59 protein-coding genes, 1 tRNA gene and 1 pseudogene (1 of these 61 running past the window's edge) are annotated in these 54,502 nt (G+C 67.2%); 39 read left to right on the top strand and 22 right to left on the bottom strand.

The window, feature by feature from the left end:
• The 6 genes from fliF to DD559_RS13815 form a co-directional block, all read left to right on the top strand.
• On the top strand, window positions 1-716 hold the 3' portion of the coding sequence (gene fliF, locus DD559_RS13840; protein ID WP_240610259.1) for a flagellar basal-body MS-ring/collar protein FliF. The gene continues 841 nt to the left of window position 1, outside the view; only the last 716 of its 1,557 coding nucleotides appear in the window; the start codon falls outside the window, past its left edge; it ends in the stop codon at window positions 714-716.
• 10 nt (window positions 717-726) lie between these two features.
• A complete protein-coding gene (gene fliN, locus DD559_RS13835) occupies window positions 727-1,080 on the top strand; it encodes a flagellar motor switch protein FliN (protein WP_116469694.1) in 354 nt (117 codons plus the stop codon).
• Window positions 1,080-2,411: a sigma-54-dependent transcriptional regulator gene (locus DD559_RS13830; RefSeq protein WP_116469693.1), complete on the top strand. Its 1,332-nt coding sequence runs from the start codon at window positions 1,080-1,082 to the stop codon at window positions 2,409-2,411. The genes fliN and DD559_RS13830 overlap by 1 nt, the downstream gene beginning before the upstream one ends.
• 21 nt (window positions 2,412-2,432) lie before the next feature.
• Window positions 2,433-4,514, top strand: coding sequence for a flagellar biosynthesis protein FlhA (flhA, locus tag DD559_RS13825; protein ID WP_116469692.1), 2,082 nt, complete (start codon window positions 2,433-2,435; stop codon window positions 4,512-4,514).
• A gap of 77 nt (window positions 4,515-4,591) precedes the next feature.
• Window positions 4,592-6,331, top strand: a complete 1,740-nt coding sequence (locus tag DD559_RS13820) for a flagellar hook-length control protein FliK (protein WP_116469691.1) — start codon at window positions 4,592-4,594, stop codon at window positions 6,329-6,331.
• Window positions 6,332-6,341: 10 nt separating this feature from the next.
• A complete protein-coding gene (locus DD559_RS13815; protein ID WP_116469690.1) occupies window positions 6,342-7,007 on the top strand; it encodes a flagellar hook assembly protein FlgD in 666 nt (221 codons plus the stop codon).
• A gap of 619 nt (window positions 7,008-7,626) precedes the next feature.
• On the opposite strand, the gene DD559_RS13810 is transcribed toward DD559_RS13815, so the two are convergent.
• From DD559_RS13810 to DD559_RS13785, 6 genes are all read right to left on the bottom strand, one after another.
• The gene (locus DD559_RS13810; protein WP_116469689.1) at window positions 7,627-8,028 is read right to left on the bottom strand and encodes a hypothetical protein; all 402 of its coding nucleotides are present in this window, start codon (window positions 8,026-8,028) and stop codon (window positions 7,627-7,629) included.
• A 138-nt stretch (window positions 8,029-8,166) separates the two neighbouring features.
• Window positions 8,167-9,021, bottom strand: coding sequence for a flagellin (locus DD559_RS13805; RefSeq protein WP_116469688.1), 855 nt, complete (start codon window positions 9,019-9,021; stop codon window positions 8,167-8,169).
• Window positions 9,022-9,270: 249 nt separating this feature from the next.
• Entirely contained in the window at window positions 9,271-10,023 is a 753-nt protein-coding gene (gene flgH, locus DD559_RS13800) for a flagellar basal body L-ring protein FlgH (protein ID WP_116469687.1), read from the bottom strand.
• 12 nt (window positions 10,024-10,035) lie between these two features.
• Window positions 10,036-10,464, bottom strand: coding sequence for a flagellar basal body P-ring formation chaperone FlgA (gene flgA, locus DD559_RS13795; RefSeq protein ID WP_116469686.1), 429 nt, complete (start codon window positions 10,462-10,464; stop codon window positions 10,036-10,038).
• A complete protein-coding gene (flgG, locus tag DD559_RS13790) occupies window positions 10,464-11,246 on the bottom strand; it encodes a flagellar basal-body rod protein FlgG (RefSeq protein WP_116469685.1) in 783 nt (260 codons plus the stop codon). Before flgG ends, flgA begins: the two co-directional genes overlap by 1 nt.
• Window positions 11,247-11,268: 22 nt before the next feature.
• On the bottom strand, window positions 11,269-12,009 hold the full coding sequence (locus DD559_RS13785; protein WP_116469684.1) for a flagellar hook-basal body complex protein: 741 nt from the start codon (window positions 12,007-12,009) through the stop codon (window positions 11,269-11,271).
• Between the two features lie 115 nt (window positions 12,010-12,124).
• Between DD559_RS13785 and DD559_RS13780 the strand changes: the two genes are divergently transcribed.
• From DD559_RS13780 to DD559_RS13765, 4 genes are read left to right on the top strand one after another with little or no spacing between them, the layout of a single operon-like run.
• The gene (locus DD559_RS13780) at window positions 12,125-12,673 is read left to right on the top strand and encodes a flagellar basal body-associated FliL family protein (RefSeq protein WP_116469683.1); all 549 of its coding nucleotides are present in this window, start codon (window positions 12,125-12,127) and stop codon (window positions 12,671-12,673) included.
• Entirely contained in the window at window positions 12,670-13,689 is a 1,020-nt protein-coding gene (gene fliM, locus DD559_RS13775) for a flagellar motor switch protein FliM (RefSeq protein WP_116469682.1), read from the top strand. Before DD559_RS13780 ends, fliM begins: the two co-directional genes overlap by 4 nt.
• Window positions 13,686-14,114 (top strand): DUF6468 domain-containing protein, encoded by a 429-nt coding sequence (locus tag DD559_RS13770; protein ID WP_116469681.1) that lies wholly within the window; start codon window positions 13,686-13,688, stop codon window positions 14,112-14,114. The genes fliM and DD559_RS13770 overlap by 4 nt, the downstream gene beginning before the upstream one ends.
• Complete coding sequence (locus tag DD559_RS13765; protein WP_116469680.1) at window positions 14,114-14,671, top strand: MotE family protein; 558 nt, start codon at window positions 14,114-14,116, stop codon at window positions 14,669-14,671. Before DD559_RS13770 ends, DD559_RS13765 begins: the two co-directional genes overlap by 1 nt.
• Before the next feature lie 111 nt (window positions 14,672-14,782).
• On the opposite strand, the gene DD559_RS13760 is transcribed toward DD559_RS13765, so the two are convergent.
• Window positions 14,783-15,205: a hypothetical protein gene (locus DD559_RS13760; protein WP_240610258.1), complete on the bottom strand. Its 423-nt coding sequence runs from the start codon at window positions 15,203-15,205 to the stop codon at window positions 14,783-14,785.
• Window positions 15,206-15,293: 88 nt separating this feature from the next.
• On the opposite strand from DD559_RS13760, the gene DD559_RS13755 reads away from it, so the two are divergent.
• Together DD559_RS13755 and DD559_RS13750 are read left to right on the top strand one after the other, a co-directional pair.
• On the top strand, window positions 15,294-15,533 hold the full coding sequence (locus DD559_RS13755) for a hypothetical protein (RefSeq protein ID WP_240610257.1): 240 nt from the start codon (window positions 15,294-15,296) through the stop codon (window positions 15,531-15,533).
• The gene (locus DD559_RS13750; protein ID WP_116469677.1) at window positions 15,533-17,344 is read left to right on the top strand and encodes a hypothetical protein; all 1,812 of its coding nucleotides are present in this window, start codon (window positions 15,533-15,535) and stop codon (window positions 17,342-17,344) included. Before DD559_RS13755 ends, DD559_RS13750 begins: the two co-directional genes overlap by 1 nt.
• On the opposite strand, the gene DD559_RS13745 is transcribed toward DD559_RS13750, so the two are convergent.
• The gene (locus DD559_RS13745; RefSeq protein ID WP_116469676.1) at window positions 17,334-19,508 is read right to left on the bottom strand and encodes a TonB-dependent receptor; all 2,175 of its coding nucleotides are present in this window, start codon (window positions 19,506-19,508) and stop codon (window positions 17,334-17,336) included. The two genes, DD559_RS13750 and DD559_RS13745, sit on opposite strands and share 11 nt — an antisense overlap.
• A 390-nt stretch (window positions 19,509-19,898) precedes the next feature.
• Between DD559_RS13745 and DD559_RS13740 the strand changes: the two genes are divergently transcribed.
• Complete coding sequence (locus DD559_RS13740; protein WP_240610256.1) at window positions 19,899-20,879, top strand: right-handed parallel beta-helix repeat-containing protein; 981 nt, start codon at window positions 19,899-19,901, stop codon at window positions 20,877-20,879.
• Window positions 20,880-20,975: 96 nt separating this feature from the next.
• Here DD559_RS13740 and DD559_RS13735 read toward each other — a convergent pair.
• A tRNA-Lys gene (locus DD559_RS13735) sits at window positions 20,976-21,051 on the bottom strand.
• A 12-nt stretch (window positions 21,052-21,063) separates the two neighbouring features.
• Window positions 21,064-21,540, bottom strand: coding sequence for a 2-amino-4-hydroxy-6-hydroxymethyldihydropteridine diphosphokinase (folK, locus tag DD559_RS13730; RefSeq protein ID WP_165830936.1), 477 nt, complete (start codon window positions 21,538-21,540; stop codon window positions 21,064-21,066).
• A gap of 23 nt (window positions 21,541-21,563) precedes the next feature.
• Here folK and DD559_RS13725 point away from each other — a divergent pair, with 23 nt between their 5' ends.
• On the top strand, window positions 21,564-22,241 hold the full coding sequence (locus DD559_RS13725) for a uracil-DNA glycosylase (protein ID WP_240610255.1): 678 nt from the start codon (window positions 21,564-21,566) through the stop codon (window positions 22,239-22,241).
• On the opposite strand, the gene DD559_RS13720 is transcribed toward DD559_RS13725, so the two are convergent.
• From DD559_RS13720 to DD559_RS13710, 3 genes are read right to left on the bottom strand one after another with little or no spacing between them, the layout of a single operon-like run.
• On the bottom strand, window positions 22,228-23,133 hold the full coding sequence (locus tag DD559_RS13720) for a flagellin family protein (RefSeq protein ID WP_165831095.1): 906 nt from the start codon (window positions 23,131-23,133) through the stop codon (window positions 22,228-22,230). The two genes, DD559_RS13725 and DD559_RS13720, sit on opposite strands and share 14 nt — an antisense overlap.
• 12 nt (window positions 23,134-23,145) lie before the next feature.
• On the bottom strand, window positions 23,146-25,254 hold the full coding sequence (locus DD559_RS13715; RefSeq protein WP_116469673.1) for a FlgK family flagellar hook-associated protein: 2,109 nt from the start codon (window positions 25,252-25,254) through the stop codon (window positions 23,146-23,148).
• A gap of 25 nt (window positions 25,255-25,279) precedes the next feature.
• Window positions 25,280-26,629 carry a flagellar hook protein FlgE gene (locus DD559_RS13710; protein ID WP_276308187.1) on the bottom strand — a complete coding sequence of 450 codons (1,350 nt, stop codon included), beginning with the start codon at window positions 26,627-26,629 and terminating at the stop codon, window positions 25,280-25,282.
• A 197-nt stretch (window positions 26,630-26,826) separates the two neighbouring features.
• Between DD559_RS13710 and DD559_RS13705 the strand changes: the two genes are divergently transcribed.
• From DD559_RS13705 to DD559_RS13655, 11 genes are all read left to right on the top strand, one after another.
• Window positions 26,827-27,225, top strand: coding sequence for a flagellar biosynthesis repressor FlbT (locus tag DD559_RS13705; RefSeq protein WP_116469672.1), 399 nt, complete (start codon window positions 26,827-26,829; stop codon window positions 27,223-27,225).
• A gap of 13 nt (window positions 27,226-27,238) precedes the next feature.
• Window positions 27,239-28,627, top strand: a complete 1,389-nt coding sequence (gene fliI / locus DD559_RS13700; RefSeq protein WP_116469671.1) for a flagellar protein export ATPase FliI — start codon at window positions 27,239-27,241, stop codon at window positions 28,625-28,627.
• A complete protein-coding gene (locus tag DD559_RS13695; RefSeq protein ID WP_116469670.1) occupies window positions 28,624-29,055 on the top strand; it encodes a hypothetical protein in 432 nt (143 codons plus the stop codon). Before fliI ends, DD559_RS13695 begins: the two co-directional genes overlap by 4 nt.
• Entirely contained in the window at window positions 29,052-30,080 is a 1,029-nt protein-coding gene (locus tag DD559_RS13690) for a peptidoglycan-binding protein (RefSeq protein ID WP_116469669.1), read from the top strand. The genes DD559_RS13695 and DD559_RS13690 overlap by 4 nt, the downstream gene beginning before the upstream one ends.
• Before the next feature lie 238 nt (window positions 30,081-30,318).
• Window positions 30,319-31,374, top strand: a complete 1,056-nt coding sequence (locus DD559_RS13685) for a sigma factor-like helix-turn-helix DNA-binding protein (protein WP_116469668.1) — start codon at window positions 30,319-30,321, stop codon at window positions 31,372-31,374.
• 60 nt (window positions 31,375-31,434) lie between these two features.
• Window positions 31,435-31,947 (top strand): hypothetical protein, encoded by a 513-nt coding sequence (locus tag DD559_RS13680; RefSeq protein ID WP_116469667.1) that lies wholly within the window; start codon window positions 31,435-31,437, stop codon window positions 31,945-31,947.
• A 52-nt stretch (window positions 31,948-31,999) separates the two neighbouring features.
• Entirely contained in the window at window positions 32,000-32,656 is a 657-nt protein-coding gene (locus DD559_RS13675; protein WP_116469666.1) for a dTMP kinase, read from the top strand.
• A gap of 116 nt (window positions 32,657-32,772) precedes the next feature.
• Window positions 32,773-33,885: a fumarylacetoacetate hydrolase family protein gene (locus DD559_RS13670; RefSeq protein ID WP_116469665.1), complete on the top strand. Its 1,113-nt coding sequence runs from the start codon at window positions 32,773-32,775 to the stop codon at window positions 33,883-33,885.
• A 7-nt stretch (window positions 33,886-33,892) separates the two neighbouring features.
• Entirely contained in the window at window positions 33,893-34,690 is a 798-nt protein-coding gene (gene xylB / locus DD559_RS13665; RefSeq protein ID WP_116469664.1) for a D-xylose 1-dehydrogenase, read from the top strand.
• A 1-nt stretch (window position 34,691) separates the two neighbouring features.
• Window positions 34,692-35,585 (top strand): SMP-30/gluconolactonase/LRE family protein, encoded by an 894-nt coding sequence (locus tag DD559_RS13660; RefSeq protein ID WP_116469663.1) that lies wholly within the window; start codon window positions 34,692-34,694, stop codon window positions 35,583-35,585.
• 391 nt (window positions 35,586-35,976) lie between these two features.
• On the top strand, window positions 35,977-37,098 hold the full coding sequence (locus tag DD559_RS13655) for a hypothetical protein (protein ID WP_133243827.1): 1,122 nt from the start codon (window positions 35,977-35,979) through the stop codon (window positions 37,096-37,098).
• A 266-nt stretch (window positions 37,099-37,364) separates the two neighbouring features.
• Here DD559_RS13655 and DD559_RS13650 read toward each other — a convergent pair whose 3' ends face one another.
• The 4 genes from DD559_RS13650 to DD559_RS13635 all read right to left on the bottom strand — a co-directional run bounded on the left by DD559_RS13650 (window position 37,365) and on the right by DD559_RS13635 (window position 40,327).
• Complete coding sequence (locus DD559_RS13650; protein ID WP_116469661.1) at window positions 37,365-37,988, bottom strand: TetR/AcrR family transcriptional regulator; 624 nt, start codon at window positions 37,986-37,988, stop codon at window positions 37,365-37,367.
• A gap of 94 nt (window positions 37,989-38,082) precedes the next feature.
• The gene (locus tag DD559_RS13645; RefSeq protein ID WP_116469660.1) at window positions 38,083-38,733 is read right to left on the bottom strand and encodes a CoA transferase subunit B; all 651 of its coding nucleotides are present in this window, start codon (window positions 38,731-38,733) and stop codon (window positions 38,083-38,085) included.
• Complete coding sequence (locus tag DD559_RS13640) at window positions 38,733-39,623, bottom strand: HAD family acid phosphatase (protein ID WP_116469659.1); 891 nt, start codon at window positions 39,621-39,623, stop codon at window positions 38,733-38,735. Before DD559_RS13640 ends, DD559_RS13645 begins: the two co-directional genes overlap by 1 nt.
• Window positions 39,620-40,327 (bottom strand): CoA transferase subunit A, encoded by a 708-nt coding sequence (locus tag DD559_RS13635; RefSeq protein WP_116469658.1) that lies wholly within the window; start codon window positions 40,325-40,327, stop codon window positions 39,620-39,622. Before DD559_RS13635 ends, DD559_RS13640 begins: the two co-directional genes overlap by 4 nt.
• Window positions 40,328-40,554: 227 nt before the next feature.
• Between DD559_RS13635 and DD559_RS13630 the strand changes: the two genes are divergently transcribed.
• The 5 genes from DD559_RS13630 (at window position 40,555) to DD559_RS13610 (ending at window position 44,611) form a co-directional block, all read left to right on the top strand.
• Window positions 40,555-41,085 (top strand): outer membrane protein, encoded by a 531-nt coding sequence (locus DD559_RS13630; protein ID WP_116469657.1) that lies wholly within the window; start codon window positions 40,555-40,557, stop codon window positions 41,083-41,085.
• A 261-nt stretch (window positions 41,086-41,346) separates the two neighbouring features.
• The gene (locus DD559_RS13625; protein WP_133243826.1) at window positions 41,347-41,742 is read left to right on the top strand and encodes a hypothetical protein; all 396 of its coding nucleotides are present in this window, start codon (window positions 41,347-41,349) and stop codon (window positions 41,740-41,742) included.
• A complete protein-coding gene (locus DD559_RS13620) occupies window positions 41,742-42,617 on the top strand; it encodes a glycoside hydrolase family 25 protein (RefSeq protein WP_116469655.1) in 876 nt (291 codons plus the stop codon). The genes DD559_RS13625 and DD559_RS13620 overlap by 1 nt, the downstream gene beginning before the upstream one ends.
• A 40-nt stretch (window positions 42,618-42,657) precedes the next feature.
• Window positions 42,658-44,313, top strand: a complete 1,656-nt coding sequence (locus DD559_RS13615; protein ID WP_116469654.1) for a thiamine pyrophosphate-binding protein — start codon at window positions 42,658-42,660, stop codon at window positions 44,311-44,313.
• A 43-nt stretch (window positions 44,314-44,356) separates the two neighbouring features.
• A complete protein-coding gene (locus DD559_RS13610) occupies window positions 44,357-44,611 on the top strand; it encodes a hypothetical protein (RefSeq protein ID WP_116469653.1) in 255 nt (84 codons plus the stop codon).
• Between the two features lie 80 nt (window positions 44,612-44,691).
• On the opposite strand, the gene DD559_RS13605 is transcribed toward DD559_RS13610, so the two are convergent.
• The 3 genes from DD559_RS13605 to thiS all read right to left on the bottom strand — a co-directional run bounded on the left by DD559_RS13605 (window position 44,692) and on the right by thiS (window position 46,727).
• Window positions 44,692-44,862, bottom strand: a complete 171-nt coding sequence (locus DD559_RS13605) for a CsbD family protein (protein ID WP_116469652.1) — start codon at window positions 44,860-44,862, stop codon at window positions 44,692-44,694.
• 90 nt (window positions 44,863-44,952) lie between these two features.
• Window positions 44,953-45,723, bottom strand: a complete 771-nt coding sequence (locus tag DD559_RS13600; protein ID WP_116469651.1) for an alpha/beta hydrolase — start codon at window positions 45,721-45,723, stop codon at window positions 44,953-44,955.
• Window positions 45,723-46,727, bottom strand: a complete 1,005-nt coding sequence (gene thiS, locus DD559_RS13595; protein ID WP_116469650.1) for a sulfur carrier protein ThiS — start codon at window positions 46,725-46,727, stop codon at window positions 45,723-45,725. The genes DD559_RS13600 and thiS overlap by 1 nt, the downstream gene beginning before the upstream one ends.
• 79 nt (window positions 46,728-46,806) lie before the next feature.
• On the opposite strand from thiS, the gene aroQ reads away from it, so the two are divergent.
• From aroQ to arsC, 4 genes are read left to right on the top strand one after another with little or no spacing between them, the layout of a single operon-like run.
• Window positions 46,807-47,241, top strand: a complete 435-nt coding sequence (aroQ, locus tag DD559_RS13590; RefSeq protein WP_116469649.1) for a type II 3-dehydroquinate dehydratase — start codon at window positions 46,807-46,809, stop codon at window positions 47,239-47,241.
• Window positions 47,242-47,285: 44 nt separating this feature from the next.
• The gene (accB, locus tag DD559_RS13585) at window positions 47,286-47,774 is read left to right on the top strand and encodes an acetyl-CoA carboxylase biotin carboxyl carrier protein (RefSeq protein WP_116469648.1); all 489 of its coding nucleotides are present in this window, start codon (window positions 47,286-47,288) and stop codon (window positions 47,772-47,774) included.
• Between the two features lie 10 nt (window positions 47,775-47,784).
• Window positions 47,785-49,149, top strand: a complete 1,365-nt coding sequence (gene accC / locus DD559_RS13580) for an acetyl-CoA carboxylase biotin carboxylase subunit (RefSeq protein WP_116469647.1) — start codon at window positions 47,785-47,787, stop codon at window positions 49,147-49,149.
• The gene (gene arsC / locus DD559_RS13575; protein ID WP_116469646.1) at window positions 49,146-49,481 is read left to right on the top strand and encodes an arsenate reductase (glutaredoxin); all 336 of its coding nucleotides are present in this window, start codon (window positions 49,146-49,148) and stop codon (window positions 49,479-49,481) included. The genes accC and arsC overlap by 4 nt, the downstream gene beginning before the upstream one ends.
• Before the next feature lie 140 nt (window positions 49,482-49,621).
• On the opposite strand, the gene DD559_RS13570 is transcribed toward arsC, so the two are convergent.
• Window positions 49,622-50,470 carry an SDR family oxidoreductase gene (locus tag DD559_RS13570; RefSeq protein ID WP_116469645.1) on the bottom strand — a complete coding sequence of 283 codons (849 nt, stop codon included), beginning with the start codon at window positions 50,468-50,470 and terminating at the stop codon, window positions 49,622-49,624.
• An 89-nt stretch (window positions 50,471-50,559) separates the two neighbouring features.
• On the opposite strand from DD559_RS13570, the gene DD559_RS13565 reads away from it, so the two are divergent.
• The 4 genes from DD559_RS13565 to DD559_RS13550 all read left to right on the top strand — a co-directional run bounded on the left by DD559_RS13565 (window position 50,560) and on the right by DD559_RS13550 (window position 52,790).
• Complete coding sequence (locus tag DD559_RS13565; RefSeq protein ID WP_116469644.1) at window positions 50,560-50,955, top strand: winged helix-turn-helix transcriptional regulator; 396 nt, start codon at window positions 50,560-50,562, stop codon at window positions 50,953-50,955.
• 230 nt (window positions 50,956-51,185) lie between these two features.
• Entirely contained in the window at window positions 51,186-51,536 is a 351-nt protein-coding gene (locus DD559_RS13560; RefSeq protein WP_116470911.1) for a CidA/LrgA family protein, read from the top strand.
• Window positions 51,533-52,234 carry an LrgB family protein gene (locus DD559_RS13555; protein WP_116469643.1) on the top strand — a complete coding sequence of 234 codons (702 nt, stop codon included), beginning with the start codon at window positions 51,533-51,535 and terminating at the stop codon, window positions 52,232-52,234. Before DD559_RS13560 ends, DD559_RS13555 begins: the two co-directional genes overlap by 4 nt.
• Window positions 52,235-52,307: 73 nt before the next feature.
• The gene (locus DD559_RS13550) at window positions 52,308-52,790 is read left to right on the top strand and encodes a vgr related protein (RefSeq protein WP_116469642.1); all 483 of its coding nucleotides are present in this window, start codon (window positions 52,308-52,310) and stop codon (window positions 52,788-52,790) included.
• Between the two features lie 8 nt (window positions 52,791-52,798).
• Here DD559_RS13550 and DD559_RS13545 read toward each other — a convergent pair whose 3' ends face one another.
• Window positions 52,799-54,100, bottom strand: a complete 1,302-nt coding sequence (locus tag DD559_RS13545; protein ID WP_116469641.1) for a hypothetical protein — start codon at window positions 54,098-54,100, stop codon at window positions 52,799-52,801.
• 175 nt (window positions 54,101-54,275) lie between these two features.
• Here DD559_RS13545 and DD559_RS19970 point away from each other — a divergent pair.
• A pseudogene (locus DD559_RS19970) lies at window positions 54,276-54,502 on the top strand (hypothetical protein); the annotation flags it as partial.

The following is a 54,502-nucleotide window of genomic DNA, read 5'->3' as shown; positions in this document are numbered from 1 at the left end:
AGACCGCATCGGTCGCCAACCAGTTGCCCGATGCCAAGGCCGCGCCGGGCGCGCCGGGCAGCTCGCGCCAATCGGCCAGCAACCAGACGTCGGAAGACACCACCTATTCGAACAGCTCGACCCGCACGGTCACCGTCCGTGCGCCGGGCAAGGTCACCCGCCTCACGGTGGCGGTGATGGTCGATGGCGGGCCGAAGGGGCTGCCGACCGAGCAGATCCAGCGCCTGCAGCGGCTGGTGGAAAACGCCGCCGGCATCGACACCCAGCGCGGCGACAGCGTCGTCGTCGAAAGCATGCCCTTCTCCGCCGTCCCGGTGGAGGAAGACAAGGCCGGCTTCTTCTCGAAGCTGCCGGTCGACCGGATCTGGACCTTCCTGCAGCTTGCCCTGATCGCCGGCGTCGGCCTGCTCGTCCTGCGCATGCTGAAGCCGAAGCCGGAGCCCCTGCCGATCGAGCCGGAGGTGACTCAGCTCGAAGCGCAGCAACATGCCGAGGAAGTCCGCCTGCTTACCGAGCGCGCGGCGGATGGCGATCCGGAAGCGATGCAGCAGCTCGAAGCGATCGGCGCCACCGAACCGGCGCTGCTCGATCAGGAAATCGCCCTCGCCCAGGTGGACGGGCGGATCAAGCTCTCGGCGCTCAAGCGGATCGGATCGACGATCGCCTCGAGCCCGCCCGAAGCAGCTTCGGTGATCCGCCAATGGATGAACGCATAGGAACTATCAGATGACGATCGATCCCCACGACATCATCCCTTCGGACGGCAACGAGCCCCAGCAGGTGCCCGACTTCGAGGATTTCGAGCTGCCGGGCGGAAACCCGGAAGCACCCGCCGGCATGACGGGTCTGGAAGCCGTACACGACGTCCCCGTCAAGGTGCAGGCCGTTCTCGGCCGCGCCCGCATGCCGATCGGCGATCTGCTCAACCTCACCTCCGGCACCGTGCTGGAACTGGACAGGCGGGTGGGCGAACCGGTGGACATCTTCGTGAACGATCGCCTTATCGCCCGCGGCGAAGTAGTCCTAATCGATAACGCGCTGGGCGTGACGCTCACCGAAATCGTACGGGCGGATCGCTGATGGCATCCGCGATCCGAATGCTGCTGATCGGTGCACCCGGTAGCGAGTTCCGCCTTGCCGCCGAACTGGCGCGCAGCGCCGGTGCCGAAGTGGCGATGGCCGATACCCCGCAGGACGGCCTGATCGAACTCCGCCAGGGCGGCGCGGACCTCGTCATGATCGATGTGGAGGCGGACATCACCGGGTTCATGCAGAGCATCCGTGCCGAGCGCTTCACCATTGCGGTGCTCGCCTGCGGCATCGATGCCCCGGCCGAACGCGCCGTCGCGGCAATCCGCGCCGGTGCACGCGACTACGTGCCCCTGCCCCCCCAGCGCGAGTTGATCGCCGCGGCGATCGCCTCGGTCGTCGAGCGCAAGGCGCCGGCCTGGATCGGCGGCCACCCCGCACTGGCTCGCGCCCTGTCGCTCGCCGCCGCGGTAGCGCCCAGCGGTGCGCCGGTGCTGATCACCGGCGAGAAGGGCAGCGGCAAGGAAGTCACCGCCCGCGCAGTCCATGATGCCTCGGGCCGGGTACAGCCGATGCTGGTCGCCGAATGCGCCGGCGTTGCTCCCGACGTGCTCGAATCCGAACTGTTCGGGCATGAAGCCGGCGCCTTTCCCGGCGCGGTCGCCCGCCGTATCGGCCGGCTGGAAAAGGCCGGACACGGCACGATCCTGCTCCGCGAAGTCGGCGCACTCTCGCCCGCGCTGCAGGCCAAGCTGCACGAGGTACTGCAGAAGCAGCAGTTTCGTCGGCTGGCCGGGGACGAGGTCGTTCCCTTCCACGCGCGGCTGATCGCGACCACGAGCATCGATCTCGATGCGCTGGTGCATGCCGGTGCGTTTCGCGCGGATCTGCTGGTGCGCCTGGGGCTGGTGCGCATCGAGGTGCCGCCGCTGCGCGAGCGCGGCGACGATATCATCGCGCTCGCCCGCTATTTCGCCAAGCGCCATGCCGAAGCCGATGGCGTACCCCCGCGCGCCTTTACCGACGAGGCGATGGCCCTGATCCAGCGCCACTCCTGGCCCGGCAACATCCGCGAGCTGGACGAAACCGTGCACCGCGCGATCCTGCTCGGCCGTGCCGCCGCGATCCAGCCGGGCGATCTCGTCAGCGCGGATGGCACGCCGCTGGTCGAGCTGACGACCGACAACAGCGCGCTCGACATCAACAGCCTGGTCGGGCGCACCGTTGAAGAGGTGGAGCGCGAACTGATCCTGCAGACGCTGGAGCGCTGCCACGGCAATCGCACCTCGGCCTCGAACATTCTGGGCATTTCGGTGCGTACGATGCGCAACAAGCTGCGCAGCTTCATCGAAGCCGGCATCGCCGTTTCGCCCGCGCCCTGAACCCTTAGCCGGTAGCACGCCATGCCTCCCGCCCTTCTGAAGCTGCTCGATCGCATCGGCGCCAATCGCGACATGGCGCTGGCCGGCGGCGTGATCGCGATCATCGCGATGCTGATCCTGCCGATGCCGGGCTGGCTGCTCGACATGGGGCTGGCCTTGTCCATCACCCTGTCGGTGATGATCCTGATGACCGCGCTGTTCATCGAGAAGCCGCTGGAACTCAGCGCCTTCCCGACGATCCTGCTGATCGCGACGATGCTGCGGCTGGGCCTGAACCTCGCTTCGACGCGCCTGATCCTCGGCCACGGCCATGAAGGGCCCGATGCCGCCGGCGGCGTGATCGGCGCCTTTGGCGAATTCCTGATGGGCGGCGAAACCATCATCGGCCTCACCATCTTCCTGATCCTGGTCGTCATCAACTTCGTCGTCATCACCAAGGGCGCCGGCCGTATTGCCGAAGTCGCCGCGCGGTTCAGCCTCGATTCGATGCCCGGCAAGCAGATGGCGATCGACGCCGATCTCTCCGCCGGCATGATCAACGAGGAACAGGCCAAGGCCCGCCGCGCCGAGGTGGAGGCCGAAAGCGGCTTCTACGGCGCGATGGACGGTGCGTCGAAGTTCGTGAAGGGCGATGCCGTCGCCGGCCTCTTGATCACCGCGATCAACATCGTCGTCGGCCTGGGCATCGGCGTGGTCGAACACGGCGTGCCGTTCGCCGAGGCGTTCCGCACCTATACCGTGCTCACCGCCGGCGACGGCCTGGTCAGCCAGATCCCGGCGCTGATCGTCTCGACCGCGGCGGGCCTGCTCGTCTCGAAGGGCGGCGTGGCCGGCAAGACCGGCGCGGCGCTGGGCGATCAGCTCGGCCGCTACCCCAAGGCGTTCGGCATGGTGTCGTTCCTGATGGGGGCGCTGGCGCTGATGCCGGGCCTGCCTTTCGTCCCCTTCGCCGCCTTCTCGGCGCTGTCGGGCTATGTCGCCTGGGAGATGTCACGCCGCGCCACCGCCAAACAGGCCCGCGAGCGGATGGCCGCCGCCCAGGAAGTCGCCCAGGCCCAGGCAGTGGAACAGCCGATCTCCGAAACGCTGGCGATCGACGCCGTCCGGATCGAGATCGGCTATGCCCTGCTGCCGATGATCAACGACGATACCCGCGAACCGCGGCTCGACGATCAGGTCCGCGCGCTGCGCCGGCAGATGGCCACCGAATATGGCTTCGTGCTGCCGTCGGTCCGCATCATCGACAATATGGGCCTGAAGCCCAACGAATATGTCATCTCGATCAAGGAGACCGAGGCGGCCCGCGGCGAAATCCGGCTGGAAAAGCTGCTGCTCATCAATCCGGGCGGCACGCCCGTCGGCCTGCCGGGCGAGAACACCAAGGAGCCGGTGTTCGGCCTGCCCGCGCTGTGGATCGATCGCGAACTGCGCGAGGAAGCCGGCTTCCGCGGTCTCACTGTCGTCGATTGCGGCACGATCATCGCCACCCACCTCACCGAACTGGTGAAGGACAATATCGCCGATCTGCTTTCCTACACCGAGACGCAGAAGCTGCTGACCGAAGTGCACAAGGAATCGGAAAAGCTGGTGGCGGACATCATTCCGTCGAAGGTGTCGATCTCCAGCGTCCAGCGCATCCTGCAGAACCTGCTTGCCGAGGGCATTTCGATCCGCGACGTGCCAACGATCCTGGAAGGCATCGCCGAAGCCGCGCCGCTGACCAACAACCTCACCCAGATCACCGAGCATGTGCGCAGCCGGCTCGCCCGCCAGATCAGCGCGCAGCAGGTGCGCGGCGAGGCGATCCCGGTCGTCACGCTCTCGCCCGATTGGGACCAGGCCTTCGCCGACAGCATCCTCGGCACCGGCGACGATCGGCAGCTCGCCATGGCGCCCTCGGCGCTCCAGCAGTTCATCGCCGCGGTGCGCGAAACCTATGACCGGCTGGCGCAGGACGGCGAGATCCCCTGCCTGCTCACCAGCCCGTCGATCCGCCCGTTCGTCCGCTCGATCATCGAACGGGTGCGGCCGGCGACGGTGGTGCTCTCGCAGAACGAAATCCATGCCCGCGCGCGCATCCGTGCGCTCGGCGTAATTGGCTGATTGCATCGGTCGCCTCGGCGATCGCTCTATAATGGTTTGGAACGGCCCGTTTTCGAACCCGCGCACGAGGCGACTGAATGAACGTCACGACGATCGGCTTCCCTTCCTCGACGCCTGCATTGCCGGGGGCTGGCGCGGACGCGGGCATCTTGGTCGGCGGGTTTGCCGGCATGCTGGGCGGGCCGGTCCCGGTGCAGGGCATCCCCGGTGCCCCAGCGGTGGCGACGCCGTCGCTATCCGCGCCTGTGCCAGTCGCCCAGACCGACGCATCGCTTCTGCCGATCATGGACGCCGCTGCCGCCACGCAACGCCTGCCGGGCGACAAGCCACAGATGGCGATGGCGCAGTTGCTCGCCACCGCAGTGCCGTCTGCCGTCCTCACACCGCCGGCGCCCGCGGCCGACAAGCCACAGGTGGCGATGGCGCAGTTGCTCGCCACCGCAGCGCCGTCTGTCGTCCTCACACCGCCGGCGCCCGCGGGCGGCAATCCGCTGGCCGATGCCATTGCCCAGGTGCTGGCCAAGCCGGCCACGCCAACGATCGCCCAGCCGGTGGTCGACACCGCCTCCTTGCCTGCCGCTGCTTCGGCCGCGGTCGCGGACGCAGCGCCCCAGCCCGCAACTTCGCCCACCGCGACGGCGGACGCGGCACCGCTCCCCGCCTCCGACGCGCTGCCAAATGCGTCGACTCCGGCAAAGGCCCCCGCCCACCAACCCCTGCTGTCGGCCAAACGCGCCGTCGTGCCTGCGCCGGGTGCGGTGCAGCTCATACCCGTGCCAATGCCCAACGCAGATGGTACGGTGCCCGTCATCCCGACACCGGCGGAACCCCAATTGGTGGCGCTGAAGCCGAACGACGGCGCCTCGCCGGATGCCGACAAGACCAAGGCGGCCGGCAACGCCACGCAGAAGGACGCGTCCGTCGATGCCGCGCCGGATCCCGCAGGCGCATTGCTGCTGGCAGCCGATGCCGCAGTCGCCGCGCAGATACCGCCGCAGGCGCAGCTCGCCCAGCAAGCCCTTGCGCCCGTGGTGCAGGGCTCCACAGACAGCAAGCCGGCTCCGGCTGCCGGCGCCACCGTCACGGCCAAGCCTGCCCGGGGTGGAACGCCCGACCTTGCCCTGCCGCGGACGGATGCGTCGCCGGCAGACGCACCGGGCACCGAAATTGCCAGCGCCATCGCTGCGCGCGCCCAAAGCGAGAGCAAGGATGGCGGCGACAAGGGCGACGGCGCCGCCTCGTTCGGCCAGCAACTGGCGACGGATGCGCCGCGTGCCGCGCCAACGGCGCCCACGCACGCCAGTTTCGCCGGCATGGTGGCCAATGCAAGCCCGACGGCCCCCACGTCCCGGCCCGCGCCGGCCGCAGCCACCGCTGCCGAACCCGTGATCCAGGGCCGCCCCGGCGAACTGGGCCGCAGCCTGGGTGTGGAAATCGCCCGTAAGGTCGAAGCCGGCGAGGATACGCTGCGCGTCCGCCTCAACCCGGCCGAACTGGGCCGCGTGGAAGTGACCCTCGCCTTCGATCGCGACGGCCGCATGCAGGCGACGATGCGCGCCGAAAGCCAGCACACGCTCGATCTGCTCCGCCAGGACGCGCCCGATCTGGGCCGCGCGCTCCAGCAGGCCGGTATCCGCAACGATACCCAAAGCTTCCGCTTCGAAGGCCGCGACAGCGGCACCGGCAGCGGCAACGGCCAGTCTGCCTTCCAGCAACAGTCGCGCGGCGGCAACCAGCAGTTCCGCGACGAACCCGAACCCCAGGCCGCCGCCTATCGCCCGATCCGGGGCGATGGCCAGGTCGATCTGATCGCCTAGGAGCAACCCAATGACCCTCGTCACCAGCGCGACGAACAACACTACCCCCGGTGCAACCACCTCCAATGCCGCGACCAGCAAGCTGACGGCGGATTTCAACCTGTTCCTGAAGCTGCTCACCACCCAGATGCAGAATCAGGATCCGATGAATCCTACGGACAGCTCGCAATATACGCAGCAGCTGGTGCAGTATTCCCAGGTAGAACAGTCGATTCAGCAGAATAAGACGCTAACGACAATGCTCTCGACGATGAATATGCAATCGTTGACACAGAACTCGTCGATGATCGGCCAGACCGTTGAAATCGATTCGGACATGGCGGCGGTCAGTGCAAGCAGGCCGGCACAGTGGAACTGGATCGCGACCAATTCGGTAACCGGGATGACCGCGACGATCCTCGACTCCAAGGGCAACAAGGTCGACACGCGCACCTTCGAAGCGACCGGCACCAGTGGCACCTTCAGCTGGGATGGCACCACCAAGGATGGCAAGAAGCTCGATCCGGGCATCTATCGCGTCGCGCTTTCGGGCGTGAACGCAGCCGGCGCGGCCATCAAGGCGCGGCCGAGCGCGACAGGAATTGTCGATAATGTTCAGATGATTAACGGCGCACCGGTGGTTTCGCTCAACGACGCACAATACCCGACCAGCCTGATCACCCGTATTCAGAAGTAAATAATAATATCTATTAAACCACTCCTAACCCGACATCCGTATAAATCCTGTACCGAATTGAACGATTATCTTCTATCGAGGATCAGGATTTACCTATATAAGTACTTGCAGAGGATGAGAGGACGTTCCGATCCCCTCGCGATCCTCTCCTCTCTCTCATTGCCGGGCCCCCTCGCCCGGTATCGCGGCAGGCCAGTTCCCCCCAACTGGCCTGCCGCTCGCGTTTCGGCGCGATCGGCTGCCGCCGGCGGCGCCTGGCACCGACGCCGGCACCACCGAAGCCAGCCAATCCACAGGCCGCCGCCCGGTGCCCGTACCACGCTCCGTCTGTCGCGCGACGCCGCACGGCCTCCAGGCCACCCCAGCGCCTCCACCTACCGCCAGCCCGAACAGGCCGCCCCAGCACGGGTCCTCGGCCCTCGGGGGGAAGGGGGAACGGGTAGCGGCGCAAGTGCGCTGGCGCTGCGGCTGGGCCGGGCCGGGCCGGGCAGCAATGGGTCCGTATCGGCGGAGGTGGCCAACAAGCCCGGACTGGCGAATGCCTATCTAAGGGGCCCCGGCGGGCAGCATGGAGAGGGTCGGGGGCGTGGATGCCGCCATCTTCCCCGACAAGGCGGGATCAGTGGACGCGCGCCTCCGCGCGGCGAGTCAATTCGCGCGCATGGGCGGCGACGATGCACAACTCGGCATATAGGCGATCCCAGAAGGGTGCAGCGATCTCGATCCCGCTCCCGCCCTCCTGCGTAAGCAGAAGCACCGCAGACGGATCGACTTCCAGCCGCAGCCGCGTACCGAACATGCCATCGACATGCTCGTCGGGAAGCGCTTGGGGCACGGAAAGGCGCGCGGACATGATGTAGCCGGCCAGGACGTCGACGCCATAGCCATCGAGCAGCACGCGCGGCCGGCCGGCCAGGTCGGGTCGTTCGAGGACGATAAGGGCGCCGCTGGGATGCTCCTCAACGCTGACGCGCAAGCGGCCGCCAAAGGCGTCGGTGATTTCACGAATGCGCGGAAACACTACGAATTCTCCCGTTCGGTATCCTTATAGAACCGGAAACCATTCGACGCCGCGGGAAACCGACAAAAAAAGGGCCGGGATGGCGTACCATCCCGGCCCCGTTCCAGCCTTTGGCCCCCAGGGTTGGGCCGCTGGCTATTAGCGGAACAGCGAGGTGATCGTCTGCGGCGCCTGGTTGGCGATACCGAGCGCCTGAACACCGAGCTGCTGCTTCACCTGCAGAGCCTGCAGGCGGGCCGATTCCTTGGCCAGGTCGGCGTCGACGAGGTTGCCGATGCCCGAGTCGATCACGTCCGACAGCTTGCTGGTGAAGGTCTGCTGAGCGTCGATCTTGCGCGAAGCTGCGCCGAGCGTGCTGAGCGAGGTCTTCAGGTTCGCCTGCGTCGTGGTGATCGTGTCGATCATCGCGGTCGCCGCTGCGGACGTGCTGATGTTGCCGCTCGATGCAATCGTGACAACCGAACCGCCGAGGTCGAGGCCCTGGTTCGCCACGCTGAGCGAATCCGGGTTCCACGCGGTGGTTGCGGTGTTGCCGTCCTGCAGCGACTGCAGCGCCGACACGGTGCCGCCGCCGGTCTTCAGAAGGTTCGTGCCGTTGAAGTCCGAAGACTTCACGATCGTGGTGATCTGGTCACGAAGCTGGGTGAAGTCGTTGTTCAGCGCGGTGCGGGTCGCGGTATCGATACCGGTATCGGCCGACTGATACGCCTTCGCCTTCATCTGGTTCACGATGTCGGAGATCTGCTCGGCACCGGCAACGGCGACGTCAGTCACGCTCTTGGCGCGGCTGAGCGACGACGAAACCGACTTCAGGCCGCCCAGGTCGCCACGGAGGCCCTGTGCGATCGTGTACGAAGCCGAGTCATCCTTGGTCGAGGACACTGCCAGGCCGGTGTTGATGCGGCTCTGGGTGGTGGCCAGGTCCTTCTGAGTCGAAGTCAGGCTCTGCAGAGCCGCCATCGCGCCGACGTTGGTGTTAACCGAAAAAGCCATGGTATATTCCTTCTTGGATTAGGATCGCTTCTGCGATCCGGGTCGGAAGCGCCGACCCGCGACCTGGCGCTTTCCGCGCCCTGCACCCTCATTGTGGAAAGGAAATCGTCGTACCCAAAATTTCCCTGCAAATTTTGATGGTTAGCAAGTGGTTAAGTTAAAAACGGAAAAGGCCGGGGGCAGCCGTTGCGGAACGGCGGCCCCCGGCCTTTTCGTTTCACACCCCTGGAGGGGGCGCTGTCCGGGCAATCAGAACGGGAAGAGCGCGTCGTAGATCTGCTGGCCCCAGCGCGCCTGCTGCGCGTCGGTCAGCTGCCCCTTGCCGCCATAGATCACCCGCGCCTCGGCGATCTGGCTGTGCGCGATCGAATTGTCGCGGGCGATATCCTCCGGCCGGATAATGCCGGTGACGATCAGTTCGCGCATCTCGAAATTGACGCGCACTTCCTGGCGCCCGCGGATCATCAGATTGCCGTTCGGCAGCACCTGGGTGACGATGGCTGCCATCGTCATGTTGATCGTCTCGGATCGGTTCGTGGTACCGCCGCCGGTATATTTGGAACCGGAGTTGGTATCGACCAGCTTGGAAGGGTCGCTGCCGGTCAGCTTGCGGATCGGCGTCTGCAAACCCAGCAGGCCGGCGATTCCGCTCGTTTCGGTGCCGCCGCGCGTGCGCGAGGTGTTGTTGCCGATATCCGCCTTGTCGGCGATGGCGATGCGGATCGTCAGGATATCGCCGGTCTTGCCGGCGCGCTGATCGCGGAAGAACGCGCCGGCGCCGGTCCGGAAGAGCGACGCGCTCGGCGCCGCCGTCGCGGCGGAGGCGCTGCGGACCCTGCCCGAACGATCGGAGGGCTCGGCGAGCGAGGGCTCGATCTCCGGCGCATCGATCGGCTCCATAGTGGAAAGCTTGGGCGCCTTCCCGACCGCCTTCAGCCGGCCGACCGCGCCACAACCCGACAGCGTGCTGACCAGCGCCAGCGCGAGGATGACTTTACGCATAAACCTTTTCCTTCAGGGGGCAGTAACGCGGACCGAACCCGATCCATCGACGAACCCGTCGAGCGTACGGTTGGTGGCGGTAACGACGATGCGGACCGGATCGCCCTGCGCGCCGCCGCCCAGCGCCCGGCCGGCAGCGGTGATCACCAGCGCGCCGGTGACGATCCGTGCCGTCACCGGTTCGCCGCGCCGGACGAGCTGCGGCTTCATCACGTCGCCGCGCCGAAGCAGTGTGCCCGCGTTGAGGTTGCGGGTGGCCTCCATGCCAACGACGTCGTCCATCCGCAGCGCGGCCCGCGCCGTGGCTTCCGGCCGCGGCTCGACGACGATGTCGCTCGCTTCGATCCGTTCGCCACGCGCGACCGACTGCTGGAGCACCGCCACCGGCACGTCCTCGCCCGGCGCAGCGGCGAGCAGCAGCAACCCCAGCAGCGCGGACATCAGCGCAGCTGGCTGGTCGTCGCCAGCATTTCGTCTGCCGTCTTCACCACGCGGCTGTTCATTTCATAGGCGCGCTGCGCGGTGATCAGCGCCGTGATTTCCGATACCGGGTTGACGTTCGACGCTTCGATGAAGCCCTGGGTCAGCGTGCCGATACCGGGATCGCCAGGCGAACCGACGGTCGGCTGGCCCGATCCGGCGGTTTCGACGAAGAGGTTGCCGCCCCGCGCTTCCAGCCCGGATTCGTTCATGAAGGTCGCAAGCTGGAGCTGGCCCAGCTGCTGCGGCTGGGTATTGCCGGCCACGGTGACTTCCACCAGGCCGGTCTTGGAGACGCTGAAGCTCAGCGCACCCTGCGGCAGCGTGATGCCCGGTTGCACCGGATAGCCATCCTGCGTGACCAGTTCGCCCTGGTCGGAAATCTGGAAGGTCCCGTCGCGCGTATAGGAGGTGGTGCCATCGGGCATCGTCACCTGGAAATAGCCGCGGCCCTGGATCGCCATGTCATAGGGATTGCTGGTCTGCGTGAGCGCACCCTGTTCGTTGATGCGATAGACGCCGCCGGTCTTCACGCCCGCGCCGATCTGGATGCCGGAGGGCACCTTGGTATCGCCGCCGGTGGACGAACCCGGCCGCGAAACCTGCTGGTAGAGCAGGTCCTGGAATTCGGCGCGCTGCTTCTTGAACGCGGTCGTGTTCATGTTCGCGATGTTGTTCGAGATGACATCGACGTTGGTCTGCTGCGCGAGCATCCCGGTGCCCGCAATGGAAAGTGAACGCATACGGAAATTCCCTTCGTGAAAATCAGCCGACCCGGCCGAGCTTGTCGATCGCGTTCTTGCGCATGTCGGACATCGAGTTCGAAAGGCTCTGGCTCGTCTGATAGGCGCGCAGGATCTGGATCATGTCGGTGGTCTCGACGATCGCGTTGACGTTCGATCCCTCGACGCCGCCGCTCACCAGCTTGGTTTCGTTTGCCGCGAGTTCGCGACCGCCGCTGGCGGTGAACATGCCGTCTCCGCGCGGGTCGACCACGCCTTCATTGTCGAACACGGTAACCGCGATGCGACCGAGCGGCCCGTTCGAGCCCATCACCGATCCGTCGGCGGTCACGCTCAGCTTGCCGGTTTCCTCGGGTGGTACCTTGATCGGCTTGCCCCCCGCGCCCAGGATCATCTGGCCACCGGCGGTGGCGAGTTCGCCGCTCTCCAGCACCTTGACGAAGCCCGCGCGCGTATAGGCGGTGCTGCCGTCGCCCGCCTGCACCGCCAGATAGCCCGGACCATCGATCATCACGTCCAGCGGATTGCCGGTGGGCTGGAACGCGCCGTTGGAGACATCATGCACCGCGCCGTAGTCGAGCACGAACGAAGTCTGCTTGGCCGGCTTCACCGCGGAATCCGTCTGCTCCACATATTCGCGGAACACGGGCTGTTCGCGTTTGAAACCCACCGTGTTCATATTGGCGATGTTGTTCGACACGATGTCGAGCCGGCGCCTGAGCGCCTGTTCCTGGCTGAGAAGCACATAGGAAGAGATGTCCACCGGACCGTCCTTCGAAAAAGTGTCACTAGGCAGAAATTGCCGGGTGATGGTCCTATAATAGAGGGAAATCGGGCGTGCGGACGCTGCGGCCGATAAATCGGGAAGGTCCAGGGATATGTCGGCGGAAATCGTCGAAGATAAGAGTGCGCCTGCGAGCCCGGCGCCCAACAAGAAAAAGAAGCTGATCATCATCGGCGCGGCGACGGTTGCCGCGCTGACGCTGGGCGGCGGCGGCGCGGCCATGTTCATGGGCGGCGGCAAGACCGAAGCCAAGGCCGAGGAAGGCCATGGCGAGGAAGCCGCGGCAGCGTCGGGCGAAGCCGAAGGCCATGGCGGCGCGGAAGGCGGCGAGGGCAAGGGCGAAAAGTTCGTCGATATCCCGCCGCTTTCGGTGAACCTCCGTTCGCCCGACGGAACCGCCCATTTCCTGAAGCTGCACCTGATGCTCGTGCCCGGCCCCAAGACAACCGATGCCGCGCTGAAGGAGAAGCTTCCCCTCCTGCTCGATGCCTATCAACCCTTCCTGCGCGAGCTGCGCCCGGAGGATCTGAACGGTTCGGCCGCCGTGTTCCGCCTGAAGGAGGAACTGATGGTGCGCGCCACGCGGACCCTGGGGCCCGGCATGGTGAAGGAAGTCCTCATTCAGGATCTGATTCAGCAATGATCGATCTCGACGATTTCGACCTGCCCGATCCGCCCGCCGCCCCGTTCGGCGACGATATCGGCAATTTCGCGCAGGCAGACATCGACGCGCTGTTCGGCGGCGGCGAGCCGGTCGCGAAGAAGAAGGGCCTGCGCGCCGTTCTGGAATCGAAGGTCATCAGCCACGAACGGCTGCCGATGCTGGAAGTGGTGTGCGACCGCGTGGTCCGCAGCTTCGCCAGCTCGATGCGGAACATGACCTCCGACGCGATCGACGTCAGCCTGGAAGAAGTCACCTCGGCCCGCTTCGGCGAGTTCATGAACCGGGTGCTGCTTCCCGCCATGGTCGGCGTGTTCAAGGTCACCGAATGGGAAAGCTACGGCCTGATCACGGTGGAATCGGGGCTGATCTATTCGGTGGTCGACGCCTTGCTCGGCGGTCGCGGCGGCAATTCCCCGACGATGATCGACGGCCGCGGCTTCACGCCGATCGAAACCTCGCTGGTCTCACGCGTGCTGGAAACGGCGCTGCGCGATTTCGGTGAGGCGTTCCTCCCGATCGAGCCGATTTCGATGCGCCTCGAACGCATCGAGACCAACCCGCGCTTCGCCGCGATCGCGGCCACGTCCAACATCTGCGCGATCGCCACCTTCCGGGTCGATATGGACGGGCGCGGCGGCTGCTTCACGCTGGTGTTTCCCTATGCCACGCTGGAGCCGGTGCGCCACAAGCTGCTGCAACGCTTCATGGGCGAAAAGAGCGGCCGTGACAGCATCTGGGAGGCGCACATGGCCTCCGAGGTGCGCAAGACCAACGTCACCGTGAACGTGCTGCTCGGCGAGAAGGCGGTGCCGCTGGCCGAGCTCGAAGAGCTGCAGGTGGGGCAGACGATCGCCTTCAACAACAGCCCGGACGATCCGCTCGATGTCGCGTGTGGCGACATCAAGCTCGCCCAGGCCCAGATCGGCCAGCGCAGCGGCCGCGTCGCCGTGCGCCTCGTCAACGATGTTTCCCGCTCAAGGAAGAAGATAGTATGACTGTCGCGTTATCCGCCAATGTGCTGACGATCATCCTGTGCATCGCCGTGCTGGTACAGAGCCTGCGGATGATGCGCAGCCTGCGCGCCGTGAAGGATGGTGCGCTTACCGATGTGGTGAAGGCGCTCGACAACGCCACCGTCCAGGCGCGCGCCGTGCTGTCGGACATGAAGTCCACGCTCGGCACCGACTGCGCACGGCATGCCCGGCTGGTGGAACAGGCCCGCGATCTGCGCGACGAGCTGTCCGACATGATCGGCATCGCCGATTCCGCCTGCGAGCGCATCGTTTCCGCGGTCAGCCTGGCCAATGCGCTGCGCAGCGATGGCGAAAGCGCCGCGGCCGACCATGAAGCCGCGGCCGAAGCGAACGCGGAAGCGGTCGCCGCGCGGCTGGCCGGCGATATCACGCGGGAAGCGGCATAATGGCGCGCCCTTCCCTGCTGCTGATGATGGCGGCGGCCTCGGCCATCGCGGCGGTTGCCAATGCCGCCAGCATCGCCACCGGCGATCAGGACGGCACCGCCAGTACCAGGCTGGGCAATTCGATCCAGCGCGATCTTAACGCCCGGGACGCCGATGCGGCGAAGCGCCAGCGCGCGCTCGACCTGCGCGAACAGGCGACCAAGGCCGCCGAAAGCCGGCTGCAGGCCGATCTTGAGGCACGGCAGAAGGAAGCATCGGCCGCGCCGGGCGCGCCGGGTGCCTCCTCGCCTGCCGAGGCGCAGTTCGACGATCTCGCCCGCATCTATCAGGCGATGAAGCCTGCCAAGGCTGCCCTCGTGTTCGAGCAGCTGGACATGGAAGTGCAGATGAAGGTGGCACAGCGGATGCGTGCGACCTCCACCGGCGCGATCCTTGCCGCGATGTCGCCCAAGGGCGCAGCCGCGCTCAGCATGGCGCTTGCCCGCAAGAATGCGGGCCGCCAGCTCGCGGCGCCCGCCGTGGCCGGCCCGGCCATGCCAGGCCGCAAACCGGGCTGAATCTCGCGCGGCGGCCGTTGGGGAACGCGCCGCCGCCAAATCCTTAAACGGTGTCTTGGAACAGGCGAAGCAAGCGCGCGGCGCCGGCATCGGCCGGGGCCGCAGCCGCGTTCAGCTCTGCGACGCGCCGACTTCCACGATGAGCACGCGCGCTACGCCCGGCTCGACATCCTTGATCGCACCGGTAAGCGCCTTGTCGAGATCGGCGACGTTCACGGCACGGAGCGCCGAGGCGTCGAGCCGCGCAAATTCCAGGCCGCCGGCGATTGCCGCCATCCGCAGCGCCGGCAGCTTCGCGGTCAGGCGCTGGGCGGCTTCGGCATCGGCCGCTTCCACCACCAGCTTGAAGTTCAGCGTGCCGCTCACCCGATCGGCATCGATGATCGGTACCGCGATCGGATCCATCGCCAGCAGGTGCAGGCCGGCAGCACCGCCGCCGCCCCCGCCGCCCGAAGCGAGCGCACGCCCGGCAGGGACCGGCGAAAGCGCCGCCGCCACCAGAAAAAGCTTCGCCAGCTTCCGCGTGCCGATCACAGAAAATCTCCCGTCCATGCATGGTGCGGCGCGCCGGGCGGGCCGCAGACGTCCTATAAATAAGGGACAAGCACTTAACGGAATCCAAATGAGCCACGATCAACGACCAGCCCGGATGCGTGTCGTCAGCGACGCGGCTGCCAATCGCGGCAACGCGGTTGCGGCGAATGCCGCCCGTACGCCGGCGCAGCAAGCCGCAGCCGCCAAGGCAGCGGCGGTCGAGGCCGATGCGCCCAAGGGTCTGCCGATCGTTCCTGCGCTGCTGTTCCTGGCGGGATGCGGTGCCGGCGGCGCGCTGGTGACGATGCTGGTTGTGGGGAGCCATTGATGCGTCGCGTTCTGATTCTAGCCCTTCTTGCGAGCACGGCGGCTGCGCCACCGAACGAGCCGGTGGAGCAGCCCCATGCGGATACCCACGCCGCCCCGGCCGCGCCTGCCGAGCCCGCTGCCGAGGCACTGCCCGCCGGCCCGCCCGCCCTGCCCCCGTTCGCCGCCACCCTGGCGCAGATGCCGACGATCACCAGCAGCCGCGACTGGCCGGAACTGAGTGACGAAGAGGCATGGGCCGGCCTGATCAACGCCACCCCCGACACCCGCCAGCTGGCGCGTTGGCGCTATGCCGGGTCGCTGATCCGCCGCGGCATGGGCGCCGAGGCGCTGGGCGTGCTGGAAACCATGGTCGCCGACGACGAGGATCTCGCACTGGTGGCGCCGTTCCAGCTGGCGACCGGCGCCGCGCTGACGATGGTCGGGCATGATCGCGCCGCCGTCGAGGCACTTTCGTTGCCCGAGCTGGAAGGCAATGCCGAAGCCTGCGCCTGGCGGCTGCGGGCACTCGCCGCGCTGGGAGATGAGATATCGGCAGCGCGACAGGTGAACTGCGCCGTCCCCGCCATCAACGGCCGCGATCCGCAAGCGCGCAAACCCTTCACGCTCGCCGCTGCGCGCGGCGCCATTGCCGCCGGCCAGACGACCCCGGTGTTCGCCTGGCTGAAGCTGTTCGGCGAGCAGGATCCAGCGGCCAACCTGCTGCGCGGCCGGGCATTGCTCGCCTCGGGCGATCCCGCCGCCGGCCTGTTCCGCCTTTCCCGCGCCGAATTGAGCGGTTCGCCGCAGATCAAGGCCGAAGCCGAACTCGCCCGGATTCAGGGCGACGTGAAGCTGCACCGCATCGCGCCTGCGGAAGCGATCAAGCGGCTGGAAGCGCTGCGCTATGGCTGGCGCGGCGGCCCGGTGGAAAAGGGCGCGCTGCAACTCGAATATGCGCTGGCGACGGAGCTGAAGGACCGCCGCACCGCGCTGCGCAGCGCAGCCACGCTGTTCCGCTATTTCCAGCCCGGCACCGAATCCGCCGCCATGCTGATGCAGATCCGCACCTGGCTGGCCGAAATGCTCGCGCCCGACAGCGGTACGCCGCTGCCGGAGGCCGCCGGCCTCTATTGGGATTACAAAGAACTGGCCCCCGCCGGCGCGGAAGGCGATGCGCTGGCGATGCGGCTGGCCGATCGGCTGGAAGCGGCGGGGCTGTACCCGCGCGCGGCCGAACTGCTGCAATATCAGGTGACGCAGCGCCGGCAGGATGTGGCGCAGGGGCCGCTCTCGGTCCGCGTCGCGACCTTGTTCATTCTCTCCGGCAACCCGGTCCGCGCGCTGGATACGCTGCACGCAACCGAACAGGCCAGCTATTCGGACCTGATGCGGTTCGATCGCAAGCGCGTCGAGGCCGTCGCGCTGTACAAGCTGGGTCGCGAAGCCGCGGCGATGGCCGCACTGGACGGCATCCCCGGCGCCGCCGGCGTGCGCAGCGAGATGCACTGGCGGACCCATGACTGGGGCTCGTTCGTCACCGAGAACGAAGCCAGCCTGCCCGCCGCGAACGCCCTGAACGCGCCCAACCAGGCGATTGTGATGCGCCACGCCGTCGCGCTGGCGATGCTCGGCCGCGAAGACAAGCTGCAGGCGCTGCGCGCCCGCTATGGCGGCGCATTCAAGCTGCTGCCGAGTGCGCAGGCCTTCGACCTGCTCACCCAGCCCGCCCGGACCATCGATCCGGCGCGGATCAGCGGCGCCATGGCCGCGATCCCCGCCGCAAGCCCTACCGGGGCGATCGGCGACCTGCTCGACGCGCCTACAGGCTGAGGCGCAGCGTCACGCGGATGTCGCGCCCGGCCAGCGGCGCGAAGTCCTTCAGATAGCTGGCCGCCCGCCGGGCCTCGACGTCGAACAGATTGTTCGCCGACACCATCAGCGTGGTGCCCGGCATGGTGCGGAACGGCTTCACGCTCACCGTTGCGTTCACCATCGTATAGGCGGCGGTGGGCGTTTCGAACGCAGCGATGCGATCCTGCTTGAAGACGTGCTCGGCCTCCAGCCGGCCGGTCAGCAGATCCGACTGCGCCTCGATGCCGCCAAGCACGCGCATCGCCGGGATGCGGGGCGCAGGGCCCTGATCGACGATGTTGGCGTGGACATAGTCGCCCAGCGCATCGAGGTTGATCCGATAGCCGCCGATCTCCGTCAACCGGACCGACCCCTCGGCTTCGAAGCCGTAATAGCGGGCATCGCGCTGGGTGAACTGGAAGCACGGCAGGTCGACCGTCCGGCCGCTCGGCGCCGCCGCCGCCTGGCACACCGCCTGGGTCGTCTGGTTGTCGCTGATATAGTTGGAGAACCAGTTGTAATAGGCCGATGCATCGAAGCTGAAGCCGTCGCCATGCGCGTGCAACGTCGCCTCCAGGCCCCAGCTCTTTTCCAGGCGGAAGCCGGGATCGCCCAGTTCATAGGCCTCGGTGCCGGCATGGGCACCGTTGGCAAACAGTTCCTCGGCCGAAGGCGCGCGTTCGGTGTGCGATCCGTTGAGGCCGATGCGTACCGTATCGCTCAGGCCGTACGAGGCGCCGATCGAGCCCGACAGCGCCTGGAAATGGCGCTTGCCGCGGAAGAAACGGGCATCGTCCAGCACGGTATCGGCGGACAGGTCGGTAAATTCGTACCGCACGCCCGCTTCGGCCTTCAGCTTCCCGAAATCGAGCTGCTGCAGGGTGAACAGGCCAAGCTGGCTGGTCTGGTTCTTCGGCAGGAACGCTTCGTCACCCTGCACGTCGAAGTTGCGGCTGAAATATTGGACGCCGCTCGCCCCGCGCCACGCCCCCTTCTCGGACTGGATCAGTTCCAGCCGCCCTTCCAGGCCCTTGTTGTAGAATGCAGTGCCGACGGCGCCGTCTTCCTCGAGCTCGAAGTGGCGATAGGCGGCATAGCCGGCGCGGAAACGCACTTTCTGGAGAAAGCCGCCGCCGGTCTCCGCCTCGGCGCGCAGATCGACGCGGTTCTGCACCACGCTCAGCCGCGGCGCCTCCTGCCCCTGGCCAGGCTGCGTCGCATAGCGCACGGGGATGCCGTACAGGCTGTCATAATGGCTATAGGCGAGGCCGAGCATCCCGGTCTCGGTGATCAGCGAGGCACCGGCCCCCGCCGTCCAGGTTTCCGAAGCGCTGTTCGGCAATGTGCCGCGAATACGGGCATTGGCGGCGAAATCGATCGGCTCCGCCGCATCCGGGTCCGCCGGCAGTGCCGCGCTGTCCAGCGCCTCGCGCCGCTTGGCTGCCGACAGCGCATAGCCGCCGATCTTCAGGTCATCCGACTTGGTGTACGAACCATCGGCATGGAGCACGATGCGGTTACCCAGCGCGACATCGCCGGCGCCGCCCACGCTGCGCTCGCTCGCCGCCGATCCATAGGTCGCGATCCCGTTCAGGCGGTAGCCCTTCTCGGGCACGCTGCGCGGGATGCGGCTGTCGATCACATTGACGACACCGCCCATCGCCGACGACCCGAACAGCAGGGCGGAAGGGCCGCGCAGCACTTCCACGCGCTCGGCCAGCAGCGGATCGATGATGACGGCGTGATCGGCCGAGGTGTTCGATACGTCGATCGATCCGATGCCGTCGGTAAGGATGCGGACGCGTTCCCCCTGGAAGCCGCGCAGGATCGGACGCGAAGCGCTGGGCCCGAACGAGCTTGCCGAAACACCCGGCTGACGTGCCAGCGTTTCGCCGATCGTCGGGCGAAGGTTGCGGGTCAGTTCCTCGCCCGTCACCACCGAGGTGCCGGACAGAACATCCTGCTCGCTCTGGCTATAGGGGGCAGAGACGATGATGTTCGGGCCCTGCTCCTGCGGCGCAGACCGCGCCGGATCGCTCTCGTCGGAAGATGTCGTCGCCGGCGTTTCCGGCTTCGGATCGGCAAGCGCCTGGACGGGTAGAAGCGGAAGAAACACGGAGGCAAGCAGAAGCGCGCGCGACATCAAACAGTCCCTTTTGATTGTTCTTTGTGCACCGCCGTAGCTGTGACGTTATATAGTATCAAGCCCCGATTTGCTTCAAGCGTCTGTCACCGTTGCGTTTTCGACGCTGCATCCGGCACCGTGTCATTTTGGCAACGCCCGCGGCATCATGCCGCAAGGGATTGGCCGCACACTACACACCGCGCGCGCGACCAGGGGCATTCCCATGCGATTCGGAGGGAAAAGCGCGCCGACATCGGCCCCGAACCGCCGGCGAAGACGCCCAGCCGCGCGCTCGTCCTGCTGGGGACACGCCTTGCCGCAGTGCAACATAAATACACTCGGGAGACGTTGTGTGTTAACGATATTCCGGTAGTTCCTCCACCTGCCGCACTGATTGGGGAACTTGTCGTGATTTCAACCCTCGCCATGCTGTCCGCGATCACCGTGAACACCAAAGCCCAGTTGGACGCGGCGATCAGCCGCGCCCGCGGCGGCGAGGAGATCCGGCTCGCGCGGGCGAATTACGGCATGGTCATCATCCGGGACCGCAAGTTCACCGCTCCCGTTACCATCCGAAGCGCCTATCCCGCCGCGCCCGCGATATTCAGCACGCTGCGGATGCACAATGTCAGCAACATCTCGTTCAAAGATATCGAAATCACCCGCGTCCGCGGCAAGGATCCCGATTGGGCCAAGATGGTCGAGGTCCGGGGGGGATCGAACATCGCCTTTATCGGCGGGTTCGTCCACGGACCTGCCAACGGGATGTGGCAGGACGACATGTACGGCATGTATATCCGCAACACCGCCAACCTGCGGGTCAGCGGCGTCACCTTCCATGATCTCCGGGTCGCGCTGGTGGTGGAGGACAGCTCGAATTTCAACATCGAGAACAACATATTCACCCAGCTCAGCCGCGACGCGATGGAGATCCCGGGGGCCAATGGCGGCCGGATCTTCAACAATTCGGTCGCGCTGTTCAACGTCGCCCCGGGCGAGCATCCCGATGGCATCCAGTGCTGGACGTCGGGCAAAACGTCCGGCTGCAAGAACGTGCAGATCACGATGAACCGCTTCGTCGGCACTCCCGGCCACGAATTCCAGGGCGTCTTCTTCGGCGACGAAGCGCGGGTCGGCGGCTATGACGGGATCCAGATCATCGGCAACAGCTTTGCCAATGTGATGTGGCATGGAATCAATATCGGGGGGAAGGGCGCGGGTATCGTGATCCGCAACAACATCCTTACGGCGGGCCCGAACTACCGCCCCTGGATCCGCACCGCGGGCCCGGCGACGCTTTCGGGCAATTCAGCGCCCACCTATGTGATCGCGGGCCGCGAAGGCGCTCCCCCCGGCAACAAGATCGGCGGCGCCTACACCCCGAAATAGCGGCCGGCCCTGCCCGGCCCCGCGCAACGCAGATCGCGGGCGAAACACGCCAATCGGGCATCGAGAGGGGCGAATGCGGAGCTTTCCGGGCTTCGGTGGTGGGTCCGCCGGGATTCGAACCCGGGACCTCTCGATTAAAAGTCGCTTGCTCTACCGACTGAGCTACGGACCCACGCCCCGCCACCTAGGCGCGTGGGCGCGGCCGGTCAACAGCGTGGAGCAACGGAAGCGTCGAACGGCCGCTCAGCGGATCGCGCCAGCCCGGCACGATTTCCGCCATCGGCCCCAGAACGAAGCGGCGCGTGCGATAATGCGGATGGGGAATGGTCAGCTCGCGCGTATGCCAGCAGCCGCCGGACCAGAGCACGATATCGAGATCGATTACCCGCGCGCCCCAGCGCTGGCCGCGGCGCCGGCCAAAGGCCCGCTCGATCGCCTTCAGCCGGCGGAGCAGTGCATCGGGGCCCTCCGCGCTGTCGACCAGCGCCACCGCATTGGCGAAACGGCGGCGCGACGGGCCCAGGGGCGGCGTTTCGCGGAGCCGCGATACCGCCCGCACCCCGCCGATCGCACCGAGCGCGGCGCGCAGCTCCTCGCGCGGGCTGCCGTGGCGGCCGCGGCGGTTGGATCCCAGGGCGATGACATAGCTTGTTATGGGCACCCGCCTGCGCCTATCGCGATGCCATGTCCGCGCCAAGCCTGGAACCCGATCGCGATTGCCCGCGCTGCCCCCGGCTGGTGGCGCTGCGGACGGCGTTGCGCGCCGAACAGCCGGAATGGTGGAATGCGCCAGTGCCGGCACTGGGGGCCGCCGATGCATCGATCGCCATCGTCGGGCTAGCGCCCGGCCGTAACGGCGCGAACCGCACCGGCCGTGCCTTCACCGGCGATGACTCGGGCGCGCTGCTCTTCGCCGTGCTGGAAAAGCTGGGGCTGCTGCACGCGGGCGAACCGCGGGACGTGCTGATCGTGAACGCGGTGCGCTGCCTGCCGCCGGAGAACCGCCCGAGCCCGGCGGAGGTTCACGCCTGCCGGCCGTTCCTGGCCGGGCAGCTGCGCGCGCCGATCACCGTTGCCCTGGGCGAGATCGCGCACCAGTCCGCCGTGAAGGCGCTGGGCGGCAAGCTGCCGAAGCTGCGGTTCGCCCATGGCGCGGAACACCGCCTGCCCAAAGGGCAGCTGCTGCTCGATAGCTATCACTGCTCGCGCTACAACCAGCACACCGGCCGGCTGACCGAGGCGATGCTGACCGCCGTGTTCGCGCGTGCGCTCTCGCTACGCGAGGCGCTGCACGTCGGGGACCGGGAAGCGCCCGGCGACGGGACGGCGGCTGCCGCCCCCGCCGCGATCAGAGATATTTGACGAGGCTCAGGCTCGAAAGCTGCGAGAACACCGAATAGCTCGCCTCCAGCACGGTCTTCTGCTGCGCGAGATCGACGGCGACCTGGCCAAGATCGGCATCTTCATTATCCTGGATCACCTGCTGCAGCAGCAGGGCGCGATCTTCGCCGCGGCTTGCCAGATCGTCGACCTGGTTCTGCTTGCGGCCATTGTCGGCGTTCACCTGGCCGAGCGTGGTCAACCCGGAGGCAAGCTTCGCAGCACCGTCCTGCAACGCCGTCTTCTGCGCGTCGGTCAGCGTATTGCCGATCTGGCCGACCTGCGCGAGCGTCCGGAACGCCTCGTACAGGCCCTGGCCGATCGAGCTGGCGTTGATCCCATAGGTCAGGTCGACGCCGTCGGCCACCCGGGCAGTGGCGAGGACGTTGTCATCGTGGAATGCCTGGTCGGCGGGCACCGTGGCGGCATCGGCCAGCGTGGCGACCGAGAACGGCATCTGGCTGGTCTGCGAGCCGGCGAACAGCGGCATTCCGCCTTCGGACGCGTTGAGCGAGGCCCGCATCTGCTGGAACGAGCTTTCGATCGCCTCCTGCAAGCCGGCCGACTGGCCGGTGCCCAGCGCCGTCAGGATCTGCTGGCGCAGATTGCGCGTGGACGAATCGATGCCTTCGATATGCCCCTGGTACAAGGACATGGTGGTACCCACCCGCTTCGAAACCGTGGCCTGCGCCTTTTGCTGCTCGAGCATGGTGTGCGCGGACAGGTTGCGCACGGTTTCGGTGCCGAGCGAGGCGAAATCCGCCGCCTTCTTGCCGGTCGACAGCCGCTTCTGGGTGATCGCAAGCTTTTCCTGCGCGGTCTGGATAGCGCTGGCCATGGTACGCTGGAGCGGAATAGTGGCAACACGGGACATGGATCGGCTCCCTTAACGGACCATCTGGAGTAGCGTATCGTACATCTGGCTTGCGGTGGTCATGATCCGCGCCGCCGCCGAATAGCTGTTCTGCAGCACCACCATCTGCGAGAGTTCCTCGTCGATGTTCACGCCCGAATAGCTGTCTCGCCGGTTCACCGCGTCGGCCTTGCGGGCATTCGCGTCGTCCAATCGGTTGCTCGCCTGGCTGGCTTCCAGCCCCGCGCGGCCCAGCAGCTGGGTGGAAAAGCGCCCGATCGTCGTGACGCCGTCCTTCCCCAGATCAATCGTCTTTTGCAGCTCGTTCACGAACGCCGTCGCACCGCGCGTATCGCCGGTACCCAGCGCCTTTGCGCCGATCGCGGCGGTGGCATTGAGCTTCGCGAGCGGCATCTTGCTGCTGTCCGCCGCAATGTCGCTGCGCACTTCCGCTACGTTCAGCCCGGCGCTCAGGCCGCTCAACCCCATCAGCGACGAGAAGGTGCGGCCGGTGCCGCTGCGGTTGGTCGAATCCGCGGACACCGAAAGCACGGCGCCCGAAACGGCGGTCTTGGGATCGAAGCGCACACGCCCGCGATCGTCGATGCGGAAGCTGCCGAATTCGCTGAGCGGGCTGCCGTTGAGATCGCTGATGATCGCGCCGAAGTTCTGCCCCGTCTGTGGCTGCAGCGTATAGCTGGTCAGCGCCAGCCCCGATGCATCGCGCAGCACGATCTGCGCGCTCTGCCCCGTCTGGAAGCCATGCGGATCGGAACCGTCCTGCTTGAAGCCGCTGGGCACCAGGCTGCTGCTGTCGCTGCGGATCAGGTCGTTCATGCCGAAGAATTGCGAGAAGCCGACACCGCCGCGATCGCTCGGATTGCCGTCCACCTGCGCGATCGCAACGCCGTTCGTGCTGTTCGTCGCCGTGAACTTCAGCACGCCGGTGGTGGGATCGATCGCCGCCGAGGCATCGCTCCCCAGGCCGGCGTTGATCCTGCTAACCACGTCATTGATGGTCACCAGGCTCGTGTCGGAGAAATCCACCGTCACCTTGTTCACCATCGTGCCATCCTTGGCAGTGACGGCAAAGGTCGCGGCGCCCTTGAAACCATGCAGATCGCCGCCGAGCAACCCGGTCACGCGGCCGGTCAGGTTCTGCGGCGCGGGCACGGTGGTGTTCGTGTTGGAAACCCGGTTCAGCGTTTCCGCCAGGCCGTTGAACAAAACGCCCATCTGTTCGGAGAAGGACGGCAAGGCACGATCGCGCAGGTCGAGCAGGCCGCCCAGTTTTCCGCCCACCGCGGCCGAAGAAAGCTTTTCGCCCGTCTCCGCCCCCAGCGTGCCATTGGCATTGGCGAACCTGATCTTGATGTCGGGATAGGTGGTCTGCGACGATCCCGCGGCCATGTTCGGGTAATCGAGCTGGCGCAGCCGCGTGTCGAGCAGCAGCTGCCCCGCCTGCGTTTCGATCGAGACGCGCCCGTCGGCCTGGTCGCGGACGTTGACCGCGATCAGGCCGCTGAGTTCCTCGATCGCGTTCATCCGCTGGTCCGCGGCGCCGCTGGCGCTGCGGCCGAGGCCGGTGGCCTGCGATACCGTGCCGTTCAGGTCATGGATGCGCTTGAGCAGGGTGTTGATCTTGTCGACCGAGTAGCCGACTTCGGATTCGACATCGGCGCGCAGGCTCTCCACGTCGTTCGTGGTCTGCTTCATCGATGCGAGCGCGTCCTCCACGTCGCCGGTGAACACCGCCACCGTCTGCGCCGAGGATTGCGAACCGGTCATGGCGATGGCCGATGCGTTGATCGCATCCAGCCGCGCCGGCAGGCCGGACTTGGCGCCCGGCTCCCCCAGCAGCGACTGGAGACGATCCAGATAGCCGGACGTCACCTCCGCGCGACCGGCATCGCCAGCCCGGCGATAGACGGTGGCTTCGAGGAAACGGTCGGCGACCCGCTCGGGCTCGCCGACCTTGACGCCGCTGATCTGCCCCGAAACGACGGTGGTCGTCAGCGACACCTTTTCGCGTGCATAGCCGGCAACGCCGACATTGGCGATGTTGTTCGATACCGCGCGCAACCCTGCCTGGGCAGCCGCGAGCCCGGAAACCGCAGTTCCCAGAATGTCGTTCAACGCCATGGCGGCATTCCCCCGGTTTCAGCGATCAGCGCTTGAGATCGCTGACTTCGCGCAGCATGTCGTCGACGGTGGTGATGATCTTCGACGACGCGCTGTAGGCGCGCTGGAAGCGGATCATGTTGGTGAACTCGCCCGCCAGGTCGACGGTCGAGGCCTCCAGCGTGTTGGACGAAAGCGCGCCCGCGCCGAGCTGGCCCGGCGGGTTCATCGTCATCGTGCCCGACTGGCGGTTGGCGGCATAGGCATTGCCCGAAATGCGGGTGAGGCCGTTCGAGTTCGGGAAGGTCGCGATCGGCAGCTGGAACACCTTGCGGGTAGAACCGTCCTCGAAGATCGCGCTGACCACGCCATCCTTCCCCACGTCGATCGACGAGATGTTGCCGAGCACACCGCCATCGGTGCCGCCCGAGATCAACGACGAAGGCTGGCCGAACGAGGTGATGCCGCTGATGCCCTTGTCTTCACCGAGCTGCAGCTTGATCGGCACGGACTTGGCGTCGTTGCTCCACTCGATGCCCTGCGCGGCGAAATCCAGGTCGTCGAACAGCGCGGCGGTGGAACCCGTGCCGGTCGTGCGGTCGAGGCTGCCGTCGCCGTTGAACTTGAGCGTGCCGCTGCGCAGCAGGCCATTGGGGATGGCGGCGCCGGCGGTGGTCTGAACGTCGGTGGCAGGGTTGGAGAAGACTTCCATCTGCCAGGTATTCGGCGCCGTCTTCAGGAACGCCATCTTCACTTCGTGACCGCCGCCCTGCGAATCATAGATCGTGAACGAGCGGGAGAAGGTCGGCGGGATCGCCCCCGATGCCAGGCTGCCGGCGGCATAGGCGGGGGTGCCGCCATAGGTAGCCGCATCGACCTGCAGGTTGAGATGGGCCTGCAGCTTGGTCGTCGGCGCAGCCGTGCCGACCAGATCGCTCAGGCGCACCGGCGACAGCGCATCGACATTGCCGGTGTTGGAGAATTTGCCCTCGGCATCGAGGCGCCAGCCATAGAGATAGAGGCCGGAGGAATTGCGCAGATAGCCTTCCTCGTCCGGCTTGAACGAGCCGGCGCGGGTATAGGCGACCTGGTCGGTCGGGGCGAGACCGGTGCGGGTGATGAAGAAGCCACCGCCGTCGATCGCAAGATCGGTGCTGCTGCCCGATGCCTGGAGCAGGCCCTGCTTGGAAACCTGCGCGATCGGCGACGCGGCAACGCCGCCGGCCGAATAATTGGCTGAGGTGCGGCCGTCGGTCACCAGGGTGCGAAACTGGGCTTCGACGCCCTTGTACGCCACCGTGTTGATGTTGGTGATGTTGTCGGCGACCGTGGCCATGGCACTCGACTGCGCGCTCAGCCCGGAAACGCCAGCGTATAGAGCGGAATAGAGGCTCAAGTTATACACTCCTGAGGATTGCCCGCGCGATCCCCACGCCGGCGACATCTCCATTGTAGGACGGTAAATGCGCGCCCCAAACAAAAGGGCGAATTTGCCTATCGAGAAGCCTTGGGCGGCAAAATTTGCCGGGTCCGCACCGCTTGCCGCCGCGAACCGCCTATAAATTCAGAAACGCTTATCGAAAGGCCGGTGCCATGCTTCGCATTACGCTTCGCGACGGCGAGAAAGCGATCGTCAACGGCGCCGTGCTGCGCGCCGTGGGGCGCACGCAGATCGCCGTCGAAAACCAGGTTTCCATTCTGCGCGGCCGCGAAGTGATGCGGCCGGAGGAAGCGACCACCCCTGCCCGCCAGCTCTATTTCGCGGCGATGCTCGCCTATATCGACCCGGAAGGGCGCGACGCGCATCAGAATGCCGTCGTGCAGCTGATCGGCGTGCTGATCGCGGCGATCAACACGCCCGAAGGCCGCGACATCTGCATCCGCTTCGCGCACGATATCGCCCAGGGCGATTATTATAAGGCGCTGAACATCGCCCGCGAACTGATCGCCATCGAAGACGCGCTGCGTTCCGCCGCGCCGCAGGCCGCCTGAAGGCGCCACCGCGATGCAGACGCTCGCCAGCGCCGCCCGTGCGATCCGAGAGATGGTCCCCGACCGTCGCTTCGGGCGCGTGGTCGCCGTGCGTGGCGCGCTGATCGAAGTCGAAGGGCTGACCGGCGTTGCCCAGATCGGCAGCCGCGTCGAAATCCAGTCGCCCAGCGGCAAGGTCGAAGCCGAAGTGACGGCTCTGGATCGCGGCGTCGCCCTCTGCCTCCCCTTCGTCGATCCGCAGGGCGTGGGCCTGGGGGCGCGCGCCGAACTCGGCGCCGGCCAGTTCACCGTCCGCCCCTCCGCGGGGTGGCTCGGCCGGATGGTCGATGGGCTGGGACGGCCGGTCGACGGCCTCGGCCCCTTGCCGCGCGGTGCCGATCCGCAGCCGATCAAGGCCGCCCCCCCCGCCGCCGCCAGCCGCACCCGCGTCGCCGAACGCATCGAAACCGGCGTGCGCACCCTCGATCTGTTCGTGCCGCTGTGCCGCGGCCAGCGGCTCGGCCTGTTCGCGGGCTCCGGCGTCGGCAAGTCGGTGCTGCTGTCGATGCTCGCGCGCTGGACGCAATGCGACGTCGCCGTGATCGGCCTGATCGGCGAACGCGGCCGCGAAGTGCAGGAATTCATCGAAGACGATCTGGGCCCCGAAGGCATGGCGCGATCGGTGGTGGTGGTCGCCACGTCCGACGAACCGGCGCTGATGCGTCGACAGGCCGCCTGGACCACCCTCGCCATCGCCGAACATTTCCGCGACCAGGGGCTGAACGTGCTGTGCCTGATGGATTCGGTCACCCGCTTCGCGATGGCGCAGCGCGAGATCGGCCTCGCCTCGGGCGAACCGCCGGCCACCAAGGGCTATACGCCCACCGTGTTCGCCGAACTGCCGCGCCTGCTCGAACGCGCCGGCCCCGGTGCCCCCGGCAGCGGCATGATCACCGGCCTGTTCACGGTCCTGGTGGATGGCGACGACCATAACGAACCCGTCGCAGACGCGGTGCGCGGCATCCTCGACGGCCATGTCGTGATGCGCCGCGCGATCGCCGAACGCGGCCGCTATCCGGCGATCGACGTGCTCAAATCGGTATCGCGCACCCTGCCCCATTGCATGGACGACGCGCAGAACGCGACGCGCATCGCCGCGCGCAAGCTGCTGTCCACCTTTGCCGACATGGAGGAAATGGTGCGGCTCGGCGCCTACAAGGCCGGATCGTCGCCCGAAGTGGATCGCGCGGTGGCGCTCGCCCCCCGGATCGAGGCGCTACTCAACCAGGGCAAGAACGATCAGGGCCATGCCGCTGCCGCGTTCGACGAACTTGCCGCCATCCTTGCCGGCGAACAGGTACATACCGATGGCCATGACGGCCATGACGGCCATGACGGCCACGCCGTGGGCCTCGCCGCATGAAAACGCCCTACGACACCGCCCTCCGGATGCAGCAGCGCGACGTCGACGCGGCGAAAGTGGCGATCGCCGCCGCCGCAGAACGGGTCGCCGCGCTGGAGCAGGAAGCCGGCGCGCTTGCCGAACGGGCGCGCGAAGAGCGCGTGCTCGCCCATGCCCTGCCGTTCGATTCGGACCTCTGGCTGGCGCGCGCCAAGCACCAGCAGGCCCGCGTCGCTGCCGAGGCGGAAGCGGCACGGGGCCGGCTGGCGCAACTGCGCGAGCAGGCGCAGGAAGCGTTCGGCCGGCTGCGCGCGATCGAAACCGCGGCGCAACGCTATCGCGACGAGCAGGCCCGCGCCCTCGAAGCGGCGGAACAGGCCGCGATCGACGACATCGCCGCCGCCCGCTTCCTGCATGATCGCAAGCGCATGATGGTGAAGGCCGGATGATCCAGCGTCCCGATCTTGCCGCGCTCACGCCGGCGCAGCGCGCCAATGTGATCTACACCCAGGCGCAGTCCGAACTTTCGAACCGATTGTGGCGCGCCGCGATCGGTGATGGCGATCGCGATCCGAACAAGTCCGGAATGCCGCTCGGCAATGCCGGCATGTCGATGGATTCGCTCCTCGAAATGCTGGGCACGCAGGCGCCCCAAGGCGGGCGGGCACGCTGCAGCTGCCATTGCGACTGCAGCTGTCATCGCGGCGAGGAAGAACATGGCGGGGAAGCCGGCATCATCGCGAAGGCGCTGGGCTCGGCGCCGCCCGCCCCCCCGGCACCGCAGCCGAACCAGGCGACCGCCACCGCGGCGGCGATCGACGACGCTACGCCGCGCGCGCTCGGCCCCAATGCGCGCTATCATGCGGCACTTTCCGAAGCGGGCGCGCGCAGCGGCATCCCCGCCTCGGCCATCGCCGCCATTGTCGATGCGGAAGCCGCCAAGGGCGGCGACGGCAGTTGGAACCCGCTTTCGCGCAACCCGCGCTCGAGCGCCGCAGGCCTGGGCCAGTTTCTCAGCGGCACCTGGCAGACCTTGGCCGAACAGCCCGGCACCTGGCTCAACCAGATCGCACAGCAGCGCGGCTGGCTGACCGGCGCCGGCAAGGTCGATCCTGCCCGCCGCGGCGAGCTGCTGGCCCTGCGCTACGATCCGCAGGCATCGATCCAGTGCATCGGCGATATGGCGCGCAGCAATCTGCACCAGCTCGAATCGGCGGGGCTGAAGGTGCGTGCCGATTCGGAAACGCTCGCCAAGGCCGCCTATCTCAGCCACCATCTCGGTCTGGCCGATGCCCGCCGTTTCCTGGACGGCGGAATCGCCCCCGCACGGGCGCGCCAGCTGCTTGCCGCCCAGATCGGCCATGCCGCTGCCGATCAGCGCATCGCCAGCGCCGGCGACGCGAAAACCGCGCACCGGGAATGGTTACTCGGCTTCATCGATCGCCGCATCCAACCGGATAAATTCTCCCTGTAAACCACAGGGATAGCTGCCATCGAAGCAGGTTATCGGTTATCGTTCACCGATATTAACCACACTTTTTTCAATGGCTTGCCACGCACTGCGAATCGGCTTTGCTATAATGATCGAAAGCGGTTTTCGGGATTCTACCTAAGGCCCCAATTAGCAGTGTTTTAAGCTATTCAGCCCAAATCTGCCCCTGTCGACGGCGCCGAAACAATCGGACCCGGCGGCTCGAATCAGGGGAAGTTAGATGTCGAAGATCACGATCGCTCTCGAGGCAGCTGTTGCCACCGTTATCGAGAATTCGCCCAAGGACGCGAAGCAGACCAACCGTCAGCGGGCTGAAATCGATCGTGCCTTTGCCCGCATCCTGAAACTGATCGCCCCCCGCATCCGCCATTTCATCCGCCAGTACGGCCTGACCGCGCACTGGGATGATGCCGAGCAGTGCTGCGCCATCGCCGTGCACCGCGCCATCCAGGCCTATGAACCGGAAAAGGCCCAGTTCACCACCTTCGTCAACTGGCAGATCCGCGGCGAGCTGCAGAGCCTGCGCTTCCGCCTGATGACCGATCAGCGCCCCTCGGCGAAGAAGGTCGAAGCCACCACCGTTTCGCTCACCGCGCTCGGCACTTCGGCCGATGGCGAGGAACTGTCGCCCGAAGCGATGATCGAGGACGAAGACGCGCTGTTCCGTACGGAAAGCGCCGCGTCGGACTATCTCGCCGATGGCGCGATCGCCTCGCTGATCGAGGCCTATGTCGATCATCTCCGCAAGGTCGGCATCGAGCAGCTTCGCCGCCGCCCCCGGCCCAAGCGCGAGGAAGCGGCACTGCGCCGCGAAGGCCCGCGCCTGCGCAACGCCACCTACGGCATCGATCCGATCGAACTGGAAAAGCTGGAAGCCAAGCTGGAGCGCGATCGCGAAATCGTCGCCCGCCGCGTATTCCAGACCGCGACGCTCGACGATCTCTCGCTCGAAACCGGCGTCACCAAGGAACGCGTCCGCCAGATCACCAAGCGCGCGGCCAAGGTCATCGCGGAAATCGCCGCCGCCGATCCGCGCTTCTCGGTGATGGCAGAATATGGCACGCCGGCCACCGGCAAGCGCCGCCAGCCGGCCGCCACCCGCAACGCCACCCCGATCCTGCCCGATGCCAGCCAGCCGCATAACCTGCTGTCCAGCATCCGCGCGATCGATCCCGCCAGCGTCGACGCCGTCGTCGCGGCCGACGCCACCCGCGAGACGGTGGAAGCCGTATCGCTGGCCGCACCGGCCTCGCCGAGCAGCGCCGCGCTGCACTGATCACCCCTTCGCGCGGGATCGTGCTATAATGGGAGGGTACCTCCTTCCCGGAACCACCCGATGCCGCACGATTCGCGTCCTACCGGTCCCGCCGCCCAGCATCTGCTGCCGCGCCCGAACTACAAGCTCACCGAACTGGCCGAGGAAGTGGCGCGCTGCGCGCAGCCGCTCCTCCCGGCCGAGAGCAAGCTTTTCCTCGGGCTGCAGCAGGATGATCGCGGTTCGCTGCGGTTGATCTGGTGGCGTGCCGAGGATTTCCGGGCCGTCGCGGAGATCGAATCGACGCCGGAGGGCTTCTGCCCCGAAGACAGCGATGAAGGCATCCTCCAGGATGCCGCCGCCGCCTGCCTTACCTATCTTGCCGGCCGCTGGCCCAGCCCGCCCCGCCGGCTCGGCATGATCACCGACGGCACCGGCGTCGCCTTTTCCCCCGCCCGCCCGGCCGTGGCCGAACCCGGCTGGCTGTTGGCCCATGCCGGGGGCGATGCGCCGCTCACCGCGATCGTGCCTCTCGATCCCCGCGGCCCCTGCGCGTTGCTGTGCACCCCTTCGGATCTTTCCGCCCGCCATTGATTCGATACCGGTGCGACCGTGACAAGCCGCGCCGCCATGCTATGGCGCCCGCATGGGTGATCTGATCGCGATCGAGGGCGCCGACGGCGTCGGCAAGAACACCGCCGCACGCGGCCTGTGCGCGGCGCTGCAGGCAAGCGGGCGCTCCGCCACCGTCCTGGGCTTTCCCCGCTATGGCGAAACCGTCGCCGGGGTGACGATCGGCCGGATGCTCGCCGGCGAACTGGACGTGCCGGTCAGCCCGAAGGCCGCCGCCGTGCTCTATGCGCTGGACCGGCTCGAATGGCGTGACGAATTGCTGCAGGCACAGGCGGACCATGATGTCGTGGTGCTCGATCGTTATGTCGCCTCGAACATGGCCTATCAGGGCGCGAAGCTGGGCGGCGAGGCCGGCCGCGCGCTGATGGACTGGATCCTGGCGCTCGAAATCGGCCAGTTCGCCCTCCCCCGACCGCGCCTGTCCCTCTATCTCGATACGCCCTGGGATCTCGCCCGCGAACTGATACTGCAAAAGGCCCAGCGCAGCTACACGACCCGCAGCTTCGACGAATATGAAGCCGATATCGCGCTCCAGCAGCGGGTGCGCGGCAATTACGAGACGATCGTGGCGGCGGACCTGCTCGGCCCGTGGCGCGTGGTGCGTGCCAGCGAGGGCGGCGCGATGCGCCCGCCCGAAGCGATTGTAGGGGAAATCCTCTCCCATATTTGAAACCGGGACGGCTTACGCTATCCCGCTGCTTGACATGCATACCTCCGAAGCGCCAATGGTAGCGCTATCACAACTCGAAACAAGGTAGGGCGAGGGTCTTGGAAGCGTCATCTGCAATGCTGCCTGTCGATCATGCACAGGCGATTCTGGTCGGTCGCGTGCAAACGGCCGCGGGCCCCAGTCCGGTCCTTCTGCGCAACGGCGAGGTGATCGACGTCTCCGCCACCGCGCCCACCGTCGCCGACCTGCTCGAGCGCGATGACATCGCGACGCTTGGCGGCACGGTGCTTTGCAGCGTCGAAGCGCTCGGCAGCGAATCGGCCCCGCAGATCCTGGCGCCGATCGACCTGCAATGCGTCAAGGCCGCCGGCGTCACCTTCGCGGTCTCGGCGCTGGAGCGCGTGATCGAGGAACGCGCCCGCGGCGATTCCGCCAAGGCCGCCGAGATTCGCGGCGATCTGGAAGCCAAGGTCGGCTCGGGCATCCGTTCGGTCGTCCCCGGCACCGCCGAGGCCGCCGCCCTCAAGGCCGCGCTGATCGAAGCGGGCATGTGGTCGCAATATCTGGAAGTCGCGATCGGGCCGGATGCCGAGGTGTTCACCAAGGCCCCCGTGCTTTCCGCCATGGGCTGGGGCGCCGAGATCGGCATCCGCTCGGACAGCGACTGGAACAATCCCGAGCCGGAAGTGGTGCTGGTGGTCGACCGGACCGGTGCGATTCGGGGCGCGACGCTCGGCAACGACGTCAATCTGCGCGACTTCGAGGGCCGCAGCGCGCTGCTGCTCGGCAAGGCGAAGGACAACAACGCCTCGACCGCGATCGGCCCGTTCATCCGCCTGTTCGATGACCGCTTCACCATGGACGACGTGCGCGCCGCCGTGGTCGATCTCACCATCGACGGACCGGAGGGCTATCGCCTGTCGGGCACCAACAAGATGAGCGAGATCAGCCGCGATCCCACCGAGCTCGTCCGCCAGACGCTGAGCGAGCACCAGTATCCGGACGGCTTCGCGCTGTTCCTCGGCACGCTGTTCGCGCCGGTGCAGGATCGCGATCATCCCGGCCGCGGCTTCACCCACAAGCCCGGCGATATCGTCCGCATTTCCACGCCGAAGCTCGGCACGCTCGTCAACCGCGTCACCACGTCGAAGGCCGCCGCGCCCTGGACGTTCGGCATCCGCGATCTGATGCGCAACCTCGCCGCGCGCGGCCTTCTCTCGCATTCCTAAGGTGTCCATGACGCACGTCGATCTCCAGCAGGGGCCGATCCCGGCCGCCCAGCGCGCCGTTTATCCCAGCCTCCAGGGCAAGCGGGTCCTGATCACCGGCGGCGGCTCGGGCATCGGCGCCGGGCTGGTCGAAGGGTTCGTCCGCCAGGGCGCGGACGTCACCTTCTTCGACATCGCCGAGGAAGATTCGCAGGCGCTGGTCGCCAGCCTCGCCGATGCGCCGATCGCGCCGCGCTTCCACAAGGTCGACCTCACCGACGTCCGCGCCGCGCAAGCGCAGGTGCAGGCGCTGATCGAGGCCGAGGGCGCATTCGACGTGCTGCTCAACAACGCCGCCAATGACGACCGCCACACGATCGAGCAGGTGACCCCGGAATATTGGGACAACCGCCTGAACGTGAATCTGCGCCACCAGTTCTTCATGGCGCAGGCGGTGATCCCGGCGATGAAGGCGAAGCGCGCCGGCGTGATCATCAACCTCGGCTCGATCTCCTGGCACCTGGCGCTTGAGGAACTCACCCTCTACCAGACCGCCAAGGCGGCGATCGAGGGCCTCACCCGCAGCCTGGCGCGCGAGCTGGGCCCGGACGGCATCCGCTCGGTCTGCATCGTCCCCGGCAACGTCAAGACGCCGCGCCAGATGAAATGGTACACGCCGGAAGGCGAGGCGGAGATCGTCAAGGCGCAGTGCCTGCCCGGCCGCCTGGTGCCCGACGACATCGCCGCCGCGGCACTGTTCCTTGCATCCGACGACGCACGCCTGATAACGAGCCACGAATTCTTCGTGGATGCAGGCTGGAGATAAGATGACCGACAAGGTGGTGGTTTCGGCGCCGGAGAGCGTGTGGGGGCTCAGCGCTCCGCTTCTCGAAGGCCCGGTCTGGGTGGAGCGCGACGCCGCGTTGTGGTTCGTCGACATCAAGAGCCACAAGATCCACCGCTATGATCCCGCCACCGGCGACAAGGCGAGCTGGGACGCGCCGGCCCAGGTGGGCTTCGCGCTGCCGGCGGCCAGCGGCGGCTTCGTCGCCGGCCTCCAGACCGGCCTGGCGAAGTTCGATCCCGCCGATGGCAGCTTCACGCCCCTGGTCGATCCCGAGCCCGACCTGCCCGGCAATCGCCTGAACGACGGCACCGTCGATTCCGAAGGCCGCCTCTGGTTCGGCACGATGGACGACGGCGAAAGCGCCGCCACCGGCACCATCTACCGGCTCGCGGCGGACGGCAGCTGCGTCGCCTCCGCCCCCAAGGTATCGATCACCAACGGCCCCGCCGTCTCGCCCGACGGCAAGACGCTCTACCATGTCGATACGCTGGGCGCGGTCGTCTATGCCTGCGACATCGATGCGGAGGGCGCGCTGGTCAACCGTCGCGAATTCGTCCGCATCGCGGAGGGGGAAGGCTTCCCCGACGGCCCGTGCGTCGACAGCGAAGGCTATGTCTGGGTGAGCCTCTACGCCGGCTCGGAAGTGCGCCGCTATTCGCCGGCGGGCGAGCTGGTCGAAACCGTCCCCTTCCCCGTCGACGCCATCACCAAGATCGCGTTCGGCGGCCCGGACCTGAAGACGGTGTTCGCCACCACCGCCAACAAGCACCTCTCCGCGCAAGACAAGGCGGCACGCCCGACCTCCGGCGACCTGTTCAGCTTCCGCGTGACGGTGGCGGGGCTGCCGGGCACGATGATCCGCGCCGGCGCCTGAACGGGCAGCCCCTCCCGGACACTGCGCCGGGAGGGGCTGCCAGGCCGAATGGCCGGGAAGCGGCCGGCCGCTTCCCGGCAGACGCGCTTCGCTGCCGTTCACCACGGCCGATCGAGCGATGGTTCGCGGGCAGAACGCGCCGTTTGTCAGGGCACATCCAAAGGCAGCTTCTCCCAGAAGCCGACGTTCAGCACTTCCCCAACCGGTCATCGAAGCGCCCGCGGAGGTGAGCCGGTTTCAGGCTGACGGCTTCGAGGTGAATCATAGGTGACCCAACGCTCCCCTTACCTAATCAGACGATGCCTTCGTTTCGTTGCCTATCCAGTTGACCGCAGTCACCTGACCATTGATCCACGCTCAGACGACTCGCTCTTCAGATGGGAGAAAGGTCATGACATCGCGGTTTCGTGGAGAACTGACCGTTGTCCCACCGGTCCGCATGTTTATTCGAAAGACCGGCGTCCGGACGGCGATCGATTGGAGTACGCACGGGGCCGATCGTGCGCTCTCGGGTACGCGCTTCCAGCTCCTTGGCGATTTCGGACGCGCCGGCCCACTGCCAACGGACCGGTTCCTGATTCCGGGAACCCGCGTAGACTTCGGCGGCGGAGACGTCGCCGCCATGACGTCGAGCGGTCTTAGTCAGTTCAAAGAGCTTCTGATCGCGACCTACATGAGGGAACGCGAGATTCGCGCCGACATCAAGAAGGCCAAGTTACAGCACGCCATTTCGTGGACTGCGCGGGCACTGAGTTGGGGAACGCTGTTGTCTGTCGTCTCCAAATCTCTGCGCGCCAAGGCAGACAGGGCGGTGGCGCTTCGCAAGGCGCAGGTGTCTACGCTCGGCGGTAATCTGGCGGCATCCAGAATATCGATCAGCTTCGATATGGAAACCGCCGTCGCTGATCCGCATCGGCATATGCTGCAAGCTTTTGACCAACTCGCCATTTCTGAAGGCTCTTGGGCCCTCAAAACTTCTCAGCACATCGATCGAGTGAAGGCTCGAAGCATGTCGAGCACGGTCGTGGACCGCATTGTCGCCCGCCTCGCACGTCGAACCGATCCGCTCGTCGACACGGCAGACTTGCCCCTTTCGTTGCCAGTTCAAAATGGCCGTTCGACTGCATATTTCTATCCTGGCTTCGTCCTAGTGGTGGACGTCGACCGCTCCAATTTTGCGATCATTGACCTCAAAGAACTAGATATAAGCTATACGTCTGTTCGATTCACCGAATCCGAGCGGGTCCCGACCGACGCAAGGTTAGTCGGCAAGGTCTGGGCGAAGTCGAACAAGGATGGCTCGCGAGACCGACGGTTTAAGGACAACCGAGAACTACCGGTCATGCTTTACGGCGAGCTAGGACTCAAAACCTCAACGGGCCTCAATGAGGCTTTCATGTTCAGCCGCAGCGAACCTTGCGAAGCGTTCGTTCGCGCGATTGGGGAGCTAAAGCGCGTACTCGCGACCGGTGCGGTGCCTCTTTCTGCCGGCTCAAAATCCTTACCGAAGTAACCAGTCAAGGGGCAGGTTCTGGCGAGAGCGGCCGTTCGATCAGCCGCGAGGAAGCGGCAGGCAAATCCCATTCTCCGACCTCACAGTTCCTGCACGCCAATCCCTACGAACCGACCGAAGCTCCCCATATGTTCGCACACCCCTTCCCCGAAGGGCCGGGCTGCGCTTTGGCTCGGTTGCACCACCCCGCCGCCGCCGCCGCGCACCTGCGCGAGATCGGGAACTTCCTAAACTGCTGGGGCCCCCGTCAGCGGGCGGCGGTGGCGCTATCGGTACATCGCCCGCGTCAGGCCGGCGACGCCGCTGCGCACCCGATCCCAACCGGCATCGTCGCGCAGGTCGAGGCCGAGGAAGCGTCCGCTCGCGGCGCCGGAAAGCACCAGTTGCTGGATCGCCGCGATCAGCAGCGCATTGAGCATCGGCGCATCGATGCCCGCCGGGCGCTGCAGCGTGCCCCGTTCCCGCGCGATCCAGCCGCTCAGCGCCTTGCCGCGCGCTTCCGAAAAGGCGGTGGCGAGCTTGGACGGGGCCGAAAGCTCCCAGGCGAGGATCTTCTGGGCGAGCGGATCGCTGCGCAGCGCATCGAGCAGCGCCACCGCCACCCGCGCCATCATCTCGGCATAGCTTGCCGGCGGCGCGCTATGATCCGGCCGCACCAGGGCGGTCTGCATCCAGGCCGAAACATCTTCGGCGATCGCTTCGGCAAGGCCGTCCATGCCGCCGAAATAGCGATAGATCAGCTGCTTGTCGTATCCGGCCGCGCGGGCGATGGCGTTCACGCCCCAGCCGGCGAACCCCCGCTCCGCCAGCAGCGCCTTGGCCGCCGCCAGAATCGCCGCCCGCGTGTTCGCCGCGTTGCGCGGTCGCTTCGCCGGTGCCTCGCTATCCACGCCGTCCCTTCCCCCTTGCCTGGGGAAAGGGTTAACTATCACCGGTTAGTGACACAAGCCCCCCTCGGGACGCACCCGACGGGGAGGACCGTGATCACGCCGCAGCCAGCGCGACCGCGTAGCTGGCGGTCGTCTTGGCGGCGACTTCTTCGGCGGTCACGCCCGGCGCCAGCTCGATCAGCCGGAAGGGCGAAGCATGGTCGACCCGCTGGAACACGGCGAGATCGGTGATGATCATGTCGACGACATTCTTGCCGGTCAGCGGCAGCGTGCACGCCGGGATGAATTTGGGGCTGCCGTCCTTGGCGTTGTGCTCCATCACCACGATGATCTTCTTCACGCCGGCGACCAGGTCCATGGCGCCGCCCATTCCCTTGATCATCTTGCCCGGGATCATCCAGTTGGCGATGTCGCCGCCCTCGCTGACTTCCATCGCGCCGAGCACGGTCAGGTCGATATGCCCGCCGCGGATCATCGCGAAGCTGTCGGCCGAGCTGAAATAGACCGAGCTGGGCAGCTCGCTGATCGTCTGCTTGCCGGCGTTGATCAGATCGGGATCCTCATCGCCCGCATAGGGGAACGGGCCGATGCCCAGCATCCCGTTCTCGGACTGGAGCGTCACTTCCACGCCTTCGGGAATATGGTTCGCCACCAGCGTCGGGATGCCGATGCCCAGATTGACGTAGAAACCGTCCTGCAGCTCCTGCGCGGCGCGCGCCGCCATTTCGTCGCGGGTCCAGGCCATTATCGCTTCTCCTGCGGATCCGCCCAGCGCGTCGCCGGCGGGAAGGTTTGATCGAAGGTGGAACCAAGCCCGGTTCCATAAACGGGGTTGGGCAGCACGAACCAGCCGCGCCCCCACATCGAACCGATCACCGGACCGGCGGCGGCCGCGCGGCGCTCGGGCGGGCTGAGCGGCGCGAAGCTGTCGGTAAAGTCGCCGAGCTGGTCGCCGCCCATCGCCACCACGCACCAGCGCTGGGCAATCGCGTCGCGGCGGCCGTCCTTGGCGGACTTGCCGTCGACATCGCCTTTCAGGAACAGCGTCTCGCCATGCTTTGCGGGGCCAAGCCCGGCAAAGGCCAGCGCCGTTTCGGTTTCGGCGGCGTTGGCGGCGGCGCGATTGGTGTTGAAGATCACCGCGACGCCCATCGCCCGCAGGGCCTGCACCGCCGCCACCGCGCCGGGCACCGCCGCCACCTTGGTGATGCCGGTCTTCTCCCAGCGATCCCATCGGCCCGCGTCCCAGCCGCCAGAGCGCTGCGCATCGTCGCCTTCATAGCCCAGGTTGAGCAGCATGGTTTCATCGACGTCGAACACCGCCGCCGGCGGCTTGTCGTCACACGAAGCGAAGCGGGGCGCGAGCACGGTGGCGCCGGGCGCCAGGACGACCGACGCACGCCGATCGCTGCCGGCCGCCCCGTCGCCGGCCATCCGGCGCCGCACGCCATCGACCAGCGCGTTATAGGCCTGGATGCTCAGCGCGGCGGCCTCGCCGGAGCCATAGAGATACTGCATCCCCGCCGGCACGCCGCCGGCCGGGCCGGCAGGCGCAGGCGCCTGCACCACGGTCGTCGTCGATACGCAGCCCGACAGCGCCAATCCGGCCGCCAGCAGCAGCCCGGGCCGGCTCATGCCGCCTCGCGCGGGCGCGTCGTGCGGAACTCGATCTTCTTGTCGTAGGGCGCGCCGACGATCAGCCGCTTCACATAGATGCCCGGCAGGTGGATGAAATCGGGATCGAGGCTGCCGACCGGCACCACTTCCTCCACCTCGGCGACGCACAGATGGCTGGCGGTCGCCATCGGCTGGTTGAAGTTGCGCGCGGTCTTGCGGAAGATCAGGTTGCCGGCCTCGTCGGCCTTCCAGCCCTTGATGATCGACAGGTCGGCGCGGATACCGCGCTCCAGGATATATTCCTCGCCGTCGAAGACCTTCACTTCCTTGCCCTCGGCCACCTTCGTGCCGACGCCGGTCTTGGTGTAGAATCCGGGGATGCCCGCGCCGCCGGCGCGGCAGCGCTCGGCCAGCGTGCCCTGGGGGCAGAATTCCACCTCCAGCTCGCCGGAAAGATACTGCCGCTCGAACTCCTTGTTCTCGCCGACATAGGAGGAGATCATCTTCTTCACCTGGCGGCTGCGCAGCAGCTTGCCCAGGCCCTCATTATCGATGCCGGCGTTGTTCGAGGCGATGGTCAGGTCCTTGACCCCTGCGGCCTGGATCGCGTCGATCAGCCGCTCGGGGATGCCGCACAGGCCGAAGCCGCCCGCGCAGATCGTCATCCCGTCGAACAGCAGCCCTTCCAGCGCTGCACTCGCGTTGGGGTAGAGCTTGTCCATCGACGATTCCCTCCATGTGGTTGCAGCGGCGATAATACCGGCATGGCGCCGCGGTCAAGCGAACCTGAACCACCATTCAACTTGCCCGGCCGGACGACCGTTGCGCACATGCAACACTCGCATCGTGTAATGCATTTGTCATATTGCGCCTGCGAAAGAAACGCCTAGGTAAGCCCCCGGATGGCCATCCCGACGTAACAAGTACAAAGTCCAAAGGTAGGAATTTTATGCGTATTTTCGCAACGACGGCGCTCGCCCTGATGGCAGCCGCAACCCCCGCAATGGCGCAGGATGGCACCTTTCAGGGTCCGCGCGTCGAAGTCGTCGGCGGTTGGGACCGTGCGCAGACGCAGGGCGTCGGCGGCTCGGGCTTCGTCTATGGCGGCGGCATCGGCTATGACCTGCAGCGCGGCAAGACCGTGTTCGGCGTCGATGCCGAAGTGACCGGCTCGACCCTCGACAAGTGCGAATTCGGCGTCTGCGCCAAGGCGGGTCGCGATCTCTATGCCGGTGCGCGCATCGGCGTCGCTGCAACGCCGAACACGCTGGTGTACGGCAAGATCGGCTACAGCAACGGCCGCATGATCGGCTACACCGCCACCCAGCGCATCGCCGACAATCTCGATGGCGTCCGCCTGGGCGCCGGCGTGGAGCGCAGCTTCGGCAATGTCTATGGCAAGGTCGAGTATCGCTACACCAACTATTCGCAGAACGTGGAGCGCCACCAGGTGCTCGGCGGCATCGGCTATCGCTTCTAAGCAACACCGATCGGGGGCGCCCTGCGCCCCTTTTCCCGGAAGCCCCGCATCGGCGACGATGCGGGGCTTTTTCGCATCCCTTCCGGATTCACTCGGACGGCGCCACAAACAAAGAACACAATAGGAAATGTAATTTCCTACAAAAACGTGCGCTCTATATTTGCGCCAGTTCTGACATAATTTATCCAGAACCCCCTGGAAGCGGAATATTTCGCGATTATCTTCCAGCGATTGTGTAAATCCTGAACGATGGGGGTTCAAATGGGTGCATTATCGTGGATTCAACTGCTTGCCCTCGGTGGGCTGGCCGGCGCGATGGGCCAGGCGATCCGGGTGATCGTGGGAATCAAGAAGCTCAACGATCAGGCTTCTGCGGCGAACACGTCGCTGGCCGCGATGATCGTGCCGACACAATTGGTCGTATCGCTGCTGATCGGGTTCATCGCCGGCGCACTCGCCGCGGCGCAGCTGATCCAGAACATCGCGCAGATCTCCGCCACGCAGATCTTCACCCTCGCGGCGGCAGGCTATGCCGGCGCCGATTTTATCGAGGGGTTCATGAGTCGCTTCACGCCGAACGAAAGCGATACCAGCCCGGCACCCGCCGCTACGCCCATCGCACCCGCCGCCGCCACGGCCGACGGAGCCGTGGGCTGATGGCGACGGCAGGCACGACGCCGATCAGCGGCACGGTACGCACCACCACGCTGGTCAACCTCCGCCAGGGCGCCCCGCGCACCAGTGCGCCGGTGGTCCGCAAGCTCGCTCCGGGCACCAGCATTGCCGTCACCACCGTGGCGGTGGGCGATTCGGTGCAGGGCAATGCGCTCTGGTACGGCACCGCCGACCATGCGTATCTGTGGAGCGGCGGCTGCACGCCGCCGCAGCCGTCCGCCACCGCGGGGGTCTCGACCCTTCCGGCGATCCCGGCGGTGGTCGATCTCTACCACCGCAGCAGCGTCACCGATTTCCAGGCCGCGCGTGCGGCCGGGGTGCTGGGGATCATCCACAAGGCGACCACCGGCACCACCGGCCGCGACGAGCTGTATGACGATCGCCGCACCGCCGCGACGCAGGCCGGGCTTCTCTGGGGCGCCTATCATTGGGGCACCGCCTTGCCGCCGGCGGTGCAGGTGGAAAACCTGCTCGCCTGGGCGAAACCGGATGATCGCACGCTGATCGCGCTGGATTACGAACCGAGCCCGAACAACCAGATGACGCTCGACGGCGCGCGCGAATTCCTGGAGCGGATCCACGACAAGCTCGGGCGCCGCGCGGTGCTCTATTCGGGGCATCTGATCAAGGAGCAGCTCGGCAGCCAGGTCGATCCGTTCTTCGGCGCGCACCGGCTGTGGCTGGCGCAATATTCGGGGTCTGCCGTCGTCCAGCCGAGCTGGAAGCGCTATTGGCTGTGGCAATATTCGGACGGGCCGGCGCAGGTGCCCGGCATCCCCGGCGACGGCGCGGGCCATATCGATCGCAACCATTATGCCGGCAGCGCGGAACAGCTCGCCGCCGAATGGGCAAGCTGAACGCTCGACTTCGCGGCCCCCGCATGGCTACCATGGCCGCATGACTGCAAACCGTACCGGGGGCCGCATCCTCGTCGACAATCTGGTGGCACAAGGTTGCGACCGGATCTTCCATGTCCCGGGCGAGAGCTTCCTTGCGGTGCTCGATGCCCTGCACGACGTGCCCGAGATCGACCTCGTCACCTGTCGCCAGGAAGGCGGCGCGGCGTTCATGGCCTGCGCCGACGGCGCGATGACCGGGCGACCGGGCGTCTGCTTCGTCACCCGCGGGCCCGGCGCCACCAACGCCAGCATCGGCGTCCATGTCGCGATGCAGGATTCGGTGCCGATGCTGCTGTTCGTCGGCGATGTCGATCGCGGGATGCGGGATCGCGAAGGATTCCAGGAAGTCGACCTGCCCGCGATGTTCGCCCCGCTCGCCAAATGGGCGACGCGGATCGAGGACGCGCGCCGCATTCCCGAATATATCGCCCGCGCCTGGAACGTCGCCACCGCGGGCCGCCCCGGCCCGGTGGTGATCGCACTGCCCGAGGACATGCTGCTCGATGTGGTGGCGGCGGTGGACCGCCCCGCCATTGCGGAACCGATCCAGGCCGCCGATGCCTTCGATCTCGATCAGCTCTACGATCTGCTGCGGGAAGCCGAGCGGCCGATCGCGATCGTCGGCGGGGGCGGCTGGGATTCGGATACGGCAGAGGATTTCGCCCGCTTCGCCGAATCGATCGATCTGCCGGTCGCCTGCGCGTTCCGCCGGCAGGACGCGATCGACAATGCCTCGCCGGTATGGGCCGGCAATCTCGGCTATGGTCCGAACCCGAAGCTGGTCGAACGGATCAAGGCAGCGGATCTGCTGCTGGTGGTCGGTGCCCGGCTCGGCGAGGCGACGACCGACGGCTACAGCCTGATCACGCCCGAGCATCCGGGGCAGACGCTGGTCCATGTCCACCCGGACCCGAACGAATTCCACCATGTCTATCGCGTCGATCTGCCGATCTGCGCGCGGCCGTTCGAGTTCGCCGTGGCGGCCGCGGCCACGGCGGAAGCCGCCGGGCTCCCCCGCTTCGACGCCGCTGCCGCCCATGCCGAATGGCAGGCATGGGCGACCCCGCAGCCGCGCGAAGGCGTTGCGCTCGATCTCGGCCCCTGCGTCGCCGCGATGCGTGCGGCGCTGCCGGCCGATACGATCATCTGCAACGGCGCCGGCAACTTCTCCGGATGGTGGCACCGCTACTGGTCCTACGCCGCCCAGCCTTCGCAGCTTGCCCCCACCGCCGGCGCGATGGGCTATGGCGTGCCGGCCGCCGTCGCTGCGGCACGGCGCTTCCCCGATCGCCGGGTGGTAGCGGTCGCCGGCGACGGCGATTTCCTGATGAACGGCCAGGAACTCGCCACCGCCGTGCAATATGGCTGCGATCTGCTGGTGATCGTCGTCGACAACGGCGCCTATGGCACCATCCGCATGCACCAGGAGCGCGAATTCCCCGCCCGGCTCTCCGGCACCACCCTGCACAACCCGGATTTCGCCGCGCTGGCCCGCGCCTATGGCGGCTGGGCGGCGACAGTGGAGACGACCGAGGGCTTCGCCCCCGCGCTTGCCCAGGCGCTGGCGGTGCCCGGCCTCAAGCTGTTGCATTGCAAGACCGATATCGAAGTGATCAGCGCCGCGACGACGATCACCACGTTGCGAAATCGATGAAAGGATAAGGAAGCCGTTAACCGACTTCGCCTAGGCTGACGCCATGGTACAGACAGTAGAGCGGTGGCGTACGGCACATCTCGGCAAGCGCGGCGATCGCGCGCGGATCAACGGGCAGCCGGTCTGGCAGCGCGAATGGCGCTGGATCGACAAGAAGACGGTGCGCCTTCCCCACCCGCTGCATACCAGCGACATGTTCTCGTTCATGATCTGCGAGATCGGACCCGTCACTGCCCCGGCACGCTTCGCCGCCGCGCAGGTGGAACCGGACCTGTGGGCCTTCTACGTGCCCGATTGAGCGCGTCCGCCACAACCGAAAAAACGAAATGGGCCGCCCCTTCCAGGGCGGCCCATTTGCTTGTCCGGTTGCCGAACGGCTCAGATATCGTCGCCGAGCGCGCCCTTGACCTTGCCGCCGAGCTGCTGGGCCTTGCCCTTCAGCTCCTGCGCCTTGCCCTCGTCGCGCGTCGCGGGATCGCCGCTGTGCTGCTTGATCTTGCCGGCCAGCTCGTTGGCATTGCCTTTGATCTTGTCGATCAGTTCGCCCATCACTCCATACTCCTGGCTAGGGTTAGGTGTCTGAAAATACGCCACCTTCGACATGCCTGGGATAACGTGCGTCCGCCGTTCCTGTTCCGCTCAATCTCGCGTCACGCGATCCAGAAAAGCCATGGTCGCGCGCCACGCCTCCGCCGCGCCTTCCGGATTTTTCGGCCGCAACAGCGTCGAGCTGCCGTGCACGCCGCCCAGCTTCGGCACGAACTGGGTTTTCTCGGCCGCCGGCGACGCCGCCAGGATCGTCCGCGCCGCATCCTCCTCCTGCCCGTCCTGCGCCGAGGTGACGAAGATCGGCACGGTCACCTTCGCCGCCGCCCGCGCCACGGCGCCCTTCTCGTCGAGATACTCGCCCGGCGAAAAGGCCAGCAGCGCCTTCACCTGCCCCGGATGCTCGGCGGCGAGCAGAAACACCAGCGACGCCGAATAGCTGCTGCCCCACAGGATAATCGGCAGCTTCTGCTGCCGCGCCCAGGCAAAGGCTGCATCGAGATCGCGCTTCGCCTCGCCATAGTCCGCCGAATGGCCGAGCATCTTCACCGTCTCGTTGACGCCGAACAGCGTGCCGCCCGCGCGCTGGTCGATGCGGAGCGACGAATAGCCTGCCTGCGCCAGCTGGGGGCTGAGCAGCGCATATTCGTCCTTGCCCGATTCGGCCTGGTGGAACAGCAGCAGCAGCGCCTTGGGCGTGGCCGCGCGGGTATAGACGCCGGCGATCTTCACCCCGTCTGCGGCGGTGAGGGTCACCGGCTCGGCCGAGATCGGCCCCTGATTCTCGATCGGATCGCTTTGCGGCCGGGGATGGCACCCCGCCACCGCGAGCAGCGCCAGCGCCGCCACCCCGGCGCCGCGCATCAGATCAGCCCCGCCAGCGGGCTCGATGGATCGGCATAGCGACGCTTGGCCATCCGCCCGGCGCGGTAGGAGAGCCGTCCGGCCTCCACCGCCGCCTTCATCGCCGCCGCCATCAGGATCGGATCCTTGGCCTCAGCGATCGCGGTGTTCATCAGCACGCCGTCGCAGCCCAGCTCCATCGCCACCGCCGCGTCCGAGGCGGAACCGACGCCGGCATCGACCAGCACCGGCACCTTGGCACCTTCCACGATCAGCCGGATCGTCACCTGGTTCTGGATGCCGAGGCCCGATCCGATCGGTGCGCCCAGCGGCATGATCGCGACGGCGCCGGCATCCTCCAGCCGCTTGGCGGCGATGGGATCGTCGACGCAGTAAACCATCGGCTGGAAGCCTTCCTTGGCCAGCACCTCGGTCGCGCGCAGCGTCTCGACCATGTCGGGATACAGCGTCCGCGCCTCGCCCAGCACTTCCAGCTTCACCAACTCCCAGCCGCCCGCCTCGCGCGCCAGCCGCAGCGTGCGGATCGCCGATTCGGCATCGAAGCAGCCGGCGGTGTTGGGCAGGTAGGTGATCTTCTTCGGGTCGATATAATCGGTGAGCATCGGCGCCTTGGGGTCGCTCACATTCACCCGGCGCACCGCGACGGTGACGATCTCGGCGCCCGATGCCGCCACGGCGGCGGCGTTCTGCTCGAAATCCTTGTACTTGCCGGTGCCGACGATCAGGCGCGAGCGGAAGGTCTTGCCCGCCACCGTCCAGCTGTCGTCGGCAAGGGAGCCGGCATGGTCGCCACCCCCCACGAAATGCACGATTTCCAGCTCATCGCCATCCTCGACGATCACCTGGCCCAGCGTCGAGCGCGGCACCACCTCGAGATTGCGTTCCACCGCCACCTTCTCGGGCACCAGCCCCAGCTCTTCGGCCAGCTGCGCGAGCGTGAGCCCGGCCGTGATACGCTTGTGTTCGCCGTTGACGCGGATGGAAACGGTGCCGTCGCTGTGCATGAAGAGCCTTGGATTTGATCGGAGACGCGGGCTCATATAGGGAGGACCGCATCCTGCCCGCAACCGAAAGGCGCCTGCATTGGCCGATACGATCTTCGTCTTGAATGGTCCCAACCTCAATCTGCTGGGACTCCGCGAGCCGGAAATCTATGGATCGGACACGCTGGACGACATCGCCGGCATGTTGGAGGATCGCGCCCGCGAACTCGGGCTGGAGATCGAGATGCGCCAATCGAACCACGAAGGCCATCTGATCGACTGGCTGCACGAGGCGCAGGCCGATGGCGCCCGCGCCGTGCTGCTCAATCCGGGTGGTTACACCCACACCTCGGTGGCGCTCCACGATGCGATCAAGAGCATCCGCACGCCGGTGATCGAGGTGCACCTCTCGAACCCCCATGCACGCGAATCCTTCCGCCATATCAGCTATGTCGGTCGCGCGGCGAAGGGCACGGTGGCCGGATTCGGTTCGTTTTCCTATATTCTCGCGCTTGAAGCCGCCGCGCGTCTCTGACAGAGGGCGCCGTTTCATCTACAGAATTTTCAAAGAAGGGTCGTATGGCCGAAGAAACCAAGTCGGGTGCAATGATGGTCGATATCGAACTGGTTCGCCAGCTCGCCGCCGTGCTCGATGACACCCAGCTGACCGAGATTGAAGTCGAGGACGGCGAACGCCGCGTCCGCGTTGCCCGCAAGGTGATCGCGGCGCCCGCGACGATGCAGTACGCCGCCCCCGCCGCGCCGATGCTCGCCGCCGCCCCGGCCGCTGCAGCCGCTGCCCCGGCCGAGATCGTCGCCGCGCCGCAGCCGAGCGCCAATGCGGTCAAGTCGCCGATGGTCGGCACCGCCTACCTCAAGCCGAATCCGGAAGCGAAGACCTTCGTCACCGTCGGCCAGCAGGTCGCCGCCGGCGACACGCTGCTGATCATCGAGGCGATGAAGGTGATGAACCCGATCCAGGCCCCCACCGCCGGCACCGTGAAGGCGATCCTGGTCGAGAACGGCCAGCCGGTCGAGTTCGACCAGCCGCTCGTCGTGGTCGAGTAACGGAACGGCCATGCCCGAGATCAAGAAGCTGCTGATCGCCAATCGCGGCGAGATCGCGCTGCGCATCCACCGTGCGTGCCACGAAATGGGCATCAAGACGGTAGCGGTGCACTCCACCGCCGATGCCGATGCGATGCATGTGCGCCTGGCGGACGAGGCGATCTGCATCGGCCCGCCGGCCGCGTCGGAGAGCTATCTCAACATCCCGAACATCATCTCGGCCGCCGAGATTTCGGGCGCGGATGCGATCCACCCGGGCTATGGCTTCCTTTCGGAGAACGCCCAGTTCGCCGAGATCGTCGAGGCGCACGGGCTGATCTTCGTCGGGCCCAAGCCCGAGCATATCCGCACCATGGGCGACAAGATCGAGGCGAAGCGCACCGCCGGCGCGCTCGGCCTGCCGCTGGTGCCGGGCTCGGACGGCCCGATCGCGGATCTGGAAGAAGCCAAGGCGATCGCCGCCAAGGCCGGCTATCCGGTGATCATCAAGGCCGCCTCGGGTGGCGGTGGTCGCGGCATGAAGGTCTGCACCAGCGAGGACCAGCTCGAAACGCTGATGCAGCAGGCGGGCTCGGAAGCGAAGGCCGCGTTCGGCGACGCCACCGTCTATCTCGAAAAGTATCTCGGCAATCCGCGCCACATCGAGTTCCAGGTGTTCGGCGACGGCAACGGCAACGCGATCCATCTCGGCGAGCGCGACTGCTCGCTCCAGCGCCGCCACCAGAAGGTACTCGAAGAGGCCCTCTCGCCGGTGATCACGCCGGAGGAGCGCGAACGCATGGGCGCGATCGTCGCCAAGGCGATGTCCGACATGGGCTATCGCGGTGCGGGCACGATCGAGTTCCTGTGGGAAAATGGCGAGTTCTACTTCATCGAGATGAACACCCGCCTCCAGGTCGAGCATCCGGTGACCGAGATGATCACCGGCATGGACCTGGTCCGCGAACAGATCCGCGTCGCCGAAGGCCATGGCCTGTCGGTGCGCCAGGAGGATCTGGAGTTCCGCGGCCACGCGATCGAATGCCGCATCAACGCCGAGGATCCGCGGACCTTCGCGCCCTCGCCGGGCACGATCACCCACTTCCACGCACCGGGCGGCATGCACGTCCGCGTCGATAGCGGCATCTATTCGGGCTACCGGATCCCGCCTTATTACGACTCGATGATCGCCAAGCTGATCGTCTATGGCCGCACCCGCGAGGGCTGCATCCTGCGACTGAAGCGCGCGCTCGAAGAGTTCGTGGTCGACGGCATCAAGACGACGATCCCGCTCCACCAGGCACTGCTCGGCGATCCCGAGTTCCAGAAGGGCGAGTACACGATCAAGTGGCTCGAGGAGTGGCTGGCTCGCCAAGACGAGACAGCCGCGGCGTGAAGGCCACGATCTACCACAACCCGCGCTGCTCCAAGTCGCGCGAGGCGCTGGCGATCCTCAAGGACGCCGGCGCCGAGGTGGAGGTGATCGAATATCTGAAGACCCCGCCCAGCCGCGCAACGCTGGCGGAGCTCTACAAGCGGGCGGGCATGACCGCGCGCGAAGGCCTCCGCATCGCCGAGGACGCCGCCAAGCCGCTGAAAGACGCGGATGACGACACCATCCTCGATGCGATGGCGACCAACCCGATCCTGATCGAACGCCCGCTGGTGGCCACCGAGCGCGGCGTCCGCCTCGGCCGCCCGCCCGAAAAGGTGCGGGAGATACTGTAGGTTCAAATCCTCCCCCGCCAGGGGGAGGTGGCGCGCGAAGCGCGACGGAGGGGGAGGTCAGCGACCAACCGGCCGCCGTGCTTCCTCCCCCTCCGTCAGGCTGCGCCTGACACCTCCCCCTGGCGGGGGAGGATCGGGACTCAGCCCCGCACCCCCGCCGCGACCGTCTCGCGCCACGGCGTCGTCGGCCGACCGATCAGCGACGACAGCGTGTGCGAATCATCGAACAGCGCGCCTTCGCCCGCGCGGGCATCGCTGTCCGCAAGGATCGCCGCGAACGGACCCGGCAGCCCCGCGCCTTCCAGCGCCTTGGCATAGTCGGCCTGGGACAGGTTCTGGTATGCCACTGGCTTGCCCGAAATCTCGGCCAGCGCCCCCGCCAGTTCGGCCAGCGTGAAACCGCTATCGCCCGCCAGCTCGAACGTCCCCGCCTCGCCCCGGGTCAGCACCACCGCCGCCGCTTCGGCATAGTCTGCGCGCGAGGCTGCGGAGATCACGCCGTCGCCCGCGCTGCCCAGCAGCACGCCATGCGCGATCGCCGAGCCGGCCCCCATCAGGTAATTCTCGGTGTACCAGCCGTTGCGGAGCAGCGCGGTCGGCAGGCCGCTCGCCGCCAGCAGATCCTCGGTCGCCTTGTGCTCGGCGGCGAGCGCCATCGGCGAGGCCTGGCCGTGCAGGATGCTGGTATAGGCGATCAGCGCAACGCCCGCCGCCTTGGCCGCATCGATCACCGCGCGGTGCTGCGGTACGCGGCTGCCCACGGCATTGCCCGAAATCAGCAGCAGCCGGGTCACGCCCGCCAGCGCCGGTGCCAGTGTCTCGGGCGCGTCGTAATCGAAAACGCGCACCACCACGCCCTTGGCGGCGAAATCGGCGACGCTCTCGGGGTTGCGCACCAGCGCGACGATATCGCGCGCAGCGACCTTGCCCAGCAGCGCTTCGACGACGAGACGGCCCAGCTGGCCCGAGGCTCCGGTAACGGCGTACATGGCATCTTCCTTTCGATCGTGGATTGACGCGAGCGATCTAGCGACCCACTTACGAATCGTAAGTACGCACATAAAGGTAAGTATCAAAAATGTCGGCTGTCCCGCCCCGTACCCTCGCCGCGATGATGGACCGCGGCGATGTGTTCGTCCCCGATTGCCCGTCGCGCGCGGTGCTCAAGCGGATCACCAGCAGCTGGGGCCTGCTGGTGCTGGTCGCGCTGCAGGGCGGCACCCGCCGCTTCAGCGAACTGCGCCGCCGGGTGAACGGGGTGAGCGAACGGATGCTCGCCCAGACGCTCCAGCAGCTGGAGGCGCATCACCTCATCGCGCGCCGCAGCCTGCCGGTGGTGCCGCCGCATGTCGAATACAGCCTGACGCCGCTTGGGCGCGAAGCCGCGGCCAAGGTCGAGGATCTGGTCGAATGGATCCAGGCCAACCTGGGCGACCTGATGCCGGCGGAGGTGCAGGCCGAGGCGGCCGAGTAGCACCCTCTCTTCCGTCATCCCCGCGAAGGCGGGGATCCATTGGCGCAGGTGGCGCGGCTCCATCCCCCGCGTCCTGGCAAATGGATTCCCGCCTTCGCGGGAATGACGACCGGGGCGTGGCGGCCGCAGTCCTTCGCCTTGCAGGCCCGCGCCCGCTTGCGCCGCCCGCAACCACCTCCCACCTCCCCGACAGTATACCTCGCGCGCCGCCCATGGCATGGGGCACCGCCATGATCGCCGCCATCGCCACCCTGCTCCTCTGCCAGCTGCTCGGCGAGGGGATCCACCTGCTCACCGGCCTGCCGCTTCCCGGCGCGGTGATCGGCATGTTCCTCCTGCTCGGCTGGCTGCTGCTCCGCCCCGGCGAGCGCCCGACGCTGGTGCAGGTCTCGGCCTGGCTCACCGCGCATCTTTCGGTGATGTTCGTCCCCGCCGCGGTGGGGCTGATCGAGGAAGGCCCGGTGCTGGCGAAGAACGGCGTGGCGATCGTGCTCGCCACCCTGGTCTCGACGCTGCTCACCATGGTGGTGACCGCGCTGGTCTTCCACTGGGCGCTGACGCGCGCGGAGCGCAAGGCATGAGCGTGATGTGGCACGCGCTCCAGGCGACGCCGCTGCTGTGGCTCGCCGTCACGCTGCTCGTGTTCGAGGGCGCCGACCAGCTTTCGAAGCGCAGCAACCGCCATCCGCTCTGCCACCCGGTGCTGCTGGCGACGCCGGTGCTGATCGCGATCCTGCTCACCACCCGCACCCCCTACCCGCTCTATGCGCAGCACACCGCGATGCTCGGCTTCCTGCTCGGCCCGGCGACGGTGGGCCTGGCGGTGCCCTTGTGGCGCAACCGCGCGCTGGTCCGCCGCGCCGCCGGCCCGTTGCTGCTCGCGCTGTTCGCCGGATCGCTCACCGCGATTCTCAGCGTCACCGGCATCGTCTGGGCGTTCGGCGGCAGCGCGCAGATCCTGGCGACCGTCGCCCCGCGTTCGGTGACGACGCCGGTGGCGATGGCGCTCGCCGCCCAGCTCGGCGGCATCCCGGCGCTGGCAGCGGTGGTGGTGCTGATCGCCGGCGTGTTCGGCGCGATGATCGCAACGCCGCTGCTCGATGCGCTGCGCCTGCGCGACTATCGGGTGCGGGGCTTCGCGGCAGGCGTCGCGGCGCATGGCTTCGGCACCGCCCGCGCCTTCCAGGTGACCGAGATCGGCGGCACCTTCGCCGGCATCGGCATGGCGCTCAACGCGGCGATGACAGCGCTGCTGCTCACGCTCTGGGCGGTGCTGTAAGCGACGGCGGGGGGACGGCGCGAACCGCCCCCACGCCCCTTTCCGCCGCCGCCGTCGCGCCTATCTTGCAGCGATGCGCGCCGAACCGTCCCCGCTGCCCGATATCCGCCCGCTGACGGTGGACGAACGTCGCCTCGCCACCGGCATGTTCGGAAATGCGATCGATCTGGATCGCGTCCGCATCCTCCGCCGGAAATGGTTTCCGTTCCAGCCACGCCGCGTCACGATGGCCCCGCGCGGCGCGATCCACTTTCATCCGAAGGGCGACGGCTATTGCGCCTGCTTCGCCCGTCGATCGCTCGGCTGGCAGGGCCTGCTGATCCACGAGCTGGTGCATGTCTGGCAGCATCAGCAGGGGATCAATCTCGTACTGCGCCGCCATCCCTTCTGCCGCTATCGCTATACGATCCGGCCCGGCTGGGCCTTTGCGCGCTACGGCATCGAACAGCAGGCGGAAATCGTCCGCCACGCCTTCCTCGCGCGGCACGGCATCGCCGCCGAGGGCGCGCCGCCACCGGCGGTGCTGGAAGCGCTGCTTCCCTTCCCTCCCGCCTGAGCGCCCGGCTATCGCCGGTCCAGCTCTGGCCGGCGCTCGATCATCCGCCCCGCCGGCGCGGGCGGCCGCGGCGGCGGCGGCGGCGCGACATGGGCGGCAGGCGGCGCCGCCCGCGGTGCGGGTGCCGGTGCCGGCGGCGCCGAAGGCGTGTTCGTCGCGGCATTGCGCAGCCAGTTGGGCGTCATCCAGCCGCGTCGAGGCTCGGGCCGCTCGACGCCGGAGGGCGGCGCGGCGGGCTGCGGCGCGGGCGCGGCGGCAGCCGGCGGCGGCACGGGCCTCGCCGCCGGACGGTCCGGGCGAGCGCCGCCCTGCCAGCCGGGCCGACCGCCCTGCCATCCCGGCCGATCCGGCCGCTGCCATCCGGGTGCAGCAGAAGCAGGCGGCGGCGATGGCGGCGCTTCGGGTGCGCCAGCACCGGGCTGCGGTGGCGGTGGCGGCGTTCCGGGGCGTCCGCCCCAGCCGCCCGGCCGGGTCGGGCGATCGGGCCGACCGGGTCCGCCGATCCAGCCGCTGCCTGGCGGCGGCACCGGCTGTCCGGCGATCGGCGGGCGGGGCGGCGGGGCCGCCGGACGGCCCGGCCCGTGCATCCAGTGCCGGCCGATCCCCGGCGGCGGCGGGCCCTGGAACCCGCCGCTGCGCCACTGCGCGAACGCCGCCGCCATCGCCGCCCGCCGCGCGCGTTCGGCGGCCCAGCGCTGCTGCTCGGCGCGCGCATAGCCATCATAATCGGCCCGGCGCCAATTCGAATCCCAGCGCTGATCGATGCCGACGAAGAACAGGTTCACATCCGCCCAGGCGGTCGTATCCACGGGCTGCCACTGGCGATCGATCAGCGCATCGCGCAGCCGCCGCCCGCGCCGGTACAGGTCTTCGCCCTCGTTCAGGAACGGCGCGCCCTGATAGCGCGGCAGCACCATGCCGCTGCCGTTATAGACCACCGCGACATGCCCCGCTTCATAGCCGAAGCTGCGGTCCGCCTCGCGCACCACGAACGGCCCGCGATCGCCGGGCGCGAAGAAATAGGTGCGGGTACCTTCCGGCCGATCCTCCACCACCACCCAGAATCCGTCGCGCGTTTCCCAGGCCCAGGGCTCGCCCCCGCCAAAGCGGAAGCGATAGTCGGGCGGCGCGTCGCCGATCGCGTCCCACATCGCATGGGCGCGATCGATCCAGCGATAATCGTTCGCCTCCACCGGTTCGCCGATGCTGCTCGCGGTCACGACCTGCCCGCCCTGCGCCAGCGCGGGCTCCGCCGGAAGACCGAGCAGCGCGACCGCCGCTCCCGCCAGGTTCCAGATCGTCCGCGCCATCCTCTTTCCCCATATCGTCTCTAGGGCGGCATCCTCGCGCCGATCGCGTGAACCGGGCATGACCACTCAGACACATTCTATGACAGAATAGAAATAATGGCGCGTTAACCAAAACTTATCTGCCAGAGTTCCATAGCATCCCTGTGATCTTCCACGCGTTTTCGGGGATTTTGGGATGAAGCGGACCCTTCTGGTGCCCAGCATGGCCTCAGCATTGGCCCTGGTTGCCGCCTGCAGCGGCGGCGGCGGCGGTGGAGTCGCCAGTTCGCCGGCCGCTCCCTCGCCGAGCCCGATCCCCAGTCCGACGCCGACTCCGACTCCGGCGCCCGCCCCGACTCCGACGCCCACGCCGGCACCGACCCCGACGCCCACACCCGCACCGACCCCGACGCCCACGCCCGC

Origin of the sequence: Sphingomonas pokkalii, assembly GCF_003096275.1 — a bacterium.
Classification (GTDB): Bacteria; Pseudomonadota; Alphaproteobacteria; order Sphingomonadales; family Sphingomonadaceae; genus Sphingomonas; species Sphingomonas pokkalii.
Note: the sequence above shows the minus strand (reverse complement) of the source record. Positions and strands in the feature narration are given on the sequence as shown.

What these genes read in the sequence shown, in the direction of transcription:
- fliN (WP_116469694.1), top strand. Translation starts at nt 727, where the DNA reads ATGACGATCGATCCCCACGACATCATCCCTTCGGACGGCAACGAGCCC.
- DD559_RS13830 (WP_116469693.1), top strand. Translation starts at nt 1,080, where the DNA reads ATGGCATCCGCGATCCGAATGCTGCTGATCGGTGCACCCGGTAGCGAG.
- flhA (WP_116469692.1), top strand. Translation starts at nt 2,433, where the DNA reads ATGCCTCCCGCCCTTCTGAAGCTGCTCGATCGCATCGGCGCCAATCGC.
- DD559_RS13820 (WP_116469691.1), top strand. Translation starts at nt 4,592, where the DNA reads ATGAACGTCACGACGATCGGCTTCCCTTCCTCGACGCCTGCATTGCCG.
- DD559_RS13815 (WP_116469690.1), top strand. Translation starts at nt 6,342, where the DNA reads ATGACCCTCGTCACCAGCGCGACGAACAACACTACCCCCGGTGCAACC.
- DD559_RS13805 (WP_116469688.1), bottom strand. Translation starts at nt 9,021, where the DNA reads ATGGCTTTTTCGGTTAACACCAACGTCGGCGCGATGGCGGCTCTGCAG.
- flgH (WP_116469687.1), bottom strand. Translation starts at nt 10,023, where the DNA reads ATGCGTAAAGTCATCCTCGCGCTGGCGCTGGTCAGCACGCTGTCGGGT.
- flgA (WP_116469686.1), bottom strand. Translation starts at nt 10,464, where the DNA reads ATGTCCGCGCTGCTGGGGTTGCTGCTGCTCGCCGCTGCGCCGGGCGAG.
- flgG (WP_116469685.1), bottom strand. Translation starts at nt 11,246, where the DNA reads ATGCGTTCACTTTCCATTGCGGGCACCGGGATGCTCGCGCAGCAGACC.
- DD559_RS13780 (WP_116469683.1), top strand. Translation starts at nt 12,125, where the DNA reads ATGTCGGCGGAAATCGTCGAAGATAAGAGTGCGCCTGCGAGCCCGGCG.
- fliM (WP_116469682.1), top strand. Translation starts at nt 12,670, where the DNA reads ATGATCGATCTCGACGATTTCGACCTGCCCGATCCGCCCGCCGCCCCG.
- DD559_RS13770 (WP_116469681.1), top strand. Translation starts at nt 13,686, where the DNA reads ATGACTGTCGCGTTATCCGCCAATGTGCTGACGATCATCCTGTGCATC.
- DD559_RS13765 (WP_116469680.1), top strand. Translation starts at nt 14,114, where the DNA reads ATGGCGCGCCCTTCCCTGCTGCTGATGATGGCGGCGGCCTCGGCCATC.
- DD559_RS13755 (WP_240610257.1), top strand. Translation starts at nt 15,294, where the DNA reads ATGAGCCACGATCAACGACCAGCCCGGATGCGTGTCGTCAGCGACGCG.
- DD559_RS13750 (WP_116469677.1), top strand. Translation starts at nt 15,533, where the DNA reads ATGCGTCGCGTTCTGATTCTAGCCCTTCTTGCGAGCACGGCGGCTGCG.
- DD559_RS13745 (WP_116469676.1), bottom strand. Translation starts at nt 19,508, where the DNA reads ATGTCGCGCGCGCTTCTGCTTGCCTCCGTGTTTCTTCCGCTTCTACCC.
- DD559_RS13725 (WP_240610255.1), top strand. Translation starts at nt 21,564, where the DNA reads ATGTCCGCGCCAAGCCTGGAACCCGATCGCGATTGCCCGCGCTGCCCC.
- DD559_RS13720 (WP_165831095.1), bottom strand. Translation starts at nt 23,133, where the DNA reads ATGTCCCGTGTTGCCACTATTCCGCTCCAGCGTACCATGGCCAGCGCT.
- DD559_RS13715 (WP_116469673.1), bottom strand. Translation starts at nt 25,254, where the DNA reads ATGGCGTTGAACGACATTCTGGGAACTGCGGTTTCCGGGCTCGCGGCT.
- DD559_RS13705 (WP_116469672.1), top strand. Translation starts at nt 26,827, where the DNA reads ATGCTTCGCATTACGCTTCGCGACGGCGAGAAAGCGATCGTCAACGGC.
- fliI (WP_116469671.1), top strand. Translation starts at nt 27,239, where the DNA reads ATGCAGACGCTCGCCAGCGCCGCCCGTGCGATCCGAGAGATGGTCCCC.
- DD559_RS13695 (WP_116469670.1), top strand. Translation starts at nt 28,624, where the DNA reads ATGAAAACGCCCTACGACACCGCCCTCCGGATGCAGCAGCGCGACGTC.
- DD559_RS13690 (WP_116469669.1), top strand. Translation starts at nt 29,052, where the DNA reads ATGATCCAGCGTCCCGATCTTGCCGCGCTCACGCCGGCGCAGCGCGCC.
- DD559_RS13685 (WP_116469668.1), top strand. Translation starts at nt 30,319, where the DNA reads ATGTCGAAGATCACGATCGCTCTCGAGGCAGCTGTTGCCACCGTTATC.
- DD559_RS13680 (WP_116469667.1), top strand. Translation starts at nt 31,435, where the DNA reads ATGCCGCACGATTCGCGTCCTACCGGTCCCGCCGCCCAGCATCTGCTG.
- DD559_RS13675 (WP_116469666.1), top strand. Translation starts at nt 32,000, where the DNA reads ATGGGTGATCTGATCGCGATCGAGGGCGCCGACGGCGTCGGCAAGAAC.
- DD559_RS13670 (WP_116469665.1), top strand. Translation starts at nt 32,773, where the DNA reads ATGCTGCCTGTCGATCATGCACAGGCGATTCTGGTCGGTCGCGTGCAA.
- xylB (WP_116469664.1), top strand. Translation starts at nt 33,893, where the DNA reads ATGACGCACGTCGATCTCCAGCAGGGGCCGATCCCGGCCGCCCAGCGC.
- DD559_RS13660 (WP_116469663.1), top strand. Translation starts at nt 34,692, where the DNA reads ATGACCGACAAGGTGGTGGTTTCGGCGCCGGAGAGCGTGTGGGGGCTC.
- DD559_RS13655 (WP_133243827.1), top strand. Translation starts at nt 35,977, where the DNA reads ATGACATCGCGGTTTCGTGGAGAACTGACCGTTGTCCCACCGGTCCGC.
- DD559_RS13645 (WP_116469660.1), bottom strand. Translation starts at nt 38,733, where the DNA reads ATGGCCTGGACCCGCGACGAAATGGCGGCGCGCGCCGCGCAGGAGCTG.
- DD559_RS13640 (WP_116469659.1), bottom strand. Translation starts at nt 39,623, where the DNA reads ATGAGCCGGCCCGGGCTGCTGCTGGCGGCCGGATTGGCGCTGTCGGGC.
- DD559_RS13635 (WP_116469658.1), bottom strand. Translation starts at nt 40,327, where the DNA reads ATGGACAAGCTCTACCCCAACGCGAGTGCAGCGCTGGAAGGGCTGCTG.
- DD559_RS13630 (WP_116469657.1), top strand. Translation starts at nt 40,555, where the DNA reads ATGCGTATTTTCGCAACGACGGCGCTCGCCCTGATGGCAGCCGCAACC.
- DD559_RS13625 (WP_133243826.1), top strand. Translation starts at nt 41,347, where the DNA reads ATGGGTGCATTATCGTGGATTCAACTGCTTGCCCTCGGTGGGCTGGCC.
- DD559_RS13620 (WP_116469655.1), top strand. Translation starts at nt 41,742, where the DNA reads ATGGCGACGGCAGGCACGACGCCGATCAGCGGCACGGTACGCACCACC.
- DD559_RS13615 (WP_116469654.1), top strand. Translation starts at nt 42,658, where the DNA reads ATGACTGCAAACCGTACCGGGGGCCGCATCCTCGTCGACAATCTGGTG.
- DD559_RS13610 (WP_116469653.1), top strand. Translation starts at nt 44,357, where the DNA reads ATGGTACAGACAGTAGAGCGGTGGCGTACGGCACATCTCGGCAAGCGC.
- DD559_RS13605 (WP_116469652.1), bottom strand. Translation starts at nt 44,862, where the DNA reads ATGGGCGAACTGATCGACAAGATCAAAGGCAATGCCAACGAGCTGGCC.
- DD559_RS13600 (WP_116469651.1), bottom strand. Translation starts at nt 45,723, where the DNA reads ATGCGCGGCGCCGGGGTGGCGGCGCTGGCGCTGCTCGCGGTGGCGGGG.
- thiS (WP_116469650.1), bottom strand. Translation starts at nt 46,727, where the DNA reads ATGCACAGCGACGGCACCGTTTCCATCCGCGTCAACGGCGAACACAAG.
- accB (WP_116469648.1), top strand. Translation starts at nt 47,286, where the DNA reads ATGGCCGAAGAAACCAAGTCGGGTGCAATGATGGTCGATATCGAACTG.
- accC (WP_116469647.1), top strand. Translation starts at nt 47,785, where the DNA reads ATGCCCGAGATCAAGAAGCTGCTGATCGCCAATCGCGGCGAGATCGCG.
- DD559_RS13570 (WP_116469645.1), bottom strand. Translation starts at nt 50,470, where the DNA reads ATGTACGCCGTTACCGGAGCCTCGGGCCAGCTGGGCCGTCTCGTCGTC.
- DD559_RS13565 (WP_116469644.1), top strand. Translation starts at nt 50,560, where the DNA reads ATGTCGGCTGTCCCGCCCCGTACCCTCGCCGCGATGATGGACCGCGGC.
- DD559_RS13560 (WP_116470911.1), top strand. Translation starts at nt 51,186, where the DNA reads ATGATCGCCGCCATCGCCACCCTGCTCCTCTGCCAGCTGCTCGGCGAG.
- DD559_RS13555 (WP_116469643.1), top strand. Translation starts at nt 51,533, where the DNA reads ATGAGCGTGATGTGGCACGCGCTCCAGGCGACGCCGCTGCTGTGGCTC.
- DD559_RS13550 (WP_116469642.1), top strand. Translation starts at nt 52,308, where the DNA reads ATGCGCGCCGAACCGTCCCCGCTGCCCGATATCCGCCCGCTGACGGTG.
- DD559_RS13545 (WP_116469641.1), bottom strand. Translation starts at nt 54,100, where the DNA reads ATGGCGCGGACGATCTGGAACCTGGCGGGAGCGGCGGTCGCGCTGCTC.